The following is a 56,246-nucleotide window of genomic DNA, read 5'->3' as shown; positions in this document are numbered from 1 at the left end:
CCGCTGCCGGGCAGCTACTACGTCCGCCTCACGGTGACGGGGCTGCCGGACGAGGACCTCGGCCAGCCGTTCTCGGCGCGGGTCGGCGTCGACGTCCACGACGAGGGCGGCGCGTACGCCACCGACGGGGCGCTCGCGGCGCCGCTGGTACCGGGGGCGACCACCGCCGACGAGGCGGAGGCCGACGCCGACGCGGGCCGCCGGTCCGCCGTGGAGGCGGCGGCGCCGGAGGACGGCTGGTCCTCCGGCTGGTGGTCCGACCGCTGGGTGTGGACCGTGGCGGGCGGTGTGCTCGGCGCCCTCGCGGGCATCGGCGGCTACATGCTGACCCGTGGCGCGGGACGGCCCTCGCGGGTGCCGCCCGGCGCCTGACCCCGTCCGGACAGAAGGCCCTCACCGCTCCCGAGCGGTGGGGGCCTTCGTCGTGTGCGCCGCCCCTTCCCGCCGAGGAAACCTGCCGGACGGCTTTACAGTTCGCAGAACGAACTACTATGGTTCGTAGCACGAACTAGACGTGCTGCCCATTCGAGGGGGAACAGCCATGAACACAGTGGTCGCGGTCATCGGCGGAGGTTACGGCGGGGCCTCCGTCGCCAAGGCGCTCGACGCGGAGGCCGACGTCGTCCTCGTCGAGCCGAAGGACGCCTTCGTGCACGCGGCGGGATCGCTCCGGGCGCTCGTGCGGCCCGACTGGGCGGAGAACATCTTCTTCCCGTACGGCCGGCTCCTGACCCGGGGCCGGGTCGTGCGCGAGCGGGCCGCCTCCGTCGACGCCCGCGGGGTCACCCTGGCGTCGGGCGACCGCGTCGAGGCCGGGCACATCGTCCTCGCCACCGGCTCGGCCTACCCGTACCCCGCGAAGTTCGACACCGACTCCGCGGCGGAGGCGCTCGGCCTGCTGCGGGCCACCCACGACGAACTGGCCGCGGCGGAGCGGGTCCTGATCACGGGCGCGGGGCCGGTCGGCCTCGAACTCGCCGGAGAGATCAGGGCCGTGTGGCCGCGGAAGCGGATCACAGTGGTCGATCCGGCGACCGAGCTGATGCCCGGATTCGACGCGGGGCTGCGCGCGGACCTCGTCCGCCAGCTCGACGCCCTGGGCGTGGAGGTCCGCCTCGGCACCACGCTCGCCGAGGAGCCGCCGACCGGGCCCGGCCGCGCCGGGGCCTTCACCGTGGCCACATCGGACGGCGGCTCGGTCGAGGCCGACATCTGGTTCCGCGCGCACGGCGTCCGCGTCGACGGCGGCTTCCTCGGCACCGGCCTCGCCGCCGCGCTGACGCCCCACGGGCAGGTGCGGGTCGACGAACTCCTCCGCGTGGAGGGCCAGGAGCGGGTGTGGGCGGTCGGCGACATCACCGCCCTCGCCGAGGCGAAGATGGCCGGGTACGCGATGCGGCACGCGGAGGTGGTGGCCGCGAACGTCCTCGCCGCGCTGCGCGGCGAGGAGCCGACCGCGGTCTACCGGCCCTCGCCGATCCCCTCGGTGCTGCTGCCGCTCGGCCCGCTGGGCGGCGTGGGACAGCTCCCGTCGCCGGAGGGCCCGCTGGTCCTGGAGGCCGAGACGGTCGCGCAGTACAAGGGCAACGACCTGTTCACGGGCCGGTTCGTCGACCTGTTCGGCACCGGGGTCCCCGCGGGGGCGTAGCGAGTGGTGGGTGGAGTCGGTCAGGCCGGGTGTCGTCGGTCAGGCCGGGTCGACGAAGACGACCGGGACCTCGTTGTCCGACACGACCCGGCCCAGCAGCTCCGCCAGGGCCTCCCGCTCGGCGGCGTTCAGGCCCGCGGGCAGCTCGTCGATCCGCCGGCAGGTCTCCGTGTAGAAGGCCTCGGCGGTCCGGGCGCCCTCCTCGGTGAGGGCGACCCGCACCGCCCGCCGGTCGACCGGGTCGGGCTCGCGGCGGACGAGGCCGAGCCGCGAGGTCCGGTCGACGAGCCCCGTCAGGCTCGACTTGGCGAGGCCGAGCTTCGCACCGAGCTCGCCCATCCCCGTCGGACCCGGCATCAGCACGCACAGGAGCTGCCCCTGCTGCGGGGTCAGCCCGTACACGCGTCCGGCGTCCGCGTACACCGCGTTCACGAGAAAGGTGGACCGCACCAACGCGGTGACCACGCCCATTTTCCCGCCCTCGTCCTTCGCCATGGCACCACAATACATTCGCGCCACGAACTATCGGCCGAGGTACGGAATTCCGGTCGAGGCGACGACCGGGGCAACGGCCGGGGGTGTGGTCAGGGCATCCGACGGGCGCCCTCCAGGACGGCCTGCCGGATGCGGTGGTAGGTGCCGCACCGGCAGATGTTGCGGATCTCGTCGAGGTCCGCCTCCCCGATCTCGCGGCCCGCCTCCCGGGCGCGGCGGACGGCGGCCACGGCCGCCATGATCTGCCCCGGCTGGCAGAACCCGCACTGGGCGACGTCGAGGTCGAGCCATGCCTCCTGCATGGGGTGGAGGTCCTCGCCGACGGTGTCCGGCAGGCCCTCGATGGTGGTGACCTCGTCCGTCGGCCCCAGGTCCTCGACGGGGACGGCGCAGGGGTTGAAGGCCCGGCCGTTGAGGTGGCTCGTGCAGGCCTGGCAGACGCCGACCCCGCAGCCGTACTTGGGGCCCGTGACCCCGAGGACGTCCCGGAGGACCCAGAGGAGCCGGACGTCGCCCTCGACGTCGGCGGTGACGGCCTTGCCGTTCAGGATGAAGGTGTGCTGCGGCACGGTGGCTCCAGGTCTCTACAGGGCGCGGTCGCGGCCGTCGGTCGGCGAGGCGGGGACGGGCGGGACGGTGGGCAGGGGGGTGAAGGCGAGCGGCTCGTGGTGGTTGACCGGGAAGACGGTCGGCATGGTGCCGGTGGCCCGCCCGTAGGCGCAGGCGACGGCGGCCATGGCCCCGGCGACCGCCAGCTCCCCCGCGCCGCCCGGTGCGTCGCCGGTCGGCGGCATGACGATGATCTCCAGCTCGGGCGGGGTGTTCCACTGCCGGGTGTAGAAGTACTGGTCCCAGCTGCCCTCCAGGAAGCACCCGTCGCGCAGGTGCAGGCCGGAGGTGAGGGTGATCGCGATGCCGTCGGCGATCCCGCCCATCATCTGGGCCTCCAGGCCGCGCGGGTTGACGGCGAGTCCGACGTCGACGGCGCAGACCACCTTGGTCACGCGCGGCCCCGTGTACGCGGCGCGGATCGTGCGCCCGGTCGTCTCCGGGCGGCAGTCGATCTCGGCGAGGACGGCGACGGCCGAGTGGTACTCGGTGTGAACGGCGATGCCCTGGCCCGTGCCGGGGGCCATGGTGCGGCCCCACTCCCCCACCTCGGCGACCTTGTCGAGGACGGCGCGGGCCCGGGGGTCCTTCACGAGCCGGCGGCGCATCGCGTACCCGTCCTGGCCCGTGCGGCGGGCCAGCTCGTCCATCACCAGCTCCTGGGCGCACCGCACGTTGGGCGAGTAGATGTTGCGCATGGAGCCGGTGTTGAAGCCCTTGTCGGTCTCGGCGAGCAGCTGGGTGGTGACGCCGAGGTGGTAGGGGCTGATCTGGGTGAGCTGGAACATCGTCTCGGAGAAGGTGAGGTCGGCGACGGGCAGCCGGGCCGCCTCCGCCGTGAGGACCTCGCCGACGCCGTGGCCGAAGTCGGTGGCGATCGAGGTGTGCCGCTGTTCGTACGTGAGGACCTCGCCGAGCGCGTACGTGGCCCGGACCCGGGAGAGGGACATCGGGTGCGTACGGCCCTGGCGGAAGTCGTCCGTGCGGTGCCACATCAGCTTCACGGGCTTGCCGAGGGCCCGGGAGATCTCGGCGGCCTCGTGGGCGGCGTCGGCGAACAGCTTCCGGCCGAAGGAGCCGCCGCCCTCGGTGACGTGGACCCGGACGGCGGAGACGGGCAGCCCCAGGGTGAGGGCGAGCTTCTCCTGGAGGACGAGCGGGGCCTTGAGCGAGGCCCAGATCTCCGCGGAGTCCTCCCGTACGTCGGCGATCGCGCAGTTCGTCTCCAGGGCGGCGTTGCTCGCGAAGTGGAAGGTGAAGCGGGCGTCCACGGCCTTGGTGAGGAGCGGCAGCGGCGGGACGACGAGCGGGAGTTCGGCCCGGCGGAGCTTCTCCAGGACGGTGGCGTCTGAGGCGCCCTCGGCGGTGCCGGGGCCCCAGGAGACCCGGAGGGCGCGGACGGCGTCGATGCACTGGCCGAAGGTGCGGGCGCGGACGGCGACGCCCGTGGAGACGGTGACGACGTCGGTGACGCCGGGCATGGCCCGTACCGCGTCGAGGTTGGCGACCGAGCGGACCGTGCCGTTGATGGTGGGCGGCCGGCAGACCATGGTGGGCAGCGCGTCCGTGACCTGGAGGTCCATGGCGAACTTCTTGCGCCCGGTGACGGCGTCGAGCGCGTCGAGGCGGCGCCGGCCGGTGCCGATGACCCGGAAGCGGCCGGGGTCCTTGAGCGTGACCTCGACCGCCGTGTCGGTGAGGGCGGCGGCCCGCTCGGCGAGTTCGCCGTAGCCGAGCAGCGCCCCGGCCGGGGAGAGCACCGCGCCGGCCTTCGTCGTGAGGGTGGTGACGCTCTCCCCGAGGACGAGGGACGCGGCCTTCAGGAGCCTGCCGCGGGCGATCGCGGCGGCGACCCGGAGGGGCGTGTAGGTGGAGCAGGTGGTGTTGGAGCCGCCGGTCAGCTGGTTGAAGAGCAGCTCGGGCCGGGCGTCGGCGAGGGTGACCCGCACCTTCTCCGGGGGCAGGTCGAGCTCCTCCGCGATGATCATGGCGCTTGAGGTGGTGACGCCCTGGCCGACCTCGGCGCGCGGCAGGGCGAAGTGGGCCGTGCCGTCGCCGTCGACACGGAGGGTGATCAGGTTGCTCGTGGGCAGGGCCGCGAGCGTCAGCAGTTCGTTCAGGTCGAGGAGTTCGGCCGGGCCGGGCAGGGAGGGGACGAGTCCCGCGACGGCGGCCTCGGCGCGGCGCGGGGCGAGCGCCTCGACGCCGAGCTGTGCGGCGACCGTGAGGGTGGGCGCGGCGAGCACGTAGCCGAGGAACCGCCGCCGCCCGAGGCCGGGCCGGGCACCGGAGCCGGAGCCGTCCCCGTCGTGGGGGCTGCGTTGGGGGCTGCCCTGGGGGCGGCCGCCCGCCGTTCCGTCCTCGGAGGACCCCCCGGAATGCCGCCTCGCCATGCGCCCCGCCTTTCGCCGTGCACCCGGCCCGGTGGCACCGGGCCGCCTCGGGTGCGCGCCGATCATCGCTCATCGGGGGGCGTGCGAGGGAGGGTTCACGCCAGTCGGGCGCCCCGGGGCGCCCGTAGAGTGCGGGCATGACGACCGACACCCACGCGACCGAGGACGGTCCGGACGTGACCGGGCCGCACGGCACCGGGGCCGCCGAGGCGCGGCGGGCGGCCACGCGGCGCTCGTACGACACCGTCGCCGACGCCTACGAGCGGCTGCTCGCCGACCAGTTGGCGGACGTACCGCTGGACCGTGCGGTGCTCGGCGCGTTCGTGGAGCAGGTGAACGCGGCGGGTGGCCCCCGGCTCGTCGGGGACCTCGGCTGCGGTACGGGACGGGTCGCCGCGCACCTCCGGGGACTCGGGGCCGAGGTCTTCGGGGTGGACCTGTCCCCGGGGATGGTGGCGGTGGCCCGGCGGAGCCACCCGGGGCTGCGGTTCGAGGTCGGCTCCATGACCGCGCTCGACCTGCCGGACGGCTCCCTCGGAGGCGCCTTGTCCTGGTACTCGACCGTCCACATGGGGGAGCCGGAACTCGCCGCCGCCTGCGTCGAGTTCCACCGGGCGCTCGCGCCGGGCGGGGTGGTGCTCGTCGCCTTCAAGGTGGGCGACGAGCGGGTGCGGCTGGAGCGGGCGTACGGGCACGAGGTGGACCTGGACGTCTACCGCCGGTCCCCCGACCGCGTCGCCGGGTACCTGACGGCGGCCGGGCTCGTCGAGTCGGCCCGCCTCGTGCGGGCGGCGGGGCCGGAGGAGGCGACGCCCCAGGGCTTCCTGATGGCCCGCAGGCCGGTCGACTGAACGGCCCGCACGCGTCCGTTCGCGGTGGCGCGGCGGGCCCGGGTGACGGCCCGGCCGCCGCAGCCGCGCAGCTGCGCGCGGGAGATCCTGGCGCGCTGGCCGCCGCCCGCGATCAGGGCGTTGACGGAGACCATCGGGTCCCCGCCCACGGACCGGGCGAGCAGCGCGCCGACGACCAGCGGGCCGAGGGCGACGGCGAGGGCCGTGCCGGTGGCCGTGACGTTCCGGAGGGGCCGGGGGCGCGGGAAGTCGGCGTTCATGGATCCAGTCCACCGGGTGCGGCCCGGCCGCCGTATCGGTCGACGTACTCAGATCGGCGCGCGCCCTACTCAGACCCGCCGCATGCGCACCGGGGTTCCGTGCGGGGGTTCCGTGGGGGGGGGTCCGTGCGGGGGTTCCGTGGGGGGGTCCGTGCGGGGGTTCCGTGCGGCTGGGTCTTCGGAGATGCTCGGGACCGTGACGCCCGGGACGCCGGGGGGCGCGCGAAGCGGAGGGGGCGGGTGACGGTGACGACGACGGACGGGCGGACGGTGCGGGATCCGGGGGCGGCGGCGCCGGCCGTGGTCGTGGTGCAGCACGAGGAGGGCGCGGGCCCCGGGCTCGTCGGGGAGCGCCTGGAGCGGGCCGGGCTCCGGCTCGACCTGCGCCGGGCCTGGCGGGGCGAGCCGCTGCCCGAGGACCTGCGGGCCCATGCCGGGTTCCTCGTCCTCGGCGGGTCCGCCCATTGTCAGGACGACGTGGCCGCGCCGTGGCTGCCGCGGGTCCGGGCGCTGGTGCGCGAGGCCGTGGCCGGTGAGGTGCCGCTGCTGGGCATCTGCCTGGGCGGCCAGATCATGGCCCAGAGCCTCGGCGGCGCGGTGCTGCCGAGGCCCCGCGGGCCCGAGCTCGGCGCCGTACCCCTGCGGAGACTCGCGGCGGCCGACGACGATCCGGTGCTCGGCGGGGTGCCCGAGGGTGCCCCGGCGGCGCAGTGGCACTGGGACGAGATGGTCCGGCTGCCGGCGGGCGCGGTGCCCCTGCTGGCCGGTGACGACTGCCCGCACCAGGCCTTCCGGATCGGACCGGCGGCGTGGGCGCTCCAGTTCCACCCGGAGGTGGACGCCCGCGCACTCTCGGTCTGGGCGGCGGCGGACGCCGCGCACGTGCGGGCGGCGCGCCTCGATCCGGCGGCCGCCGTGGCGTCGGTACGGGCGGTGGAACCGGCGCTGCGGGAGGTGTGGGGCGCGGTCGCCGAGGCGTGGGGCACGGTCGTGCGCGCCCGCGCCCACGCCAGCGCGCGCTCCGACCGCCGCGCCGGAGCGCGAACGGCGTGACACCCGGGCGCGTCCGCTTGGCCCGGCGGGGGCGGTGGGGTTGCGTGGGCGGCGCGACCGTACCGTACGACAGCGAACCGACAGCGAAGGAGCACCACCCCATGGCCGACTACCGGATCGAGACCGTCCGCACCGGGTACCGCACCTGGACCGCCCGCAACGACCGGGGCGCGGAGGTCCGGATGGCCGCCGCGGACGACGCGGACGCGCAGCCGTCGTTCACGCCGGTGGAGCTGCTGCTCGCGGCGATGGGCGGCTGCGGCGGGCTGGTCATCGACCGGACCGCGCGCGCCGTGGACCACGACGACCTGCGGATCGTGGTGGAGTCCGTCTCCGGTCCGGAGGACGACGGCCGGGTGGGCAGGATCCGGGTCAGCTACGAGTTCGAGCTGCCGGACAGCAACCCGCGCGCCGCCGAGGTGTTCGCCCGTGGGGTGCGGCTGACGCACGAGAAGTTCTGCACGGTGAGCCGCACGGTGGAGCACGGCGCGCGGGTGGAGGCGGTCCTGCCGGACGGTTCGGTCGGTTTCGAGGGCTGACCGCAGCGCTCCGGGTGGGCGCTCAGTCGAGCCAGAGGGCGCGGACCCGGGCCGTCGCGTCGTGCTCGACGCGGGGTTCCGCGTCCCAGATCCGGGTGGCCCGGGCCTCGGTCGTGTACCGCGGCCAGTCGCCGCCGGGGTCCTGGTGCGTCACGAAGGCCACCCAGGAGCGGTGGAGGGCTTCGGCGAGCGCGGGCGGCGGGTGGGGGCCAGCGGCCTCCCGTACGCCCTCGGCGTCGAGGAGGTCGAAGGCGAAGGGCAGGTCCAGGCAGTGGAAGGCCAGCCCGGGGCCCGGGGAGCGCCAGCGGAACTCGTAGAGCCAGGTGGGCCGCTGCCGCGCGGCGCGGGCGTCGGCCAGGGCGAGGTTCGGGGCGCGGAAGGTCGCGTCGGTCAGCGCCTGGCCGAAGAGCCGGTCCTCGCCGAGGTCCGCGTACGCCTCCGGGAACGCGCCGGCCCTGGCCGGGTCGAGGCCCAGGCCGGTGAGGAGCGCGGCCAGTGGCGGCGCCTGCGGTTCGGGCGCCGGGAGCAGGGTGAACTCGTGCTCCGTGAAGCCGAGCAGCAGCGGCACGTCGTCGCCCGCGCCGCCCTGGGTGAGCGCGTCGCGGACGGGTACGGGGACGAGGTCGCCGTCCGCGAAGGGCGCGAGGACCAGGGTCGGCGCCGACCCCTCGCTGCCGGGCCCCGGTGCGGCGAGCCGGTCCTGGAGGGCGAGCAGCTCGTCGTCGGGGAGGTCGCGCAGGGCGGCGGCGGTGGCCGGGACGCCGGTCCGCTCGGTGAGGAGACGGGCGGTGGCGCGGGCGGCCTCGGGTCCGTCGGAGTGCGGAAGGGCCCCGGAGACGGAGATGGCGCCCCGGAAGAGTCCGCGTGCGGACGGGACGGCGAGGAGGGTCTGGACGGCGCCGCCCCCCGCGGACTGTCCCGCGATCGTGACCTTGGCCGGGTCGCCGCCGAAGCGGGCGATGTTGTCGCGGACCCAGGCGAGGGCGGCGATCCAGTCCCGTACGCCGCGGTTGTCGGGCGCGTCCTCCAGGTGCAGGAAGCCCTCGATGCCGAGGCGGTAGCCGAGGGAGACGAGGACGACGCCGTCGCGGGCGAAGGCGGCGCCGTCGTACCAGGGGCTGGCGGCCGAGCCCGCGACGTATCCGCCGCCGTGGATCCAGACGAGGACCGGCAGTGCGGTGGCGGGGGCGGTGTCGGGGGTGAAGACGTTGAGGTTGAGGATCCCGGCGCCCGGGATCGAGGGCTCGGGGACGAGGGTGACCTCGGCGAAGGACCGGCGCTGGGCGGTCGGGCCGTAGGCGGTGGCGTCGAGGGGCTCGGTCCAGGGCTCGGGCGGGACGGGGGCGGCGAACCGCAGGTCGCCGACGGGCGGCCGCGCGTAGGGGACGCCGAGGAAGCGGAGGCAGCCGTCGGCGCGGCGCAGGCCGCGGACGGGCCCGTGGGTGGTGGTGACGGTGGGGGTGCTGCTGACCATGCGGTGCTGCTCCTTCTGCGCGGGGGCGTCGGCTGCGGCCGGGGCGGGCGCGGTCAGGCGGGGCGGGGCGGGGCGGGGCGGGGCGGGGCGGGGCGGGGCGGGGCGGACTGGAGCGTCGCACCCGTGATGACACGTGTCAACTACCCTCCTCAGGTTTCCTCTGTCCGCCTCAGGCCTTGGTCGCGTCCTCCTCCGGCCCCGGTCCCGCCCCCCAGGAGCAGGAGGGGCGTCCCCAGGAGCAGGACGCCGGCCGCGGCGATGGCGGGCCGCGGGCCGACGGCGTCCGCGAGCAGCCCCCAGAGGGCGATCACGCCCGCGACGCACGTCTTCCCGGCGACGGACCAGGCGGTCAGGGCGCGGGCGACCCGGTCGGCCGGCAGCCGCTCCAAACGGTGGGCGGCGAACACCGGGTTGAACACGCCGGTGCAGGTGATCAGGGCCAGCTCCAGCACCATGACGAGGAGGAGACCGGTGGCGCCCGGGCCGACGAGGGCGAGACCGAGTGGCCAGCAGACCCGGAGGGCCCCCGAGACGGCCATGACCCGCCGGCCGCCGAAGCGGGCCACGAGCCGCGGGGCCAGCCGGGAGCCGAGGAGCCCGCCGAGGCACGGGACCGCGAAGGCGAGGCCGTACTGCCAGGGCGGGAAGCCGAGGGGGCCGAGCATGAGCACGGCGAGCGGCGGCGCGGACGCCAGGACGAGGGCGTTGACCAGGACCGTGTGGAGGAAGAGCGGGCGCAGCTCCGGGTGGCCGGTGATGTCCCGCCACCCGTCAAGGACGCGGCCCCGCTCCGGCCGCGCGCGCACCGGAGGCACGGCCTTTCCCGACCCGGCCCTCCCCCTCCACTGGCCCCGGTGCCGCACGACTCCCGCACGCCTCGCACCAGTCCCGCCCACCGTGCGGAGGCCGAGCGCCGAGAGCGCGTAGCTCACGGCGTCGGCCAGGACGGTCGTCACCGGGCCGAGGAGGCCGGTGAGGGCGCCGCCCAGGGGCGGGCCGAGCACGGTCGTGGTCCACGCCGTGGACTCCAGGCGCGCGGTGGCGCGGACCAGGTCCTCACGGGGGACGAGCTTTTTGAGGCAGGCTCCCGCGGCGGCGGCGAAGGCGATGTCGGCCGCGGCGACGAGGGCGGACACCACCAGGAGCTGGAGGAGGCCGAGGAGGCCGAGGGCGTACGCGAGGGGGACGCCGAGCAGCGCGGCGCAGCGCAGGAGGTCGGCGGCGATCATCACGCGGCGCTCGTCGTGGCGGTCGACAAGCGGTCCGAGCGGTACGGCGAGGACGGCGCCCGCAGCGGGTCCCGCCGCGGCGAGCGCCGCGACCTCCGCCGCGCCCGCGTGCAGGGTGGTGAGGGCGAGCAGCGGGAAGGCGTCGAAGGCGAGGCGGGTGCCGAGGCCGCTCACTCCGTACGCGGCCCAGAGCCGTCCGAAGTCCCGCCCGAGGGCCCGGCCGCGCATCCTCGTCCCGCCTTCCGTCCGTCCCCGGCGACAACCGCTCGATGACCACGGACATGTAAGCGACCCCGGGCGCCCCGGATCAAACAACCTCCACCCGTGGACGGACAACCACGGGTTGTCCACGGCCCGCGAGGCGGCCTTTCCTCGACGGCCCGAGCCTCCTAGGATGCCGCCCGTGGATCTCGATGCCGTGCGCACGTTCGTCGCCGTCGTGGACGTCGGCCGGTTCCGGCAGGCCGCCGATGATCTTGCGGTCACCCAGCAGGCCGTGTCCAAGCGCATCGCCGCGCTCGAGAAGGAGCTCGGCGTCCGGCTGTTGACCCGCACCCCGCGCGGGGCGGAGGTCACCATCGACGGTCAGGCCTTCCTGCCGCACGCCCGCGCCCTGATCGCGGCGGAAGAGCGGGCCCTCGCTTCCGTGCGGCCCGGTCACCGCGCGTTGCGGGTGGACGTCATCGGCCGGAGGCTGGCGCCCGCCGCGCTGTTGCGGGACTTCCACCGCGCGCACCCGGAGACCGCACTCGACGTCGTGACGCTGTTCGACGTGGACGCGGCGGTCGCCGCCCTGCGGTCGGGAGCGATCGACGCCGCTTTCCGGGCGGTCGCCATGCCGGACCGCCCGCTGCCACCGGAGATCGAGGCGGTCCGGATCCTGGACGAGCCGCTCCAGCTGTTGACGGGGCCGGCGCACCCGCTGGCCGCCGCGCGGTCCGTGCCGCTCGGGCGGCTTGCCGGGCTGCGGATCTGGATGCCGGGGATCGTGCGCGGGACGGAGTGGGCCGCGTACTACGCCGATCTGGCGGCCGAGTTCGGGCTCACGATCGAGGCGACGGGCCCCGACTTCGGGGTCGAACCGCTGCTCGACACGGTCGCCGACTCGGCGGAGCTGGCCACGTTCGTCGGTGGCTCCACCCGTCTCGTCTGGCCCGCCGACCACGACCTGCGGCGCGTCGCGGTGGTCGATCCGACGCCCGTCTACCCGCATGCGCTGTTGTGGCACGCCGACAATCCGCACCCCACGTTGCGCGCCCTTCGCGAGCACCTCGCGGCAGAGAGCCGCGCTCCCGGGCCGGACGGGGTCTGGACACCCGCGTGGACGCTGCCCCGGGAGACGGCCGCGGGCCGGCCGGAAGGGCCGCGGCCGCGGCTCGGCCGACGGGTGGACGCGGGAGAGGACGCGGGGGAGGGCGGCAGGTGATGAGGTGGTCCCTCGACGCCGCGGTGGGGGTGGCCGTCGCGCTGGTCGGCGCGGGCCTGATGGTGGCCGGGGTTGTCTGGAAGGGGCGGGCCGTGCGGCCGTTCGCCGCCTCCCGGGCCCGGTCGGCGGCGCACCGCGCGTACGCGCGTGATCTGCTCCGGGCGGCGGACCAGGTCATCGCGTCGGCCCGGCGCGCCGCCGGGGACGGCGAGCCCGCGATCGTGACGGTGGCCGCGGTGGAGAGGCTCGTCCGGGAACGGTACGGCCACGAGGAGATCGCGCCGGGGCACGCGGCGGCGGCGCTGCGCCGCCGGTACGAACAGGGGCGCTGCGCCGTCGACTGCGTGACGGACGCCTACGGCTGACCGCCCGTCGGGGTACGGACGCCTACGGCTGAACGTCCGCCGGGGGTACGGGGGTTCCCTGGTGGTAGTAGAGGCGGAGCGGGCCGTCGCCGGGCGCCGCCGGGTCCCGGCGCCAGAGCGAACTGCGGCGGGCCCTGCGGCCGTCGAAGTCCGTCTCGTACGTGACGTGGACGAGGCCCGGGGCGAGGAGCGTGCCGGTGACGGCGGTGGCCACGAACCGCGGGCCCTCCTCGACGTTGCCGTCCATCTCGGGGAGTTCGGCGAGCATCTCCGCGTACGTCCAGCGCCGCCCGGAGGCGCCGACCTCGGTGAACTCGGGGTCGAGGAGCGCGCCGGCGAGGGCGCGCGAGGAGCGCACGGCGGGCGTCAGGAGCCGCAGTTCCGCGGCGACGGCCTCGGCGACATCGGGGTGCTGTGGGTCGTTCGTCGTCATGCGCGCATTCTGCCGGGCGCGTCTTTCAGCCGGATTCCTTGCGGGCGTAGTCGCCGAAACCGACCCAGTCGAGCGCCACGCAGGGATCGTCCCCGAGGACCCAGGCGTCGTGCCCGGGGGTGACCTGCATGAAGTCGCCGGCCCCGAACTCGCTCTCCTCGCCGTCGTCCATGACGACCTTCATCCGGCCGCTGACGACATAGCCGACGTGCGAGGCCTGGCAGCTGTCCGTGCCGGCGATCGGCTTGACGTGCTTGGACCACTGCCAGCCCGGCTCGAAGGTGGCGCGGCCCACCGCGCCGTTCTCCGTGGTGAGCAGGTCGAGCCTGCCCTTGCCGTCCTCGAAGGGGCGGGTCTCGTCCGCTGAGTCGAAACTTCTCCGTACGATGCCGCTCATCGTCCGCCTCCGACGGTGGGGCGTTGCGGGCCCCCGAGTCCTCTTCCAGGCTACGCCGGGGTGCTCCGGGGGTCCTCTTCTGGCGGTTCCGCGCACTCCCTCTTCGGGGAGATCTGTGAAATTCCCTATCGGAATTCTCTACACATAAAGGACATGTAAGAGCACAATGAAAACGCGGCACGATGCCGCTCACGCGGTCAGACGAGCAGGACGCCAGAAGGAGGCGAGTCGCATGGCCGACGTCTCTCACCGTCACGGTGATATCGCGGGCCACCCGGACGCGACGGAAATGCGGGACCGCTACGCCCGCATGCTCCAGACCCGGGGTGTGGCGGCGGTCGAGGAACTCGTGGTCCTCGCCGGAATCTGGGCCGCGATCTCGGCGTGGACGGTTCACTTCGCCGCCGCCCGTCCGGAACTCGCCATCACCAACCTGGTCGTCGGCATCGCCCTCGCGGTCCTCGGCCTGTGCATGTCGATGGCGCCGGAAAGGTCCCAGGACCTGAACTTCGTCGTACTGCTCCTCGGCGCGTGGCTGATCGTCGCCCCGTGGGTGGTCTCGCGGAACCCGGACACGGGCCCGATCCTCAGCAACGTCATCACCGGCGCGTGCGTCTGCCTGTTCGCCCTCACGGCCGGTGGCCTGCTCATGAGCAAGAGAAGGACGTGACGTTCTGACTCCCGACTGACTCCCGACGCATAGAGCCGGTACGGAGCGTTTGCCCGTACCGGCTTGTGCACGACGGCGCACGACCGCGCTCCCCGGCCGCCCCTAGCCTCGCCGGAACGGCACAACGAGGGGCGGTACCACCGGTGAACTGGCACATCCACGACTACCGCGAGAGCGATCTCGCCGCCGTCGTCCATCTGATCGACACCACGGCCGAGCTGGGGCAGGAGTCCGTGTTCTCCCTCGCCGAGTGCATCGGCGCCCTCACCTCCCGCCAGCCGGCCGTCGTCGCCGTCCACCAGGGCGTGCCGATCGGCGCGGCGCTCGCCTGCGTCGCGGGCGAGCGGGCCTGGGTCATGCGGGTCGCCATCTCCTCCGCCTGGCGCGGCCGCGGCCTGGCCAGCGCGCTCCTGGTGGAGCTGGAGCGGCGGCTCGTGGCGGCCCGGGTCGGGCGGATCGCGTACGTCCTGCCGGAGGAGGAGCTCCTCGGCGAGGGCCTCCTCAACGCCGGGTACACGCGCCAGCCGGCGGTCGCGTACTTCGAGAAGGTCGAGCCGCTGCACGGCCCGGCCGCCGGGCTCCTCGACGACCTCGGCGGGCGCCTGCTCCCGGGCGACCTGTGGGCGAAGGTCGCCGGCATGGAGCGGGAGAAGGACCTCATCGAACGGCGGGTGGTGCTGCCGCTCGCCGAGCCGGAGCGGGCCACCCGGCACGGTGTGCGCCCGCCGCGCGCGGTCTGCCTCTTCGGGCCGCCCGGCACCGGCAAGACGACGTTCGCACGCGGGATCGCCTCCCGGCTGGGCTGGCCGTTCGTCGAGATCCTGCCCTCGCGCCTGGCCGACGAGGGGAACCTCGCGGCGGCGCTCCGCTCGGCGTTCGCCCGGATCGCCGAGCTGGAACGGGTCCTCGTCTTCATCGACGAGGTCGAGGAGATCGCCCCGGTCCGCTCCGAGCCCGCGCAGCCCGGCGGCATGCACGGCGTCACCAACGAACTCCTCAAGCTCATCCCGGGGTTCCGGGAGCGCGACGAGCGGCTGCTCGTCTGCGCCACCAACTCCATCCGCTCCCTCGACCCGGCGTTCCTGCGCCCCGGACGCTTCGACTACCTGATCCCGATCGGTACGCCCGACAAGGCGGCCCGCGCGGCGATCTGGGCGCGGTACACCGACGGGCGACCGGACGTCGACATCGACGAACTGGTCCTGGCCAGCGAGCTGTTCACCCCGGCGGACATCGAGCACGCCGCCCGGATCGCCGCCCAGGCCTCCTTCGAGCGGGACCTGGTCGCGGTCGGCGTCCGGCCCGGTGACGGGCCCGCGCCGGGGGCGAGCACGGCGGACTACCTGGAGGCCATCGCCCAGTGCAGGCCGACGGTCACTCCGGAGATGGTGGAGCAGTTCGCCTCGGACATCACGACGCACGCCCGGACGTGACGGCGACCTCCGCCCGCGCCGCGTCCAGTTCGGACCGGTCGGGCGGCTGGGCCCCGGCCCGGGAGACCGTGACGGCGGCCGCCGCGCCCGCGTCGCGCAGCAGCCCCGCGAGGGACTCGGCGCCGAGCGCGCCGAGGGCCTCCCTCCCGCGCCCCGCGAGGGCGTCGAGGGCGGCGGACATGAACGAATCGCCCGCGCCGACCGTGTCGACGACGGTGACCCGCGGTGCCCCGGCGGCCACCGTCCCGTCCCGGGTGACGGCGAGCGAGCCGGCCGCGCCCCGGGTGACGAGGACGACGGCCGGGCCGAGGCCCAGCCAGCGGGTGGCGACGGCGTGCGGCTCCTCGCCGGGGTAGAGCCAGGCGAGGTCCTCGTCGCTCGCCTTCACCAGGTCGCTCAGCGCGACACAGCGCTCGACGCGGGCGACGGCCGCGCCGTGCTCCCCCATCAGCGCGGGCCGCACGTTGGGGTCGTAGCTGACGGTGGCGCGGTCGCGGAGCCGCTCGACCTCGGCGAGCACGGTGTCCGCGCCGGGGGCGGTGACCGCGGCGATCGAGCCGATGTGCACGTGCGCGGGCGCCTCGCCGGCCGGGAGCCCGCTCTCCAGGGTCCAGGCGATGTCGAAGGTGTACGTGGCGTGGCCGCGCGCGTCGAGGCCGACGGCCGCCGACGGGGTGCGGTCGGGGGCTCCGCCGACGACGATCCGTACGCCCGCGCCCCTCAGGTGGCCGGCGACCAGCCGCCCCTTGTCGTCGTCGGCGAGCTGCGTGAGCAGCGTGACCTCCCGGCCGAGCCGGGCGAGGCCGTGGGCGACGTTGGCGGGAGAGCCGCCCGGGTGGACCCGTTCGGTGCCGTCGGCGCCGCGGACGATGTCGGCGACGCACTCGCCGATCACCAGGAAGGACATGGCGTGCAGAGCTCCTAGGCGTGAGGGGTGCCGGTATGCCCTGGTGCAGGACGCGCAGATGCTACGGGACGCCGGGCGGCGTGGCGCAGGTCCCGCGGTCGGCAGGGTGTCGTGCGGTGGCGGTGTCACCATGGGGGCGGGACCGATGCCGAAGCGGTGTCGGCGGCGGCGCGAGGGTGGTCAGGGTGACGGACACGGTGGGTTCGGTCGAGGAGCCGGAGCCGGGCGCGGGGCCTGAGCGGGTCGAGGGGCTGGAGCCGGTCGAGGGGCTCGCGGTCATGGCGTTCGCGGACGGCCGGGAGCTGGAGGCCTGGCTTGCGGAGCACCACGGGGACACCCCGGGCATCTGGCTGCTCCTGGCCCGCAAGGGCGCGGACCTGCCGTCCCCGACGGCGGACGAGATCCTCGACGGCACGCTGATCTACGGCTGGATCACCGGCAAGCGCAAGGCGCGCGACGAGCGCACCTACCTCCAGAAGATCACCCCGCGCCGCCCCCGCAGCCTCTGGTCGCAGGTGAACGTGCGCCAGGTCGAGGCGCTCACCGCGGCCGGCCGGATGCGGGAGCCCGGACTCGCCGAGGTGCGTGCGGCGCGGGCCGACGGCCGCTGGGAGAGCGCGTACCCCGCTCAGAAGGACGCGACGGTCCCGGACGACCTGGCGGCGGCGCTCGCGGCGGACCCGGCCGCCGCGAAGGCCTTCGACGCCCTGGGGAAGACCGACCGCTATCTGATCATCCTGACCCTGTGGCAGGCCCGGACGCCGAAGACCCGGTCGGCCCGCCTGGAGCGGGCCCTGGCCGCCCTGCGGGCGGGGGCGGCCTGAGGAGGGCCGGCGCCGGCGGGCGTACCGCTGCGGTCAGGCGCTCCGGCGGTAGAGGACCTGGTGGGCGTCCCACTCCACGAAGGACTCGGCGTGTTCGAGGCCGACCGCGGTCAGCAGGTCGCGCGAGCGGCGGTTCTCCACCTGGGTGACCGCGACGACGCTCGGGACGGTCTCCAGGAGCCGCGCGACCACGGCGGCGACGGCCTCCCGGGCGTAACCCCGCCCCCAGTGCTCGGGCAGGAACAGGTACGACACCTCCGTCTCGCCGTTCCGGCCGGCGGGGTCCACCGTGACCAGACCGAGGAGGGCTCCGTCGGCGGCCCGTGTCACGGCGTGGCAGCCGGGCGCGCCGACGATCCGCCGCTGCCGGATGCGGATGACGGGCTCCGTGACGGGGCCGCCGAGGTGCTCCCGTACGCGGGTGTCGGTCCACAGCCGGGTGACGGCGGGCAGATCCGCCCGGCGCACGGGCCGCAGCAGCAGCCGCTCGGTGGCGAGCGGCGCGGGCGGCCCGGCGGTCGCCTTCGCCCCGGGCGCGACCGCGGCGCCGGCGGCGGCGGCGGGTCCGGGGGGCGTCGGGGAGGCGGTCATACGTCCGATGATCCCAGGCTCCGCCCCGGACCGGGGGGTGGGGCCGCGGCCCGCGACGTAGGTCCTTGGTCCGAGCGAGGTACGGGCCCGCGGCCGAGGCGGGGGCGGCGCGGCACCGGAAGGATGACCGCCATGCGCATCGGAATTCTCGGAACGGGACATGTGGGTCGGGCGCTCGCCGGAGCCTGGGCGCGGGCGGGACACGAGGTCGTCCTCGGATCGCGGCGCCCGGCGGACGAGGAACTGCGGGCGGAGCTGAAGGAGCTGATCGCCGCGGGGGTACGGGTCGGGGGCTCGGCCGCTGCGGTCGCCGACGCGGACGTGGTGGTGAACGCGACGCCGGGCACCGTCTCGGTCGGGCTGCTCCGGTCGGTCGGGGCCCCGGCGCTGGCCGGGAAGGTGCTCTTGGACGTCGGCGTCGGCTTCCTGGAGGACGGGACGCTCTCGCACCTCGGGGTCAGCCTCGGCGAGGAGATCCAGGAGGCGTTCCCCGAGACCCGGGTGGTGAAGAGCCTCGCCACGGTCGACCGGCTCGTGATGGTCGATCCGGGCTCCCTGGAGGGGCCGGGCACCGTCTTCCTCTCCGGCGAGGACGCGGAGGCGAAGCGGGTGGTCGGCGGCCTGCTCGGCGACCTCGGCTGGCCGGCGGAGTCCCGGCTCGACCTGGGCGGCATCGCGACGGCGCGTGGTCAGGAGCACTTCGCGCTGCTCTTCGTCGGGATCGCGGGGGCCCTCGGCGACTACCGGTTCGGCATCCGGGTCGTGCCTCGCGCGGCCCGGGCGCCCGACCGCCGGGAGCCGGCGGAGTCCTGACGGCAGCGGGGCCAACCGCCCGGTGACGGGCGGCGCGGGCCCCGGTCACCTCCGCCGGAACAGGTTGGACGGTGGTGACGCCCCCGCCCGGCCGGCCGACGCGTCGATCAGCCGGTCGGCCGGTGAGCCGATCAACCGATCAGCCGGTCAGGGCCTTCTCGATCGTCGCCCAGTCCGGCTCCGTCGGCGCGTACGACGCACCGCCCGTGGTGGCGCACTTGTATCCGCTGGACGTCATCACGCACACCACCGGCCCCTCGGTCTCGCGCGGCCCCAGAGCCCGCAGGCCGGCGAGACCGACGGCGGAGGACGCCTCGCACCAGAGCCCCTGCACGGCCAGCTCCGCGCGGGCCGACTCCAGCTGCTCGTCCGTCACGGTGCGGGCCCCTCCCCCGGTCTCCCGCACGGCCACCACCCCGCGGTAGCTGTTCACCTCGCAGTCGATCGCGTACGCCACGGTGGGCCGGACGGGCACCCGCGCGACGGGCCGTCCGGAGCGCACCGCCTCGGTGAGCGCACCGGCCGCGGCGGGCTCGGTGGCGTACACGCGGGGGACGGAGTCCGTCACGCCGAGCCGGGCGAGCTCCTGGAACCCCTTTGCCACGCCGAAGAGCAACTCGCCGTATCCGGTGGGCACATGAACGGCCGCCGGGGCGCGGCCGAGGTCGAGGGCGATCTCGTAGGCGAGGGTCTTGTACCCCTCCGGCCCGAAGGGGTGTCCGGTGTGGACCGTGTCCGTCACGCTGCTGACGGCCTGGAAGCCGAGGTCGTCGACGATCCGGCGCATGAGCGGCTTCACCGTCTCGTACGGGACGGTGAGGACCGTCGCCCCGTAGGCGCGGAGGTGGGAGGCGACGGCGGGCGGGGCGTGCGGCGAGGTGAAGACGGCGCAGGGCAGGCCGGCGCGGGCCGCGTAGGCGGCGGCCGAGGCGCCGTGGTTGCCGGAGGAGGAGACGACGATCCCGCGCGCCCCGGAGGCCACCGCGGCGCTGACGGCGACGCGGTTGAGGCGGTCCTTGTGGCTCCAGGTCGGGTTCCGGGACTCGTCCTTCACCAGGACGCCGTCGGGGAGTTCGACCAGGGGGGTGTTGCCCTCGCCGAGACCGGGAGCGGCGAGGGGCGGCAGCAGCGGGGCCCAGCGGTCGAGCCCGTGGGCGGCGGGGCGGTCGAAGAGGTCCGCGGGGACGTCCTCGTACGCGTAGTCGATGTCGAGCGGGTAGGCGACCTCGGGGGTCGAGGTGACCGGGCAGCCGCGCGTCAGCGGCGGCCAGAGGGGGTGGCGGACGGCGGGGTCGGCGAGCGAGCGCTGGGCGGTGGCGAGCGAGGTCACTGCGGGTCCTTCCGTACGGGGTCGGGTCGGCCCGTGCGACGGCGCAGCGCGGCCAGCGCGCCGGGCTGCCGTCCCGGCACGCGCTCCCGGAGCCCGACGAGAGTGTCGCCGAGGGCGCGGGCCCTGGCCGGGTCGTCGATCTGCTCCCACTGGTGGTGCGCCCGGTCGACGGCCCCCTCGACGGCGGGGTCGTCGGCGGACCGGCCGAGTCCGAGCAGCGCCTCGGCGACGGAGAGCCACAACTCGCAGCTGCGGCCGGGTTCTCCGGCCAGCCGGGCCAGGTCGGCCCGTACCTCCAGCCAGTGCAGGGCCTCCAGGGACCTGGGGCCGTAGGTCCGCAGCGCCTCGCTCTCCCAGGCGGCCGCGACGGCCGCGGCCTCCGCGTGCCGCCCCGCCACGGCGGCGGCCAGGATCGCGGGGTGCGGGTCGTGCGGCGCCCCGGGGCCGGGGGGCGGGCCCGCGGGTACGGGCGGTGGTGTGCGGGGTCCCGGCGCCTCGGGCGGCCGGTGCCCCTGCCCGGCGCGCGCTTCGGCGGGTCCGGCCGGGGCGAGCTGCCGTGCGGGGGCCTCGGGCCGCCGGGGCGCGCGCACGCGCGCGGGCGGCCGGAGGGGCCGGGTCGGCGGGGTCTCCTCGACGGTCCTCGCGGCCGTCGTCGGAGCGGTCGCCCGAGCGGTCGCCCGAGCGGTCGCCCGAGCGGTCGCCGGCGCGGGGATCCCGGGCAAGGCGGCCCCCTGCCCCGCGGGCGGGAGCCCGGCAGGCACCGGCCCCCGCACGGCCACCGGGACCCTCCCGGCCGCGTCGTCCCCGGCGGCTCCGGGGCCCGGCGGTGTCACCGCCACCCCGCCCCGGGGCACGTACGGCGTCAGCTGCGCCGGGCTCGGGGCCTGCGGGGTGAGGAGGAGCCCGGGTGCGCGGCCGGCCGCCTCCGCGTGGAGGGCCGGGTGCGGGAGCCGGGGGTCGGCGCGCCAGAGGTCCGCCCAGGCCCGGAGGTAGTCCGGGGTCGTCGGGGCGCCGCGGCGCGGGGCCCGGGTGACGCGGCCGTACAGGTGGGCGGCGGGGCCGAGGTGGAGCAGGTGCGGATCGGCGGTGAGGCGTTCCCAGACGGCGGGGTCGGCGGTCAGGTCGGCGACGACCGTGACGGTGCCGGGCCGCCGGGTCGCGAGGGCGGCGGCGAGCCAGTGCCAGGGCAGGGCGGTGTAGCGGAGCGTCGCGGGGATGGTGCGGGCGAGGGCGAAGTGGGGCAGCCGCTGGCGGCGGTCGAGGTGGAGCTGCCCGGCGAGGAGGACGGCGAGCGGGCCGGGGGTGGCGGCCGCGGCCCGCAACCGGGTGAGGACGGTCTGCGGGTCGAGCGGGTCGGCGAGTTCGACGACGGTGGCGGTCGCGGTGCCGGTGAGCGCTCCGGGCGGGACGGCCGCGAGGGCGGGGAGCACCGAGGCGGCGTCCATGGCGCGGCCGCGTCCCGCGGGCGCGGCGGCGAGCAGCACGGCGGTGCCCGTCGCCCCCGTCCCGGTTCTCGCACGCGCGTCCGTCGTCCGTGTGTCCCCGTACGCCGGGCCCGCCGTGCCGTTGTCCTCGTCGTTCACCACCCGAGCACCGTAACCCGTCAGGCCCTGACCGATAATCGTCGGGCCGAAGGCATATGTCAGAAGCACCACCGGATCGAGTGTTGCCAAATCCCTTACGAGCCGTCCGAGGCTGTGCAACAGTCGTATTGGGCCTCCTTCTTCACACTGGCCGTGCCGCGCCTGCATCGGAGTACGACATGCCGTCCCCCCTCTTCGCGGACCGACCCGCCCAGCCGCCGGAGCCGGGCGCGGTGGACGCGCTGATCTCGCAGACCCGTCGTCTGCGCGGCGAGGTCGCCGCCGTGCGCCGGGACGCCGCGACGAACGACGACGACCCCCAGCTGCGCTGGCAGCGGGCCCTCTGCGACCTGGCCGTCCACCAACTCGACGATTTGGGTGCCCAGTTGGGGCAGCTGCGGGCCGGAGTCCCGGCGCCGCCCGCCACCCCGGGGACCGGCGGGCGGCCTTCCCCGGAGGCGCCCGAGGGCGACGTGGACGGCCTGCTCGACACGGAGCCCACAGGCGATCCCGGTGCCGCGTACGGCGAGCCCGCTCCCCCGCGCACCGGTTCGCTGCTCTCCCGCGTCGGCAGCGCCGAGTGGAACCTCCTGACGGACGAGGTGAGTTGGTCGGAGGAGCTGTTCCAGATCTTCGGCCGCCCCCGCGAGAACGGTCCGATGTCCCTGGACGAGATGCCGTCCATGGTGTTCGCCGAGGACCAGCCGCTGCTGCAGGCAATGGTGACGGACTGTCTGATCGACGGGAAGCCGATCGACGGCGAGTTCCGCATCGTCCGCTCGGACGGCCGGGTGCGCACCGTCCACATGACCGGCGAGCCCGTCCTCGACACCGACGGCTGCACGGCCTCCATGTGGGCCGTCATCCGGGACGTGAGCGAACTGCGCCGCAGCGAGCGCGCCGTGCGCGAGAGCCGGGACTCCCTGGAGCGCAGCCGCCACCTGGAGCGGACCGAGCGCCGGGTGGCCGTCGAGTTCCAGGAGGCCGTGCTGCCGCCGTGGCGCGGCTCGCTCCGCTTCGCCCACGACGGACCCGCGCCGCTGGACGTGGCGGGCCACTACCTGCCCGCCGCGACGACCGGCCTCATCGGCGGCGACTGGTACGACGCGCTGGCGCTCCCGGACGGGGACGCGCTCCTGACCGTCGGCGACCTCACCGGGCACGGCGTCGCCGCCACCTCCTCCATGGCGATGCTGCTCGGCGCCCTGCGCGGCATGGCGGTCGCCGGCATCCGGCCCGCCGCCCTGATGGGCCACCTCAACCAGCTCCTGGAGACCTCCGTTCAGCCCGCGCTCGGCAGCGCGATGTGCTGCCGCTACGACCCGGTCGCCCAGACCCTGACGTGGGCGCAGGCCGGACACCCCGCCCCGCTGCTGTTCCGCGACGGGACGGGGCGCGCGCTGCGCCGCCCGGACGGCGTGCTGCTCGGGGCGACCGCCGGGGCCGCGTACGAGGAGACGGAGACCCGGCTTCTCCCCGGCGACCTGCTGGTCCTCCACACCGACGGACTGACCCGGGGCAGCGGAGCGCAGGACGACACGGGCGCCCGTCGGCTCCTCGCCCTCGGGCAGCGGCTGACCGGCGCGCGGGACGCGCAGGAGTGCGTGCGCCTGGTGGCGGAGGAGTTCGGCGAGGAGCCGCGCGAGGACGACGCCTGCGTGATGGTGGTCCGGGTCGGCCACTGAGCCCGTCGGCGGGCCGGCCCCGCCACGGCGGCAGGCCGCGTCGACGACGCACGGAGGCATACGGCCACGCCCCGGTGCACCCCTGTCCCGGCCCGAACCCGTGCCGACCGGTCCGAGCGCGTGCGAGCCGCAAAAGAGCGTGCGAGCCGGCCTGAGCCCGTACGAGCCCGTGCGACCGGAGCCGTGACGGCGCGGACGCCCGCCCTCAGGCCTGCCCGGTCCTCGGACGGTTGACCGGCGACCTCGGCAGCGCGAGCTCGATTTCCTCGCGCAGCGCCTCGATCTTCGAGTACCCCGCGTACTGGCCGGTGAGCCGGTACATCTCCCGCAGCCGGTCCCACGTCCGGTGGGACGAGGTGTTCCCCATCGACATGAGCGCGAGCCGGGCGTACCGGTCGGCCTGCTCGGGGTCGTCGGCGATGAAGCAGGCCGAGGCGAGCGAGATGTGGTCGAAGAGTTTGGAGCGGTCGTGGCCGCCGCGCCGCAGTTCGATCGCCAGCTTCGCGTGGCGCTGCGCGGGGACGGCCGCGGCCGGGTCGTGCTCGGCGAGCGTGCGGTAGGCGAGCGCCTGCATGCCGTGCATGTCGGCCTCGTCGAAGGTCTGCATCCAGCTCGGCGGTTCGTCCGACCGGTCGGAGACGAAGAGGTCCTCGGCCTCCCCGAGCGTGCGGCGCATCGCCTGGCCCCGGCCCATGGACGCCTGCGCCCACGCCTCGATCGTCTGGAACATCGCCCGGGTCCTCGGCAGCAGCCGCTCGCCCGAGCCGGCCTTCGCCAGCTTCAGCAGGTCGAGCGCCTCGTCGGGGCGGCCCAGGTGCACCATCTGGCGGGCGGCGCGGGAGAGCGCCTCCCCGGCGCGGGGGCGGTCGCCGCCCTCGCGGGCCGCGTGCGCGGCGATGACGAAGTACTTCTGGGCGGTGGGTTCGAGGCCGACGTCGTGCGACATCCAGCCCGCGAGGACCGCCAGGTTGGCGGCGACGCCCCAGAGGCGGCGCTGGAGGTGGTCGGCGTGACGGTAGGCGAGCATGCCGCCCACCTCGTTCAGCTGGCCCACGACCGCCTTGCGCTGGAGACCGCCGCCGCGCGAGGCGTCCCAGGCACGGAACACCTCAACGGAGTGCTCCAGCGCCTCGATCTCCTCCGACCCGACGGGGGCGGCCTCGTAGCGGTCGAACCCGGCGGGGTCGGCGTGGAGGGGATCGATGGTGCGCCGGGCGACGCCGCCCGGTGCGGGGTCGGTCTGGAGCCAGTCGTAGAGGGAGCTGGTGAGTGCGGAGCCTGCGGCGAGTGCGGCGCCCGCGCCCACCAGGCCGCGTCGGTTGAGCATGAGGTCCATTCCCGTGAATTCGGTGAGGACCGCCGCCGTACGATCGGGTGCCCAGGGCAGCCCGTCAGGGTTGTCGTCGTTCCTGACGTCCTGCCGCTTTCCGGCGCGCCCGTGTCGTACGAACCCGAGGTCCTCGATGGTCACGACACGGCCGAGTCGCTCGGTGAACAGGGCGGCCAACACCCGGGGCACGGGATCGCGGGGGGTCTCCCCCCGGTCGATCCACCGCCGCACGCGCGAGGTGTCGGTCGCCAGCTGGGGGTGGCCCATGGCCGCCGCCTGCCGGTTCACGAGTCTCGCGAGTTCGCCCTTGGACCAGCCGGCCAGGCCGAAGAGGTCCGCAAGGCGGGTGTTGGATTGTCCGGTCACGTCTAAGCCCCCAGGTTCTCGGCTGAGTTGACAGTAACCCCCTGTCATAGGGCTGGCGACTATTCGCCAGGGTTCGCCAGGGTGCGCCCGATGTTCCGCCACCCGCGCCCGGGTGTCAGGTAGGTATGCGCCACCCCGCCCCGCCGACCGGCCCTCATTCCCCAGGGTGCGGACCGGGGGCGGGCGGGGCGACGCACGCACATCGTCGGCACACGAAGGGATCTGTCACCTCCATGTACACAGCATCGTCCTCCGTGTCCGCCCCGCCCCGGCCGCAGCACCGCATCGTCCCCGCCGGCAACGGACCGTACCTCGCCCCCGCTCCCCAGGCCGTCCGGCCGAGGCGCTGGGTCGGCGGCACCGGCACGCAGCCGGTCAGCGGGAGGATCGATCTGTCCGGCCCCCAGGGGGCGCAGGTGAAGACGGCGATCGCGTCGGTCCACCGGATCTGCCCGGAGTTCAACGCGGTGCAGGTGCTGCGGCGCAGCGGCCGCTCCGTCCTGATCGTCGGGACGACCGGACGGACCACAGCGGTCGCCAAGTGTTTACTGGACCACTCCCCCGCGTGGGTCGAACGGTTCCAGCACGAGATAGCGGCCTATCGCTCCTTCGTCCGCCACCGTCCGCCGGTGCGGGCGCCGCGGCTGATCGCCGCGGACCCGGAGAACTGCACGCTGGTGATCGAGCGGATGCCCGGACGGGCCGCGGCGCTCTCGCGCCACCCCCTGGAGGCGCCGCCGCGGGCGGACGTGCGGGCCGCGCTCGGCGCGGTCGCCCGGCTCAACGCCTGGCGCCCGCCTGCCGGGACCTTCGACGCCCCGCTCGACTACGGGGCCCGGATCGCCCGGTACCACGAGCTCGGGCTCCTCACCGACCGGGACCGTGACGACCTGCAGAAGCTGCTGCACGGTCTGGCGCAGGCGGGCGGGCGGCAGGGCATGGGGCAGTTCTGCCACGGCGACGCGCTGCTCTCGAACATCCTGCTCTCCCCGGCGGGGCCGGTCCTGGTCGACTGGGAGCACGCGGGCTGGTACCTGCCCGGGTACGACCTGGCGACGCTGTGGGCGGTCCTCGGTGACGCGCCGCTGGCCCGCCGCCAGATCAGCCAGCTCGCCCAGCAGGCGGGCCCGGCCTCCCGGGACGCCTTCCTGGTGAACCTGATGATCGTGCTGACGCGGGAGATCCGTACGTACGAGACGGCCGTGCAGCGCACCATCAAGGAGGCCCCGCCGGCCGGTTCGGTCCCGCCGCCCTCGGGCGGTCTGGCACCGGGCGAGGAACAGCGGCTGCTGCTGAGGCGGCTGCACGAGGACTGCGCCATGGCACGGCGGGCCGTGCGCGCGGCGGTCGGGACGCGCTGAGGCGCTCCGGACGCGACACGGGGGTGGTGCGCCGCGCACCCGGTGCCGACACACCGGGCGTGCGGCGCTTCGTCGTACGGGCCTGGCCGGGCCGTCGCCGGTGGGTCGGCCGTGTGATGTGGCACGGGACGGGAAGCCGGGCGATCGGCGGCCATTGGTCCACTCCACTGACGCGTCCCAGGCCGGTGCGCCGCCCGCGCGAAACTTGCTCCCCGGCGCCACGGACACCGCTCTGACGTGGGAAATCACGGCGCGCGTCGGGTGATTGACGGATCGTCCGGGAGCCGATACCCCTGTACGGATTCGGTTCCGCACGCCCCCGTCCTTCCCCGTCGCAGGAGGCTGCCTTGCTCCGTTCCCCGTACCTCAGACGTGTCGCGCCCGCCGTCCTGCTCCTGCCGCTCCTCGCCGCCGCCCCTTCGGCCACCGCCGAGGGGCCAGAGGCGGAGGTCCTGCAGCGGCAGTTCGCGGCGGCGGCCGAGCGGCACGGCGTACCGGAGAGCGTGCTGCTCGCCGTCTCCTATCTGCAGTCGCGCTGGGACGGCCACGGTGGGGCGCCCAGCGTCACCGGCGGGTACGGGCCGATGCACCTGACGGACGCGGCGACCGCGCTCGCGCGTGCGCTGCCGCACCACCACGACGGGGAGGAGGACCCGCGCGGTGACGCGGCGCGCCCCGCGCGGACGGGTGCGGAGACCCCGCTGCCCACGGCGGCGGAGCTGCCGCCGCGGCTGCGGACCCTGGAACGGGCCGCCGCGCTCACCGGCCTGCCGGCCGAGGAACTGCGGACCACCACGGGCGCGAACATCGAGGGCGGGGCGGCCCTCCTCGCCGCCGCCCAGCGGGAGGCGGGGCTGCCGCCGAGCACGGACCCGGCCGACTGGTACGGGGCGGTGGCGCGCTACTCCGGCGCGGAGGACTCGGCGACGGCGACGGCCTTCGCAAACGACGTGTTCGACGTGATCCGCACCGGGGAGTCCCGGACCACCGACAGCGGCCTGCGGGTGACGCTGCCGGCCGCCCCGTCGGTCGCCCCCGAGACCGGCCAGGTGGCGGCGCTCGGGTTGCGCGCCCCGGCGCCGGGACCGGTGGAGTGCCCGCCGACCGTGGCGTGCGAGTGGATCCCCGCGCCGTACGAGGAGTTCGGCGACGGGGACTACGGCAACCACGACAAGGCGAACCGTCCCGCGTCGCAGAAGGTGGACTACATCGTCGTCCACGACACCGAGGCGACCTGGGACGTCACCCTGGGCCTCGTCCAGGACCCGACGTACGTCTCCTGGCAGTACTCGCTGCGCTCCTCGGACGGGCACATCGCCCAGCACCTGCCTCTGAAGGACGTCGGCTGGCACGCCGGGAACTGGTTCGTGAACGCCAAGTCGGTGGGGCTGGAGCACGAGGGCTTCCTGACGGCGCCGGACTCCTGGTACACGGAGGCGATGTACCGCACGTCGGCCCGGCTCGTGCGGTACCTGGCGCAGCGCTTCGACATCCCGCTCGACCGGCAGCACGTGCTCGGGCACGACAACGTGCCGGGCACGGTGACCTCGACGATCCGGGGCATGCACACCGACCCGGGGCCGTACTGGGACTGGGCGCACTACTTCCGGCTGCTCGGGCGGCCGTTCACGCCGAGCGCGGGGCCGGACGCCGGGGTGGTGACGATCCGCCCGGACTACACCGCGCACCGGCCGGTCTACACGGGCTGCGCGAAGGCCGGAGAGGCGTGCGCGCCGCACGGGAGCGGGGCGGTGCGGCTGCACACCGCGCCGAGCGCCGACGCGCCCCTCGTGAAGGACATCGGACTGCGGCCGGGCGGGCAGGCTTCGACGACCGGCGTCAACGACACCGGGGCGCGGGCCTCGACGGGCCAGAGCTACGCGGTGGCGGAGCGGAGCGGGGAGTGGACGGCGATCTGGTACCTGGGCCAGAAGGCGTGGTTCCACAACCCGAAGGCGGAGCCGACGGCGGTGAACGCCCGGGGCCGGGTCCTCACGCCGCGGGACGGGCTCGCGGAGGTGCCGGTGTACGGGCGGGCCTATCCGGAGGCGTCCGCGTATCCGGCGGGCGTGCCGGTGCAGGCGGTGTCGCCGTTGCCGTACAAGCTGCTCGCGGGCCAGCGGTACGTGGTCGGGGGGAGCACGGTCGGCGAGTACTACTTCGCCCCGGTGTTCGATACGACGGGGCATCGGGTGGTCCGTGGTCAGGAAGAGTACTACCAGATTCAGTTCGGCCATCGGGTGGCGTTTGTGAAGGCCGCTGACGTGCGTGTTTCCACTTCCTGACGGAGCATGGCCGAAAGCCGTGGGGTGGTGTCGGACGCAGGGGCCGGCACCGCCCTCGCGGCGTTCGTATGACTATGCGGGACCGTGCGTGCGCCGTGCGGGCGAGGGGTAAAGCTGGGCCGGTCACCGCACCCGCACACCGGAAGGCCCCTCAGGACATGGCTCAGCCCTTCGTTATGCCGGACTTCTATGTTCCGTATCCGGCTCGGCTCAATCCCCATGTGGAGGCCGCCCGGGCGCACACGCGTGACTGGGCGCGCGCCATGGGGATGCTGGAGGGCTCGGGGGTCTGGGAGGAGCACGACCTCACCTCCCACGACTACGCGCTCCTCTGCGCGTACACGCACCCGGACTGCGACGAGCAGGTGCTGAACCTCGTCACCGACTGGTACACCTGGGTCTTCTTCTTCGACGACCACTTCCTGGAGGTCTTCAAGCGCACCCAGGACCGGGCCGGCAGCAAGGCCTACCTCGACCGGCTGCCGCTGTTCATGCCGGCGGACCCGGCGGCCGGCCCGCCCGAGGCGACCAACCCCGTGGAGGCGGGGCTCGCGGACCTGTGGCGGCGCACCGTCCCCTCCATGTCGGAGGGCTGGCGGGTGCGGTTCGCGGAGGCGACGGAACACCTGCTGTACGAGTCGCTGTGGGAGCTCGACAACATCAACGACGGGCGGGTCGCCAACCCCGTCGAGTACATCGAGATGCGCCGGAAGGTGGGCGGCGCGCCCTGGTCGGCGGGGCTCGTCGAGTACGCGGCGGGGGCGGAGGTCCCGGCGAAGGTGGCGTACGCGCGGCCGCTGCGGGTCCTCAGGGACGCCTTCTCGGACGCCGTCCACCTGCGCAACGACCTCTTCTCGTACCAGCGCGAGGTGGAGGACGAGGGCGAGAACAGCAACGGCGTGCTCGTCCTGGAACGGTTCCTGGGCTGTACGACGCAGGAGGCGGCGGACGCCGTCAACGACCTGCTCACCTCGCGGCTCCAGCAGTTCGAGAACACGGCGCTCACCGAACTGCCTCTGCTCGCCGTGGAGCACGGGCTGGGCCCCGAGGAGTGCGCGGCGGTGGCGGCGTACGCGAAGGGGCTCCAGGACTGGCAGTCCGGCGGCCACGAGTGGCACATGCGCTCCAGCCGGTACATGAACGAGGGCATGGTCGCGGGCTCCTCCCGGTTCGACGGGGGGCTCGGGACCTCCGCCCTGGACATCCGGAACGTCTTCGGGCGGCCCGCGGCGTCCCGGCTGCGCACGTTGGCGCACGTGCCGCACCAGCAGGTGGGCCCTTCGCTGGTGCCGGAGCTCGACCTGCCGTATCCGCTGACCCTCAACCCGCACCACGCGGACGCGGCGCGGCACACGGTGGACTGGGCGGAGCGGACGGGGCTCCTCGACGACCTCTGGGACCGGCCGCTGGCCGAGGGCTTCGACCTCGCCCTGTGCGCGGCGGGCCTCGATCCGGACGCGTCCCCCGACGCGCTCCGGCTGAGCGCCGACTGGCTGACGTGGGGCACGTACGCCGACGACTACTACCCGTTCGTCTTCGGGCGGTCCCGGAACCTGGCCGCCGCGAAGGAGCAGACCGAGCGTCTGAAGGCGTGCATGGTCCTCGACGAACCGGCGGCCGGACGGGCGGTCGCCGTGAACTCGCTGGAACGGGCGCTCGCGGACGTCTGGGAGCGGACCGTCGCCCCGATGGGTCCCGGTGCGCGGGCCGAGCTGCGGGCGGCGATCGACGCGATGCTGGACAGCTGGATGTGGGAGATGCACAACGTCGTGCAGCACCGCGTGCCCGATCCGGTCGACTACATCGAGATGCGGCGCAGCACGTTCGGGTCCGAGCTGACGCTGCTGATGTGCCGGTTGCGGCAGGAGGCGACGCTGCCCCCGGAGGTCTTCCGGTCGGGTACGGTGCGCGCCCTGCAGAACGCGGTGATGGACTACGGCGCGCTCGTCAACGACCTGTTCTCGTACCAGAAGGAGGTCGAGGTCGAGGGCGAGGTGCACAACGGCGTCCTGGTGCTCCAGACGTTCTTCGACTGCGACTACCCGACGGCGGTGGCGATGGTCGCCGATCTGATGCGGGGCCGGCTGGAGCAGTACGAGCACCTGAAGCGGCGTGAGGTTCCGTTGCTCTACGCGGACTTGGGTCTGGACAGCACCCAGCGCGCGGCGTTCGAGGCGCATCTGCGGGAGCTGGAGGACTGGTTGGCGGGCGTCCTCAACTGGCACCGGGAGGTGCGGCGTTACGGGGCGGAGGACGTCCGCTCGGGCAGTGGCAGGCCGTTGCTGTGGCGCGGGCCGACCGGGCTCGGGACCTCGGCGGCGCGGATCTCCGGGCTGCTCGCGGCCGGGGCCCGCTGACGTACGCGACGGGACGAAGGCCTCCGGGAGGGTTCCCGGAGGCCTTCGTGTGCGGGTGGTCGGCCGCGTCAGCCGCGTCGGCCGCGCAGTTCGTCCAGTTCGCGGCGTTCCCGTTTGGTGGGGCGGCCGGCGCCGCGGTCGCGCACGGCGGCGACGGCGACGTGTTCGCGGGGCGGCGGGGGCGGGCTGTTGTCCACGTACGCCTCGGCGGCCACCGGTGGTCCGACCCGCTTGACGTGCAGCTCCTTGACCTCGACGATCCGCTCGCGGCCGCCGTGGTAGAGCCGGACCTCGTCGCCGGGCTTCACCGGCTGCGCGGGCTTGGCGCGGTCGCCGTTGACCTTGACGTGGCCCGCCCGGCAGGCCGCGGCGGCCTGGGAGCGGGTCTTGGTCAGACGGACCGCCCAGATCCAGCTGTCGACGCGTGCGCTCATCGGCCCCCGCCCTCCGGTCAGCCCTGCTGGAACAGCTCGGCCGGCAGGGGCTTGAGGAGCGCGTACAGGTCGTCGGTGATCGGCCGGTCCCAACTGGCGATCGTGACGAGGACGTTGTCGCTGCGGTCGAACTGGACGCAGGAGATGCGGCTCTCGGAGAGCTTGAGCCGCCGGACGATGAGGAGGTTGTCGCCCTGCATGACGGGGACGTCCTCGGTCTCGACCACCTCGACCGGCTCGTCGTTCTCCAGGGCCGCGAGGAGCTGGGCGACCTCGAAGGGGATCTGGCCGTCGGCGAGCTCACGGGCCGGGGAGCCCTCCGGCAGGTTGCCGATGATCATCGCGGGTCCGCGGCCGCCGAACAGGTCGTAGCGGAGGAACACGCCCTGGCAGGAACCGTCGGGTGCGGGCAGCAGCCCGGCGCCGAGATTGCCGGGCCAGTCCCCCGGGTCCATGGCCAGGACGTCGAAGTCCGGGCCCGCGGGTGTGGCGGCGCTGCGGCGGCGGAGGAAGGACATACGGCCATGGTACGTGCCCCGGCCCCCGTTCCCGCGACCCGGTCGGGGTCGGGGCGGGGGCCCGGGGCCGGTGCCGGGCGGGGGCGGGACCGGGGTCCCGGTGGGCGGTCCGGTTCAGGGCGAGGTGCGGGGGTCCGCGGCGGTCCTGTCGGTGTCCCGCAGGGCCTGGGCGAGGCCGGTCCGGTCGGTGCCGAGCTTGCGGTAGACGGCGGAGAGGAGGCGGCCGACGGCGGTGGCGTCGATGCCGAGGACCGTGGCGGGGTCACCGTCGCGGACCGTGAGCTCGGCGGCCGTGCGCTCACGGACGGTGAGCGTGTCCGTGCCGGCGGGGTGCAGTGGGCGAGGGCGCAGTCCGGCCGCGGCCAGTTCGGCGCGCGCCTGCTCGACGAGGGCGTCCGCGCCGCACTCCTGGGCCGTCTCCAGGCCCCGGTGGAGGTACTCGGCGGCCTCCCCGGCGCGCGCGGTGCGGCGCAGGGCGGTGCCGAGCGCGACGAGCGAGCGGGCCAGCTCGTACGCGGCGGGCGACTGGTCGAGCCGGTCGACGGACTCCTCCAGGAGCTTCACCCGCTCGGCCCCCTCGGTGAGCTCGGCGGTCACCCGGAGGGCGTGGCCGATCGCGGACGGGGCGCCGTAGCGCCTGGCCCGTTCGACGGCCGCCTCCGCGGTCCTGCGGGCCCGCTCAGGGGCGGTGACCGCCTCGGCGAGGGCGAGGTGGAGCTGCCAGGGGCACCAGGCGGGGTTGCGCATGCCGCGGGGGTCGAGGCGGCGGCCGACGGAGGCCAGCTCGGCGGCGGCCTCCTCGGTGCGGCCCGTGGCGAGGAGCAGCTCCGCGTGGACGGTCTGGGAGTCCGGGAAGGTGACGGCGGCGGGGAACGGGGCGGCGAAGTCGTGGGTGCGGGCGATGACCGCGGCCTCCTCGACCCGGCCGCGGGCGAGGAGCACCTCGATCATGACGCCGGCCGCGTACCAGTGGGCGGGGGTGCGGGGGCCGACGCGTTCGGCGAGGCGCAGTCCGGCGCGGACGAAGTCCTCGGCCTCGACGAGCCGGCCGCGGCGGAACCTGATGTAGCCGAGGAGGGTGTACGCGAAGGCGAGGTGCGCGCCGCGCCAGCCCTGACGCTCGAACTCGGCGATGCCCTCGGCGAACAGCTCCTCGGCGCGGCCGGGCCGGTCGGCGAAGAGGTGGGTGAGGGCGACGAGCACCGGGACCTCGAAGCCGCGGCTCTCGTCGGCCCAGCTGAGTCCGGACGCCAGGGCGCGGCCCGCGTGGCCGAGGGCGACGGAGGAGGGTTCGCCGCGCAGGGTGGCGTCCCAGGCGCGCAGGCCGATCACGTACCGCTCGGTGAGGTCGCGGCCGGTGAGCCGGTCGGCGAGGGCGGTGAGGCGGCGGGAGCGGGCGGGCGAGTCGGGTTCGTCGGCGCGGAACGCGTCCCACATGAACTTCTCGGCCTGCATGCGGAGCCTGCTGCGGGCGTCGGTGGTGAGCCGGGCCTCGCGGTCGAGCAGCTCGGAGGCCTCGGCGAGCCGGTCGCTGTGGGCGAGGACCTGGGAGAGGCGGTAGACGATGCCGTGGCGCAGTTCGGGGTCGGCGATCGGTTCTTCGAGGGCGGCGCGGAGGTGGTTGACGGTGGTGGCGGGCTCGGTGAGCAGGGAGGCGCAGCCCAGTTCGAAGAGGACGGCGGCCCGTTCGTCGTCGGCGGGCGGCTCGCTGAGCGCGCGGGCGAGGTAGCGGCGGGCGGCGTCGGGGGCTCCGGCGCGGAGGGTGTCGCGGGCGGCGGCGCGCAGGTGGCCGACGGTCCAGGCGGAGCCCTCGGGGTGGGTCTCCAGGAGGTGGCGGGCGGCGGCGGTGGAGCCGAGGCCCGCGTCGACGACGCACCAGGCGGCCTGGCCGTGCAGGGCGATGCGGGTGGTGGCGGGGATCGAGCGGTAGACGGTGGTGGCGATGAGGGGGTGGACGAACTCCAGGGGCTGGTCGGGGTCGTCCGCCTCGGCGAGGACGCGGGCCTCGCGGAGGCGTTCGGCGCAGTCGTGGACGGCCTCGCCGCCGAGCCCTGCGACGGCGCCCGCGAGCTGCGGGGAGATCTCGGTGCCGAGGACCGCGCAGGCCCAGGCGAGGCGGACGGTGGCGGCGCCGAGGCGTTCGATGCGGGTGACCAGGCCGCTGCCCTTGAGCGCGGCCGCCAGGTCGCGCAGGTGCGGGGCGCTGTCGGCGGTGGGATCGAGGCCGCGGTCGCGGACCTTGGCGGCGAGTTCGACGGCTTCGAAGGGGTTGCCGGAGGTGACGGTCCACCACTCGTGGCAGAAGGCGTCGTCGGCGTGGGCGCCGACCCGGTCGCGGATCAGCCGGGCCATGGCGGTGGAGCTGAGCGGGTCCAGGCGGTGCGGGCGCCGGCCGGACCGGTGTCCGGTGAACTCGGCTCCCGCTTCCGGAAGTTCGTCGGGCCGGTAGGCGACGACGAGGAGCATGGGCAGCTCCTCGGCGCGCGGCGCGAAGGCGGCGAGCCAGCCGAGGGACTCGGGGTCGGCCCAGTGGGCGTCGTCGAGGACGACGACGAGCGGGGCGGGGTGCACGGCGAGCCGGGTGAGGACCCAGTCGAGTCCGTCGCGCAGGCCCTGCGGGTCGGGCGGTGATCCGGCGTCGGAGGCGCGCAGTCCGAGGGCCGGGCCCACGATGTCGTACCAGGAGCCGAGGCGCTCGCGGAGTTCGGCGTCGGAGGCGTGGGCCAGCTGCGGCTGGAGCAGTTGGCGGGCGACGTGGAAGGCGACCCGCTGCTCCTGTTCGCCGCCGCGCGCGGAGAGGACGGTGCAGCCGCGTACGGTGGCCAGGCGCCGCACCTCGGCCAGCAGGGTGGTCTTGCCGAGCCCGGCGGGCGCGGCGTACGCGAGGACGCCGCCGCGGCGGACGGGGTGGCGGGGTGCGTCGGGGTCGGGGCCCGTGGCGGGGTGCGGGGGCGTGCCGACGATGCCGCGGGGGCCGCCGTGCGTGGGGCGGCCGGCGCGCTGCGGGGGGACGGCGGCCGGGCGCGGTACGACGGCGGGGGCGGGGCTCGTGGCGGGTCCGTCGTGGGCGCCGTCGTGGGCGCCGTCGTCGGCGTGGCCGGGGCCGCGCGGACCGGGGACGGTTGCCGGTGCCGGAGGCGTACGGCCCGCGGGGCGGGCGGTGTCCGTTGATGCCGCGCCGGGGGTGGGCAGGGCGACGAGGTGCGGTGTCCGGGCGGCGGGCGGGGGTTCCGGGTGGCCGGAATGCTCCGGGGCGGCGAGTCCGATTCCCGTCAGCAGGTCGAGTGCTTCCTCGGCCGCGGCGAGCGCGGTCTCGCGTTCGAAGAGGCCGAATCCCCGGCGGCCGCGCCGGTCGTCCTGACGTACCACGTTCCACCCCCACACAGGGGGCGCACACCCGGCGCACTCGGGGGGCGTCGGGTGTGGCTGCCCCACGAAAGACCCAGCGTACGCCCGAGGGCTCGCCGCGCGCCCCTCATCTGCCGAAGCCGTCCCTCGGGTCCGGCGCGAGGTCGCTCGGCGCGGTCTCCTCCGGTCCGTGCGCGCGCCGGACGAGCCCGTGGAGCACGTCCAACGCCTCCTGGGCCCTGGCGTGTTCGACGAACAGGTGATCGTGGTGAAATCCGGCCACCACGTTGCAGCTCAGGTCCGCCTCGGCGAGCGCCCGCGCGACGGCGGCCGTCAGACCGACCGCGTCGAGGGCGGAGTGCACCCGCAGGGTGATCCACCCCGCCACGTAGCCGTAGCCGAGGCGGGCGGCGTCCGCCTCCTCCTGGCGTACGACGAGGGTGCGGCCTTCGGGTTCGAGCACCGTGACGACCGGATCGAGGCCCGCCGGGGCGGGTCCGTCGACGGTGGTGAAGACGTAGCGCCCGGGACGGAGTTCGGGCCGCATGCCGGCGAGGAGCCGGGTGAGGTCGCGTTCGGGTTCCATGGACGCAAGCCTAGGGGGTGTCTTGTCGACCAGGCCGGATCAGGGAGCGGGGGCTGGTGCTGTGGAACCGGGGCGGCGCGGGCCGAGGTCGCGGGCGCTCTCCGACCAGGTCCCGCTGTGCTCGCCGCGCCCGTGGACGAGGACGACGGGCGGCGCGGCGACGGGACCGTGGACGCGGTGGGCGAGCCGGGTTCCGTCAGGGGTCGTGAGCGTCGGCATGGGGCCGATCCTCGTGGCCGTGATGATCAGGGCCATCGGGTTTCGCCGGGGGCGCGATACGGTGGGTGGCTCAGCCCCTGACATGCGAAGGAACCGTTTCGCCGTGCCCGAGACCCCGGAGACCGCGCTGCGCGGCGACTGCGCGCGCTGCTTCGGCCTGTGCTGCGTCGCCCTGCCCTTCGCGAGGTCGGCGGACTTCGCCGTGAACAAGTCGTCCGGCGAGCCCTGCCGCAATCTCCGGGAGGACTTCCGCTGCGGCATCCACACCCGGCTGCGGCCGAGCGGCTACCAGGGCTGCACGGTGTACGACTGCTTCGGCGCCGGCCAGCGGGTCTCGCAGGTGACCTTCGGCGGCGTGTCCTGGCGGGAGGCCCCGGAGTCGGCGCGGCAGATGTACGAGGTGTTCCCGGTCGTACGCCAGCTCCACGAGCTGCTGCGCTACCTCACCGAGGCCCGTGCGCTGCCTGTCGCGCGCCCGCTCCACGCGGATGTGGAGAAGGCGCTGGCGCGGGTCGAGGCGCTGGCCGGGGGCACCCCGGAGGCGCTGGAGCAGCTGGACGTGGCCGCCGTGCGGGCCGAGGTGAACCCGCTGCTGCTGCGGACGAGCGAGCTGGTGCGGGCCGCCGTCGGAGGGAAGCCGAAGAGCAGGCGCGGGGCCGACCTGATCGGCAAGCGGCTGCGCGGCGCGCGCCTGCGGGGCGCCGACCTGCGCGGGGCGCTGCTCATCGCCGCCGATCTGACGGGCGCCGACCTGACGCTGGCGGATCTCATAGGCGCCGACCTGCGGGACGCCGACCTGTCGGGGGCGGATCTGACCGGGGCGCTCTTCCTGACGCAGCCCCAGCTCAACTCGGCGCGGGGCGACGCCGCCACCCGGCTCCCCGAGGGCTTCGACCGCCCCGCGCACTGGGTCGCGTAGGCCCGGCTTCAGCGGGCCGTCGGGTGCGCCTTGGCGAGGGTGCACACGCCGTCCGCGCACTGGCGCTCCAGACGGCCCCGGGAGATCGTCTGCGCCAGACCGACCATCCAGCAGGTGGGGCAGCCGCGGAAGGCGATCAGGGCCAGGGGGGCCGCGAGCAGGGTGGCCGGGCCCGCGAGGGGCACCAGGGCGACGGAGCCGATGATCAACCAGAACCCGATGGCTCCCCGGGCCAGGTGGCGCGGGACGGACGCGCTGGCGAAGTCGGGCTTCGACCGCTCCGGGGTGGGCGGGGTGTGCGTGCTGGGTGTGGTGTGCGTGCTGTGCCTGGCGGGTGGGGTGTGCGTGGTGGTCATGTCGTCAGTTCCCTCCGGCGGACGGGTCGTTGGTGGGCTCGGGTGCCGGGTCGGTGAGGTCCAGTGAGTGCCGCAGCGCCGCGCGCGCCCGGTGCAGCCGCGACTTCATCGCCGCGTTGCTGAGGCCGAGCGCGCGGGCGACGGTCCTGCCGGGCAGGCCCTGCACGTCCCGCATGATCAGGACCTGGCGCTGGTCACGGGGCAGCGCGCCGACCGCCGCGGCGATGCGCTCGGCCTCCAGCCGGTGCAGCACCGCGTCCTCGGCGGACGGCTGTTCCGGGGCCTCCGGCTCGGCCGCCGACCCGTCGCTCCGCGCCGCGAGGAGCCGCACCTGCCGGAGGCATTCGTTCCGCACGATCCGGAACATCCAGGAAGCGAGTGCCCCCGTCGCCCGCAGGGTGCCGATCTTCCGGTAGAGGATGATCAGCGCCTCCTGCGCCGCGTCCTCCGCGTCCTGCGGCGAGGCGCAGAGCGACAGCGCGAACTTGCGCACGTGCGGCTGCGACTCCATGACCACGGTGGTCAGCGAGCCGATGTCGCCGTCCTGGGCGGCCTTGATCAGCCGCTCGTCCGGCCAGGCGAAGCGGGGGGTCATCGTGCTCCTCGTACGTGTCGGTGCCCGTGCGGCGCTGTGCGCGTCACGGCGCGGCGGGGCGGTGGGTGCGGCGCGGCGGTGCGCGCGGGTCAGCCGCGGCTCCGGTGGCGCCGCGTCAGGTGCCAGCCGCAGGCTCCGACGAGCAGGGCTCCGATCACGACGACGACGGTGACCATCATGGGTGCGTTCCTCCCGGTTCCACCGGCCCGTTCGGCCGGTACGCAGATAGGAGGCGGGGAGGCCCGGAAAGGATTCGCCTCGGGCCGGAGTTCTTTCCGCGGCCCCCTCCGGCCGCCGGGGCCCTCAGTGCGCGTACGTGTGGGGCGTCGTCGTCGAGAGCGTGACGAAGCCGAGCCGCCGGAGGATCGGGCGGCTGGTGTCGGCCGCGTCCACCTGGACGTAGCGGTGGCCCCGGGCGGCGGCGATCCGGGCCCGGTGGGCCACGAGCGCGCGGTAGAGCCCCCTGCCCCGCCAGGCCTCCACGGTGCCGCCGCCCCAGAGGCCGGCGAAGTCCGTGCCGGGGTACAGCTCCAGGCGGGCGGCGCTGACGGGCTCGCCGTCGGCGAGTGCGACGACGGCGGTGACGGTGTCGGGGTCGGCGGCGAGCCGGTCCATGAGCTGTCGCCCGATGTGCGTGCTGTCGGTGCCGAAGGCCCGGTCGTGCACCTCGACCACCTGGCGTACGCCCGCCGCGTCGGTGACGGCGTGGAGCACGACGCCCTCGGGCAGCGGCACGTCGTGCGGCAGCGCGGCGGCCTCGGCGGCCATCAGGGTCTCCGGGGCCTCGGCGGTGAAGCCCGCGGCGCGGAGGCGGGCGCCGAGGTCGGCGGGGGCGTCGTGGCCGTACAGCTTCCATTCGAAGGGGACGCCGGCGGCCCGGTAGTGGGCGATCTGCGCGGCGATGACCTCGTCGGCGTCGTCCGGCCCGACACCGGCGCCGGAGGCCGCCGCACCGGCACCCGCCCCCGCACCCGGCACTGCACCCGCCCCCGCGTCCGACCCCCCGCCCGGCACCGCACCCGCGCCCTGCCCCGTACCGGCGCCGAATCCGGACCAGAGGACGCCGTTCCACGCATGCGCCGGGCCGGTCTGCCGTACGACCGGCCCGACGCGCTCGACGCGGCAGCCGGGCCCGTCGGGCCGGGCTTCGCGCCGCAGCTGGAGGTCGTACAGGTCACGGAGGTGATGGGGTTCCATGGCGCCACTCCAGCACCCCCCGCCGGGCCGGGCAACGGGATTTGCCGTGGTGGCGGCCCGGCGTCAGGGCGTGCGGACCGTCTCCTGGGGGGCGCCGGCACCGGCGTCGTGGCGGAGCGGGGTGATCTGCTCGATGTCGTAGCGGACGCGGAGCGCCTCGACGGCCTCGTGGTCGACCTCGCCGCCCGGGCCGGCCGCGTTGAGGATCTCCATCAGCTCCTCGAAGTAGCGCTCGTGGTCGGGCGGTGGGGAGGCCTGGAACAGCATGCGCACGGGGTCGCCGGTGGGGTTGGCGAAGGCGTGCGGGCAGCCGGGCGGGACGAGGATCAGGGTGCCGGGGGTGGCGCGTACGGCACGCTGTCCCGAGGCGGACTCCCACGCGCGCCAGCTGTCGCGGGTGCGGACGAGCGGTTCGAAGGCGAGGACGTCCAGCTCGCCCTCCAGGACGTAGAAGAGCTCCTCGCTGTGGCCGTGGGCGTGGGCGCCGACGTCGAAGCCGGGCGGGACGACGACCTCGAAGGTGGAGGCCGTACGGCTGTGCTCGCCGGTCACCTTGAAGGTGACGTGCTGCGCGGCGGTGGTGAGGGTCCTTCCGTGGCCGGGCGGCACGATGAGGCCGCCGCCCGGTCCGATGGCCGTCGCTGTCATGGGGCGGGGGCTCCTCTCACCAGGTGACGGGCAGGGTCTCGGGGCCGCGGATGAGGGCGCCGCGCTGCCAGCGGAGCTCCTCGGCGGGGACGGCGAGCCGGAGGTCGGGGAAGCGGGTCCACAGGGAGTCGAGGAGGATCTCCGACTCGATGCGGGCGAGGGCGGAGCCCGGGCAGTAGTGGGGACCGTGCCCGAAGGCGACGTGCGGGTTGTAGCCGCGGTCGAAGTCGAGGCGTTCGGGGTCGGGGAAGACGTCCGGGTCGCGGTTGGCGGTGAGGTAGGAGACGTAGACGGGGTCGCCTGCGGGGATGGTGACCCCGCCGACCTCGACGTCCTCGGTGGCGATCCGGGAGAGGCCGACGGCGTTGCGGTGCGGGATGTACCGGAGCAGTTCGTCCACGGCCTGCGGGAGCAGTTCGGGTTCGGCGCGCAGCCGGGCGAGGTGTTCGGGGTGGGTGAGCAGCGCGTACACCATGTTGGCGCTGTTGTTGCGGACGGCGTGGGCGCCGCCGATCTGGATGAGGACGGCGAGTCCGACGGCCTCGTGCTCGGTGAGGGTGTCCTCGTCGACGGCGTCGGCGAGGACGGCGGCGAGGGTCTCGCGGCCGGTGCCGTGGCTGCGGCCGACGAGTTCGGTGAAGTAGCGGCCCATGTCGGCCTTGGCCCGCTCGCTGGCCTCTCGGCCGGCACCGGCCGAGATGATGGTGTCGGACCAGCGGGCCATGAGGGGCTGGTCGGCCTCGGGGACGCCCATGAGTTCGCTGACCATGGCGAGCGGGAAGGGCCGGTTGACGAGTTCCATCAGGTCGGCGGGCGGGCCGTGCCGCTCGACCCGGTCGAGGAGGCGGTCCATCACCGTCTGGGCGTGGTCGCGCAGGGAGCGCAGGGCGCGGGCGCTGAAGGCGCGGGCGACGACGCGCCGCATGCGGGTGTGGTCCGGCGGGTCGGCGAAGCCGACGGCGCCCTCCATGGGGATGAAGTGGGGGGCGAGGCGGGTGATGGAGCGTCCCCATACGGCCTGGCGGCTGAAGCGGGGGTCGACGGAGACGAACTTGACGTCCTCGTAGCGGGTGACGAGCCAGGCGTGTCCGTCGCCGTGCGGGAGACGGACGCGGGTGACGGGGTCCTCGTGGAGGAGTCTGGCCAGGAGCGGGTCGAAGTCGAGGCCGGTGAGGTCGGGGACGGCCCAGAAGTGGACCTGCGGGGTGTCGGCGGTGCCGGGGGCGGTGGTGGTCACGGGGTCACCCCTGCGGGGGCGGGGTGGTGCGGCACAGGCATGACGTTCGCTTTCGTCCGGGCACGCGGGGGACACAGCCGGCCCGGGGCCGGGGGCGGGGACTCGCGGGGCCGGTCGCCCCGGATGGAGCCACCGGTCCCCGTCCGCCGCGGCCGGTATGCGGGCGAAGCGGGGATCCCACCCCAAGGTGTGACGCGGCGCCGCCACTCGCGCTCGCGAAAGCCCGCTCTCGGGCCTTGCCAAACCCCTCCCCCGGTCGGGTTGACTGGGCCCCGCACGGATCGACCGAACGGTCGGTCGCCGTCGTCCTGGCCGCCTCGCGGGGTCGAGGGCGCGGCGGTCGGCCGGACGAGTACGGAGGAGTGGCGGCGCATGACGGATCTGCTGGACAGCGGTGAGCGGCTCGGCCGTGAGGAGCTGGCGGCGCTGCAGCTGGAGCGGCTGCGGTCGACGCTGCGGCACGCGTACGCGAACGTGGGCTTCTACCGGGAGGCCTTCGACACGGCGGGGGTGCGGCCGGAGGACTGCCGGAGCCTCGCCGATCTGGCGCGGTTCCCCTTCACCACGAAGGCGGACCTGCGGGCGCACTACCCCTTCGGCATGTTCGCGGTGGACCGGTCGCGGGTCCGGCGGATCCACGCCTCCAGCGGCACCACGGGGCTGCCCACGGTCGTCGGCTACACCGAGCGGGACCTCGACACCTGGGCGGACGTGATGGCCCGTTCCCTGCGGGCGGCGGGGGTACGGCCCGGGCACACGGTCCACGTGGCGTACGGCTACGGCCTGTTCACCGGAGGGCTCGGGGCGCACTACGGGGCCGAGCGGCTCGGCTGCACGGTGGTCCCGGCCTCGGGCGGGATGACGGCGCGGCAGGTGCGGCTGATCCAGGACTTCCGGCCGGAGGTCGTCATGGTGACGCCCAGCTACATGCTGACGCTGCTCGACGAGTTCGAGCGGCAGGGCGTCGATCCCCGGTCGACCTCCCTGAAGGTGGGCGTCTTCGGCGCGGAGCCGTGGACGGAGGCCATGCGGAAGGAGATCGAGGAGCGGTTCGGGATCGACGCCGTGGACATCTACGGCCTGTCGGAGGTGATGGGTCCCGGCGTGGCGCAGGAGTGCGTGGAGACCAAGGACGGTCTGCACGTCTGGGAGGACCACTTCTATCCGGAGGTCGTGGACCCCGTCACGGGCGAGGTCCTGCCCGACGGGCAGGAGGGCGAGCTGGTCCTCACCTCGCTCACCAAGGAGGCCATGCCCGTGATCCGCTACCGGACGCGCGACCTGACCCGGCTCCTGCCGGGCACGGCGCGGGTCTTCCGGCGCATGGAGAAGGTCACCGGCCGCAGCGACGACATGATCATCCTGCGCGGGGTGAACCTCTTCCCGACCCAGATCGAGGAGATCGTGCTGCGCACCCCGGCGGTGGCGCCCCACTTCCAGCTGCGGCTGACCCGGGAGGGCCGGCTCGACGCGCTGACGGTGCGGGCCGAGGCGCGGGCGGACGCGACGCCCGGGGAGCGCGCGGAGGCGGCCCGGGCGATCGCGGCGGCGGTGAAGGACGGGATCGGGGTGTCGGTCGGGGTCGAGGTGGTCGACCCGGAGACGCTGGAGCGGTCGGTCGGCAAGCTGAAGCGGATCGTGGACCTCAGGGAGTCCTGAGGCCCACGAGAGCCGGGTCCCGGAGAAGCGGCCGCGGCTTCCCGCCCTCAGGAGAGCCGGGTGCCGGAGAAGCGGTCGCGGAGGGTGCGCTTGAGGATCTTGCCGCTGGCGTTGCGCGGGAGTTCGGTCACGAAGAGGATCCGCTTGGGCGCCTTGAAGGCGGCGAGCCTCTCCCGGGCGTGGGCGATCAGTTCGGCCTCGGTGACCTCGTCGCGCGGGACGACCACCGCCGTGACGGCCTCGATCCAGCGGTCGTCGGGGAGCCCGATGACGGCCGTCTCCGCGACGGCGGGGTGGGTGTAGAGGACGTCCTCGACCTGGCGGGAGGCGACGAGCACGCCGCCGGAGTTGATGACGTCCTTCACCCGGTCGACGATCGTGAAGTAGCCCTCGGCGTCGCGGACCGCGAGGTCCCCGGAGTGGAACCAGCCGCCCCGGAAGGCCGCCTTGGTCTCCTCCGGTTTGTTCCAGTACCCCTCGCAGAGCTGCGGCGAGCGGTACACGATCTCGCCGGGGGTGCCGTCGGGGACGTCCCGGCCGTCCTCGTCGACGACGCGGGCCTCGACGTGGCGGACGGTCCGGCCGCAGGAGTCCAGCCGGCCCTCGTGCTCGTCGGGGCCGAGGACCGTGGCGAGGGGGCCGATCTCGGACTGGCCGAAGCAGTTGTAGAACGCGAGCCCGGGCAGCCGGGCGCGCAGTCGCTCCAGGACCGGGACGGGCATGATCGAGGCCCCGTAGTAGGCCTTGCGCAGGGCGGAGAGGTCACGGTCCGCGAACTGCGGGTGGTTGGTCAGGCCGATCCAGACGGTGGGCGGCGCGAAGACGCTGTCGGCGCGCCCCGACTCGATCAGGTCGAACAGCACGGCCGGGTCGGGTCCGTCGACGATGGTGTTCTCGGCGCCGACGGCGAGGTACGGCAGCAGGAAAACGTGCATCTGCGCCGAGTGGTAGAGCGGCAGCGCGTGCACCGGACGGTCGTCCTCGCGCAGGTCGAGGGCCTCGACGGCGCTGGCGTACTCGTGGGCCAGGGCCAGGTGCGTCATCATCGCGCCCTTGGGGAGGGCGGTGGTGCCGGAGGTGTAGAGCAGCTGGGCGAGGTCACGGGCGTCGCGGTCGGTCTCGTACGGCTCCGGCTCGGCGAGCGCGTCGAGCAGGGAGCCGGGCGCGTCGCGCAGCGGCTTCACCGCGAAACCGTCCGGGACGCGGTCGGCGAGCGCGGGGTCGGCCAGGACCAGGGAGCTGTCGGACTGCTCCAGGACGTACGCCAGGTCGTCGCCGGTCAGATGGTGGTTGACGGGCACGTGGATCAGCCCGGCGCGGGCGCAGGCCAGGAACGCGATGAGGTACGCGTCGGAGTTGTGGCCGTAGGTGGCGACCCGGGCGTAGTCGGGCAGCGCGATCCCGTGGTCCGGTTCGCGCAGGACGGCGGCCGCGGTGGTGACGGCCTCGTCCAGCTCCGCGTACGTCCAGGTGCGGTCGGCGTACCGGACGGCGATCCGGTCGGGGACGCGCCGGGCGCTCGCGCGCAGGAAGCCGTCGACGGTGCGGCTGGGGAGTCGGTCCATGCCGTGATCCTCGGCCGCCGCGGCGGGCGGGTCAAGTGCCGGGCGGCGCGGCGCACACGCCGGGACCTCGGATACCGAACGGGATGTTGACAACCGGGGGGAGGTGCTGCGTGCATGGTCCAACTCGCAGAGCACATCCCATCGTTGGGAGGCACCTTGCACCTCCGCACCCGCCTGAGACACCTGGCGCTCACCGGGACCGCCCTCGCCGCCGTCGTCGCCGCCCTGCCCGCGGGGTCCGCCGCCGACTCCGCCGGCCGGGGCCACCGCCCCTCCGACGGCGGCCTGTCCGCCGTCATCCGCTACACCGAGTACGGCATCCCGCACATCGTGGCCCGGGACTACGCGAACCTCGGTTTCGGTACGGGGTGGGCGCAGGCCGCCGACCAGGTGTGCGTCCTCGCCGACGGCTTCGTCACCGTCGACGGGGAGCGCTCGCGCCACTTCGGCGCGGCCGCCGCCCCGGACGGCTCGCTCTCCTCGGCCACCACGAACCTCTCCAGCGACCTGTACTTCCGCGGCGTACGGGACGCGGGGACGGTCGAGGCGCTGCTGCGCACCCCGGCCCCGGCCGGACCGAGCCGGCAGCTGAAGGAACTGATGCGGGGCTGGGCGGCCGGGTACAACGCCTGGCTGCGGAAGAACCGGATCACCGACCCCGCGTGCGCGGGCGCCGCGTGGGTGCGCCCGGTCACCGCGCTGGACGTGGCCCGGCGCGGCTTCGCCGTGTCGGTGCTCGGCGGCCAGGGCAGGGCGGTGGACGGGATCACCGCCGCCCGGCCGCCGGCCGCCGCCGCGGCCGGGCCGCAGGGGAGCAACGCGCGAACGGCTTCCGTCGCGGACCCGGGCCCCGACCCGGAGGCGGCGGCGGAGGCGGCACGCGCGCTCTTCGCCCCCGAGAACGCCACCATGGGTTCCAACGCGGTCGCGTTCTCCGGCGCGACCACGGCCAACGGGCGCGGCCTGCTGCTCGGCAACCCGCACTACCCCTGGCAGGGCGGGCGCCGGTTCTGGCAGTCGCAGCAGACGATCCCGGGCGAACTGAACGTCTCGGGCGCCTCGCTGCTCGGCACGACGGTCGTCAACATCGGCTTCAACGACAAGGTGGCCTGGAGCCACACGGTCGCCACCGGCGTGCCGCTCAACCTGCACCAGCTGACGCCGGCCCCCGGCGACCCGACCGCGTACCTGGTGGACGGGCGGCCGGAGCGGATGGTCCCGCGCACGGTGACCGTGACCGTCAAGGACGGCGCCCCCGTCACCCGTACCCAGTGGTGGACGCGGTACGGGCCCGTCGTCGCGGGGCTCGGCGCGAGCCTGCCGCTGCCGTGGACGGCCACGACGGCCTACGCCCTGAACGACCCCAACGCGCTCAACCTGCGCGGCTCCGACACCGCGCTCGGCTTCGCGAAGGCGCGCTCCACCCGGGACGTCGCCGCCACCCTCGACCGGGTGCAGGGCCTGCCGTGGGTCAACACGATCGCGGCCGACTCCGCCGGGCACACGTTCTTCAGCCAGGCGCAGGTCCTGCCGAGGATCACCGACGAGCTGGCGGCCCGCTGCTCCACGCCGCTCGGCCGGGCGACCTACCCGGCCTCGGGCGTGGCCGTGCTCGACGGCTCGCGGTCCGACTGCGCGCTCGGCTCGGACCCGGACGCGGTGCAGCCGGGGACGTTCGGGCCGGCCCGGCTGCCGGTCCTGCGGGACGCCCCGTACGCCGTGAACTCCAACGACAGCGCCTGGCTGACCAACGCGGACCGACCGCTCACCGGCTACGAGCGGATCTTCGGGACCGTCGCGACCCCGCGCTCGCTGCGCACCCGCGGCGGCGTCGAGGACGTGGCCGCCCTGGCCGCGCGCGGCCGGCTGACGGTGGCCGACCTCCAGCGGCAGCAGTTCGCCGACCGGGCACCGGCCGGCGACCTGGCGGCGGCGGACGCGGCGAGGGCCTGTACGGCGGTGCTGGCGGAGGACCCGGAGGCCTGCCGGGTGATCGGTGCCTGGGACAGGACGACGGACACCGGGAGCAGGGGCGCGCTGCTCTTCGACCGGTTCTGGCGGAGGTTCACCGCCGTGGTGCGGCCCGCCGACCAGTGGCGGGTGCCGTTCTCCGCGGCGGACCCGGTCCGCACCCCGCACACCCTGAACACGGAGGCGCCCGGCTTCGCGCAGGCCCTGAGGGACGCGGTCGCGGAGCTGCGGGCGGCCGGGATCGCGCTCGACGCGCCGCTGGGCGCGCACCAGTTCGTCGTACGGAACGGGGAGCGGATCCCGGTCGGCGGCGGGACGGAGTCGCTGGGCGTCTGGAACAAGACGGAGCCCGTGTGGAGCGCGGCGGGCGGCGGTTACGTGGAGGTGGCGCACGGGACGAGCCATGTGCAGGCGGTCGGCTGGGACGGCGGGCGCTGCCCGGTGGCCCGCACGCTCCTGACGTACTCGCAGTCGTCGAACCCGGCGTCGCCGCACTTCAGCGACCAGACGAAGCTGTACGCGGGCGAGCGCTGGGTGACCTCCCGGTTCTGCGAGAAGGACATCTGGCGGTCGCCCGCGCTGAGGGTGGTCGTCGTCAGGGACTGAACGAGAGGAAGACGAAGGCGGCGAAGATCGCGAGGTGGACGCCGCCCTGGAGGAGAGTGGCCCGTCCGGGCACCACGGTCAGGGCGCTCACCACACCGGTGAGGGCGAGCAGGACCAGGTGGAGGGGGCCCAGGCCGAGCACCAGGGGCCCGGACAGCCAGATGGAGGCGAGCGCGATCGACGGGATGGTCAGGCCGATGCTGGCGATCGCGGAGCCGTAGGCGAGGTTGAGGCTGGTCTGCATGCGGTTGCGGCGGGCGGCGCGCACGGCCGCGAGCGTCTCGGGCAGCAGGACCATCAGGGCGATCGCGACGCCGACGACCGCCTTGGGCAGCCCCGCGGACTGGACGCCGTCCTCGATGGTCGGCGAGATCACCTTGGCGTTGCCGACGACGGCGACGAGCGCGACGAGGAGCAGACCGAGGCTCGTCCAGGCCTGGCGCGTGCTCGGCGGCTCCGCGTGCTCGTCCTCCCTGCCCTCCGTGCCCTCCCTGCCCTCGGGGGTGACGGGGAGGAAGTAGTCGCGGTGACGGACCGTCTGTACGCCGACGAACACGGCGTACAGACCGATCGAGGCGACGGCGGCGAAGGTCAGCTGCGCGGCGGAGAACTCGGGGCCCGGCTGGCTGGTGGTGAAGGTGGGCAGCACCAGGGTCATCGTGGAGAGGGTGCAGACGGTGGCGAGCGCGCCGCCCGAGCCCTCCGCGTTGAAGACGGCGACGCGGTTGCGGAGCGCGGCCACGAGGAGGGACAGGCCGACGATGCCGTTGCAGGTGATCATCACGGCGGCGAAGACGGTGTCCCGGGCGTAGGTCGACGTCTTCTCGCCGCCCCCCACCATGAGACTGACGATGAGTCCGACCTCGATGACGGTGACGGCCACCGCGAGGACGAGGGAGCCGAAGGGCTCGCCGACGCGGTGGGCGATCACCTCGGCGTGGTGGACCGCCGCGAGGACGGCGGCGAACAGGCAGGCCGCGACGAGTGCCACGGCGAAGCCCGGTAGGTCGCGCCCCCAGGACAGGACCAGCGCAAGCGCCGCCACCACCGGCCCCCAGGTTGTCCACTGCCGTGACATCGCCGTCGCACTCGAACTCATGCCCCGCATCCTGTCACATAAGGGCCTTTCGTCCGGATTGGACAGGGGCGGACATCGGTGCGAAACCGCTTGCGGGACCCCGGTCTGGCCCACTTCCCCCTTGAACGGCGGGAGTTGATTCCGCTTGTCACGCGTGGTGCTCGACCGTTTGTCGAGTGAATCTCCAGTTCACTGAAGGAATCTGTGTGAGCGACGTCGGAAAGACGCGCAAACAAGTTCAGTTCTTACAGAGTTGGAGAAAAATTATGCAGATCTCGCTCTTCACCAAGGCCGCTACCCTCGGCGGCGCGGCGGTTGCCGCCCTGGCCTTCTCCGTCGCCCCGGCCTCCGCCGCCGCGTCGATCTCCGCCACGCCGACCACCGGTCTGGCCAGCGGCCAGTCCGTCACCGTGTCGGGCGCCGGCTACGCGGCGGGCACCCAGGTCGCCGTCTCGCAGTGCGCCGACGGCAACAAGTGCACCGACGTCCTGTCGACGGCCACCGTCGCGGCGAACGGCACCTTCTCCACCTCCTACACGGTGCAGAAGACCTTCTCGGCCACCGACTGGTCCACGGGTTCCACCGTGACCGTCAACTGCGCCGTGCAGCAGTGCCAGCTGGTCGCCTACACCGAGGCCACCGGCGCGGTCGGTACGAACATCTCGTTCGGCTGACCGTCACCCCCGAGCCGCCCAGGTGCCCGTGCGGGGCACCGCGACGAGGGCGCGTTCCTACCCCTGGGGCCCGGTTCCGTCCGGGCCCCAAGGGGGGTCGCCGCCCCCGCCCCCGGGCGCGCAGCACTTCTGATGGCACATCAGATTCTTTGACCCGTCGCACGCTTCCGCGGTCCACCCTCCCTCCGGTAAGAAAGTTTCAGATCTTTCCGGTGTGGCCGAAGTTTTCTTTCAGAGGGCTGTGGGAGAGGGTGGGCATGACGGAGGAGTCCAGCAGGGGCCGGGGCCCGAGCCGCCGCGCGTTCGGCGGTGGCGTGCTCGCCCTGGGAGGTGCGCTGATGATCGGTACGGTTCCGGGCGCGGCGGCCGCGCCCGACCCGGGCCCCGGCGGCGGCGGAACGTCCGGCCCCACCGGCGCTCCCGGATCCGCTGCGGCCGGGTCCGCCGGAGCCGCGCGACGGACCACCCTGCGGCGCGGGACCGCGGCAAGGGCCGGACTCCTGGCGGAGCACCTGGACCGGCTGGTCACGGACGCCGAGACGTTCCTCGGCCCCTCCCCCACGCACCCCTGGTACGCGGGCGCCGTCCTGCTCGCCGGACGCGGCGGGACGGTCGCGCTGCACCGGCCGATCGGCGCGGCCGTGCGCTACGCGGCGTACGACGAGAAGACCGACAGGGGCGTGGAGCTGCCGCCCGAGGAGCAGGTGCCGACGACCGAGGACACGGTCTTCGACCTGGCGTCGGTCTCCAAACTCTTCACCTCGATCCTCGCCGTGCAGCAGATCGAGCGCGGGACGCTGGACCTCGACGGCCGGGTCACCGCGTACCTGCCGGAGTTCGGAGGCGGCGGCAAGCAGGACATCACGGTCCGTCAGCTGCTCACGCACACCTCGGGTTTCCGCTCGTGGATCCCGCTGTACGCGGAGCCGACGCCGGAGGCCCGGCTGCGGCGGCTGTGGCGGGAGGTCCCGGCGAACCCGCCCGGCTCCACGTACCTCTACTCCGACCTCAACCTCATCGCGCTCCAGCTGGTCCTTGAGCGGATCACCGGTCGCGGTCTGGACGTGCTGCTGCACGACGAGATCACCGCTCCGCTCGGGATGCGCCGGACCCGCTACAACCCGCCGCCCTCCTGGCTGCCCTCGATCGCCGCCACCGAGGACGCCCGCCGCCCCTGGTCGGGCCTCGACCGCGGGATGGTCCGGGGCGAGGTCCACGACGAGAACGCCTACGCCATGGGCGGGGTCGCCGGGCACGCCGGGGTCTTCTCGTGCGCCTGGGACCTGGCGGTCCTGGCCCGGACCCTCCTCAACGGCGGGGCGTACGGCCGGGCCCGCATCCTCTCCGCCGCCTCGGTGGAGCTGATGTTCACGGACTTCAACACCGCGTTCCCCGGCGACGAGCACGGCCTCGGCTTCGAGCTGAACCAGCACTGGTACATGGGCGCGATGGCCACCCCCCGGACGGCCGGGCACACCGGGTTCACCGGGACCAGCCTCGTCCTGGACCCGTCCACCGACAGCTTCCTCGTCCTCCTCGGCAACTCCGTGCACCCGGTGCGGTCCTGGCGCTCGGGCTCCGCGCCGCGCGTCGCCGCGGCCGACGCGCTGGCCCGCGCCGTACCCGTGCGCCCCGACCGGGGCCGTACCGCCTGGTTCTCCGGGATGGCGAGCGCGACCACCGCGACCCTGGCGCTGCCCGGGGTGCCGGACGGCGCGGTGCTCGACTGCGCCCTGTGGTGGGACACCGAACCGGGTGCCGACGCGGTGTTCCTGGAGTCCTCCGCCGACGGCGGGGCGAGCTGGGTTCCGGTGCCGTTCACCGCCGCCCGGAGCGGCGAGCCGCCGCGCTCCTACCCCTCGGGCGCGGTGGGCGGCTGGTCGGGCCGCGTCTGGCACGGGGTCACGGCGGCCCTGCCGGCCGGGGGCGCCCTGCCCGTACGGCTGCGCTGGCGGTACACGACGGACCGGCGGTACGTGGGGCGGGGCGTGTACGTGGACGGGCTGCGGGTCCTGGACGCCGCCGGCCGCCCCCTCTTCGACGAGGCCCGCCCGGCCGACGGCGCCCGCATCGAGGCGGTGGGCTGGAGCCGCTCGGCGGACTGACGGAGCGTGGGGAGGGCGGGAGCCGTCGGGCGGCCGCGCGTCAGGCGTCCGGGGACGCGGCCTCGCCGAGGGCCGCGAGGACCGGGCTGATCAGCGGGTGGTCGGCCGCGCCGCGGCGGACGGCGGCGAAGACCCGGCGGGTGGGCGCGACGCCCTCCACCGGGCGGGTCTCCACCCCGGTGAGGTCCATGCCGCGGAGCGCCGAGCGCGGGACGAGCGCCACGCCCGCGCCCGCGGAGGCGAGGGCGACCACGGCGCGGAAGTCGTCGGAGACGTGCTCGAAGCGTGGGGCGAACCCGGCGTACTCGCAGGCCAGGACGGTCACGTCATGACAGGGGTTGCCCGTCGACTGCCCGATCCACGCGTCCTTGGCGAGGGCGCCGAGCGCGACCCGCTCCCCCGCCGCCAGCTGATGGCCGGTCGGCAGGACGGCGTCGAACGGCTCGGCGTAGAGGGGGACGCGGGTGAGCCGGGCGTCGTCCTCGCCGGGCGCGCCCCGGTACTCGACGGCGACGGCCACGTCGACCTGCCGGTCGAGGACCATGAGGAGGCTCTCGTCGCCCTCGGCGTCCCGCACGCGGACCCGGATGCCGGGCGCGGTGCCGGCCAGGGACGCGATGGCGGGGGCCACGACGAGCCCGATGCCGGTGGCGAAGGCGGCCACCGTGACCGTGCCGGCCTCGCCGGAGCCGTACGCGGCGAGGGCGGACTCGGCGCGTTCCAGCTCCGCGAGCACGGCGTTCGCGTGGCTGAGCAGGATCTCGCCGGCCGGGGTGAGCCGGGCGCCGCGGGCGTTCCGGTCGACGAGCCGGTGGCCGGTCTCCTGTTCCAGCGCGGCGAGCTGCTGGGAGACGGCCGAGGGGGTGAGGTAGAGCGCGGCGGCCGCGGCCGTGACGGTGCGGTGGTCGGCCACCGCCCGGAGGATGTGCAGCCGCCGCGCTTCGATCATGCCCCTAGTCTCGCAGGGCGGCGCGCGCGTCGACGAACGCGTCCACGGCTCGGTTGACGTCGTCCGAGGAGTGGGCGGCGGAGAGCTGCACGCGGATGCGGGCCTGGCCCTGCGGCACGACCGGGTACGAGAAGCCGATCACGTACACGCCGCGCTCCAGGAGCAGCTCGGCCATGCGGCCGGCCTCGGCGGCGTCGCCGATCATCACCGGGGCGATGGCGTGGTCGCCGGGGAGGATGTCGAAGCCCTCCTCGGTCATGCGGGAGCGGAAGAGCGCCGTGTTGGCGTTCAGCCGCTCGCGCAGGTCGCCGGCGGACTCCAGGAGGTCGAGGACCTTCAGGGAGGCGGCGGCGATGACCGGGGCGAGGGTGTTGGAGAAGAGGTAAGGGCGGGAGCGCTGGCGCAGCAGGGCGACGATCTCGGCGCGCGCGGCGACGTAGCCGCCGGAGGCGCCGCCGAGGGCCTTGCCGAGGGTGCCGGTGATGATGTCGACCCGGTCCATGACGCCGTGCAGCTCGGGGGTGCCGCGGCCGCCGGGGCCGACGAAGCCGACGGCGTGCGAGTCGTCGACCATGACCATCGCGTCGTACCGCTCGGCCAGGTCGCAGATCTCGTCGAGCGGGGCGACGTAGCCGTCCATGGAGAAGACGCCGTCGGTGACGATCAGCTTGCGGCGGGCGCCGCCCTCGGTGGCCTCCTTGAGCTGCTGCTCCAGGTCGGCCATGTCGCGGTTGGCGTAGCGGAAGCGGCGGGCCTTGGAGAGGCGGATGCCGTCGATGATGGACGCGTGGTTGAGGGCGTCGGAGATGACGGCGTCCTCGGCGCCGAGGATCGTCTCGAAGACGCCGCCGTTGGCGTCGAAGCAGGAGGAGTAGAGGATCGTGTCCTCCTGGCCGAGGAAGGCGGAGATCCGCGCCTCCAGCTCCTTGTGCACCTCCTGCGTGCCGCAGATGAAGCGGACCGAGGCCATGCCGTAGCCCCAGCGGTCCAGCGCCTCGTGGGCGGCGGCGACGACCTCGGGGTGGTCGGCGAGGCCGAGGTAGTTGTTGGCGCAGAAGTTCAGCACCTCGCCGGGGCGGCCGCCCGCGGTCACCTCGACGGTCGCGGACTGGGGGGTGCCGATGACCCGCTCGGGCTTGTGCAGTCCGGCCTGCTCGATCTCTTCGAGGGTGGCACGGACGGAGTCGCGTACGGAATCGAACATGGGTCAGGCTCCCGTGGTCCAGTCGAGGATGATCTTGCCGCTCCGGCCGGAGGCGGCGTCGTCGAAGGCGGCGTCGAAGTCGCGGTAGTCGTAGCGGCCGGTGATGACCGGGGCGAGGTCGAGTCCGCCCTCCAGGAGGACCGACATGGCGTACCAGGTCTCGAACATCTCGCGGCCGTAGATGCCCTTGATCGTGATCATGGAGGTGACGATCTTCGCCCAGTCGACGGCGAAGTCCTCACTGGGCAGGCCGAGCATGGCGATCCGGCCGCCGTGGGTCATGTTGGCGATCATGTCGCGCATGGCGTGCGGGTTGCCGGACATCTCCAGGCCGACGTCGAAGCCCTCCTTGAGCCCGAGCGTGCGCTGGCCGTCGGCGATGGACTGCTCGGCGACGTTGAGGGCGAGGCTGACGCCCGTCTTGCGCGCCAGGGCGAGGCGCTCCTCGCTGACGTCGGTGATGACGACGTTGCGGGCGCCGGCGTGCTTGGCGACGGCGGCGGCCATGATGCCGATCGGGCCCGCGCCGGTGACGAGGACGTCCTCGCCGACGAGCGGGAAGGACAGGGCCGTATGCACGGCGTTGCCGAACGGGTCGAAGATCGCGGCGACGTCGAGGTCGACGGGGACGCGGTGCACCCACACGTTGGAGGCGGGCAGCGCGACGTACTCGGCGAAGGCGCCGTCGCGGCCGACGCCGAGGCCGACGGTGGCGCGGCAGAGGTGGCGGCGGCCGGCGAGACAGTTGCGGCACTTGCCGCAGACGAGGTGGCCCTCGCCGCTGACGAGGTCGCCGACGGCGATGTCGCTGACGTCACGGCCGACGGAGACGACCTCGCCGACGAACTCGTGGCCGAGCGTCAGGGGCGTGGCGATCGTCTTCTGCGCCCAGCCGTCCCAGGACCGGATGTGCAGGTCGGTCCCGCAGATGCCGGTCCGCTTGACCTTGATCAGTACGTCCCCGGGGCCGGTCTCCGGCTCGGGCACGTCCGTGAGCCAGAGTCCCGGCTCCGCCTTCAGCTTGACCAGTGCCTTCAATGCCACGGCTCCCGACGTGTGTGTCCTGTGATGTACCGGGGGCGGGCACGGCTGCGCACCCAAGATCCCTGGAAGAGAATCTTCCGTACGCGGGGCTCCCGGTCCATCGAGGTTTTCTTAAGCGCGCTCGCAGATCAGCTTCACACCGCAGCCGGGAGGCGGCTCTCCGTCAGCGGGACGCGGCTGGCCGTCACCGCCCTGGGACCGCCGTCACCGCCCGAGGACCGCCATCGCCGCGTTGTGGCCGGGGATGCCGCTGACGCCGCCGCCCCGCACCGCGCCCGCGCCGCAGAGCAGCACGTTCGCCCGCTCGGTCTCCACGCCCCAACGGCCCGTCCCCTCCTGCGCGTAGGGGAAGGAGAGGTCGCGGTGGAAGATGTGTCCGCCCGGGAGCCGGAGGTCGCGTTCGAGGTCGAGCGGGGTCTTCGCCTCGACGCAGGGTCGGCCGTGGGCGTCGAGCGCGAGACAGTCGGCGATCGGCTCGTCCAGATGGGTGTCGAGCTGGGCGAGCGTGGCCTTGAGGAGCGTCTCGCGGGCGCCGTCGTTGTCGTCGGCGAAGAGCCGGGCCGGGGTGTGCAGCCCGAAGAGGGTGAGGGTGTGGTGCCCGCCGACCGCCAGGTCGGGGCCGAGGATGGTCGGGTCCGTGAGGGAGTGGCAGTAGATCTCGGAGGGCGGGGTGCTCGGCAGCCGGCCGGCGGCGGCCTCGGCGTGGGCGGCGGCCAGCTGCCCGTACCCCTCGGCGATGTGGAAGGTGCCGGCGAAGGCCTCCCGGGGGTCGACGGAACGGTCGCGGAGCCTCGGCAGCCGGGTGAGCAGCATGTTGACCTTGAGCTGCGCGCCCTCGGGTGCGGGCGGGGCCGGGTCGCCGAGGAGCGCGGCGAGCTGCTGCGGGGAGGCGTTGACGAGGACGTGGCCCGCGGCGACGGTGCCCTCGCCGTCGGCCGTGCGGTACGTGACCTCGGCCCGGCGGCCGTCGGTCTCGACGCGGGTCGCCTCGTGGCCGGTGAGGATGTGGGCCCCGGCGGTGCGGGCGGCGTCGGCGAGGGCGTCGGTGAGGGCGCCCATGCCGCCGACGGGGACGTCCCAGTCACCGGTTTCCGCCGCCGATGACGTGGTAGAGGAAGCAGCGGTTCTGGAGGAGCGTCGGGTCGTGGGCGTCGGCGAAGGTGCCGATGAGGGCGTCGGTGAGGACGACGCCGCGCACCAGGTCGTCGGCGAAGGTCCGCTCGACGGCGACGCCGAGGGGCTCCTCGAAGAGCATCCGCCAGGTCTCGGCGTCGTCGACGCGCGCGCGGAGCGCGGCGCGGCCGGGGAGGGGCTCGGTGAGGGTGGGGAAGATCCGGCGCGCGGCCTCGCCGGTGCGGCCGTAGAACGTCCGCCAGGCCTCGTACGCGCGGTCGGAGCCGGTGAGCGCGGCGAAGGAGGCCCGGGTGCGGTCCTCTCCGCCGCCGACGAGGAGGCCGCCGTCGCCCTTGGGCGTGTACGAGGAGACGGACCGCTTCCGGACGGCGAACCGCAGCCCGAGGTCGCGCACGATCTTCTCGGGGAGCAGCGAGACGAGGTACGAGTACCGGGAGAGCCGCGCGTCGACCCCGGCGAACGGCCGCGCCGACACGGCCGCCCCGCCCGTGACCCCGAGCCGCTCCAGGACGAGCACGCTGCGCCCGGCGCGGGCCAGATAGGCGGCTGCGGTGAGGCCGTTGTGCCCGCCGCCGACGATGACGACGTCGTAGGCGGGGGCGGGCCGGGGCGCGGCGGGGGCGGCAGTGGCGTCGGTCATGGCTGCATGCTCACACGTCCGGGTGGGCGGGGGCCATGGGGCGTACGGAGGCGGACGTCCGCGGGTCGGGAGCTCCCAGGGGACGGGCGGCGGGGTGGCGGGGGGCGTCAGGGGACGGACGGCGGGGTGGCGGCTCGGTGGAGGAGGGCGACGGCCTCGGTCGGGCGGTTCAGTCGCTCCAGGCAGTGGGCCTCGTCGGCGAGGGCCGTGAGGGTGTCGGGGTGGGCGGGGCCGAGGACCCGGGCGCGGGCCTCGGCGACCTCGTGGTGGGCGGTGAGGGCCTCCTCCCAGCGGCCCAGGCGGCCGAGGGCGACGGCCGTCTCGCGGCGGCTGAGCAGGGTCTCCGGGTGGTCGGCGCCGAGGACGCGGCCGCGGACCGCGTGCAGTTCCTCGGATTCGGCCAGCGCCTCCTGCCAGCGCCCGAGGCGGCCGAGGTTGACGGCGAGGGCGTGGCGGGCGCGCAGGGTCTCGGGGGCGTCGGCGCCCTGGACCCGGGTGCGGGAGGCGACGACGTCCCGGCAGACCTCCAGGGCGTCGACGGCCTGGCCGAGGCGCCCGAGGCAGATCCCGGTCTCGTGGCGGGCGGCGAGCGTGTCGGGGTGGTCGGGGCCGAGGGCCTCGGCGCGGGCCTCGGCCACCGCCCGGTACTGGGCGAGTGCCTCTTCGCCGCGCCCCAGGCGGCCCAGGGTGTAGGCGACTTCGCTGCGGGTCACCAGGGTGTCGGGGTGGGTCGCGCCGAGCAGCCGGGCGCGCGCCTCCGCGACCTCGGCCGCGGTGCGGTACGACTCCTCGACGCGGCCGAGGCGGCCGAGCGTGACGGCCAGGTTGTGGCGGCAGCGCAGGGTGTCGGGGT

The 56,246-nt window shown here is 74.8% G+C and carries 48 protein-coding genes and 1 pseudogene (2 of these 49 running past the window's edge); 20 read left to right on the top strand and 29 right to left on the bottom strand.

All coding sequences use genetic code 11. From position 1 onward, the window contains the following. Both ACWDVG_RS14665 and ACWDVG_RS14660 read left to right on the top strand, forming a co-directional pair. Positions 1–372, top strand: the 3' end of a protein-coding gene (locus tag ACWDVG_RS14665; protein WP_451699508.1) for a hypothetical protein. The gene continues 477 nt to the left of window position 1, outside the view; the window shows 372 of its 849 coding nt (coding positions 478–849); its start codon lies beyond the left edge, outside the window; it ends in the stop codon at positions 370–372. A gap of 169 nt (positions 373–541) precedes the next feature. Then, a complete protein-coding gene (locus ACWDVG_RS14660; RefSeq protein WP_451699507.1) occupies positions 542–1,648 on the top strand; it encodes an NAD(P)/FAD-dependent oxidoreductase in 1,107 nt (368 codons plus the stop codon). 39 nt (positions 1,649–1,687) lie between these two features. Here ACWDVG_RS14660 and ACWDVG_RS14655 read toward each other — a convergent pair whose 3' ends face one another. The 3 genes from ACWDVG_RS14655 to ACWDVG_RS14645 form a co-directional block, all read right to left on the bottom strand. Further along, the gene (locus ACWDVG_RS14655; RefSeq protein ID WP_451699544.1) at positions 1,688–2,119 is read right to left on the bottom strand and encodes a MarR family winged helix-turn-helix transcriptional regulator; all 432 of its coding nucleotides are present in this window, start codon (positions 2,117–2,119) and stop codon (positions 1,688–1,690) included. Positions 2,120–2,232: 113 nt separating this feature from the next. Continuing rightward, a complete protein-coding gene (locus ACWDVG_RS14650; RefSeq protein ID WP_451699505.1) occupies positions 2,233–2,712 on the bottom strand; it encodes a (2Fe-2S)-binding protein in 480 nt (159 codons plus the stop codon). A 15-nt stretch (positions 2,713–2,727) separates the two neighbouring features. Next, entirely contained in the window at positions 2,728–5,145 is a 2,418-nt protein-coding gene (locus tag ACWDVG_RS14645; protein ID WP_451699504.1) for a molybdopterin cofactor-binding domain-containing protein, read from the bottom strand. Between the two features lie 137 nt (positions 5,146–5,282). Here ACWDVG_RS14645 and ACWDVG_RS14640 point away from each other — a divergent pair, with 137 nt between their 5' ends. The 3 genes from ACWDVG_RS14640 to ACWDVG_RS14630 all read left to right on the top strand — a co-directional run bounded on the left by ACWDVG_RS14640 (position 5,283) and on the right by ACWDVG_RS14630 (position 7,848). After that, positions 5,283–5,996 carry a class I SAM-dependent DNA methyltransferase gene (locus tag ACWDVG_RS14640; RefSeq protein ID WP_451699503.1) on the top strand — a complete coding sequence of 238 codons (714 nt, stop codon included), beginning with the start codon at positions 5,283–5,285 and terminating at the stop codon, positions 5,994–5,996. Positions 5,997–6,502: 506 nt separating this feature from the next. Beyond that, the gene (locus tag ACWDVG_RS14635; RefSeq protein ID WP_451699502.1) at positions 6,503–7,309 is read left to right on the top strand and encodes a type 1 glutamine amidotransferase; all 807 of its coding nucleotides are present in this window, start codon (positions 6,503–6,505) and stop codon (positions 7,307–7,309) included. Positions 7,310–7,410: 101 nt separating this feature from the next. Then, positions 7,411–7,848, top strand: a complete 438-nt coding sequence (locus ACWDVG_RS14630) for an OsmC family protein (protein ID WP_451699501.1) — start codon at positions 7,411–7,413, stop codon at positions 7,846–7,848. Positions 7,849–7,870: 22 nt separating this feature from the next. Here ACWDVG_RS14630 and ACWDVG_RS14625 read toward each other — a convergent pair whose 3' ends face one another. Continuing rightward, positions 7,871–9,322: a carboxylesterase/lipase family protein gene (locus tag ACWDVG_RS14625; protein WP_451699500.1), complete on the bottom strand. Its 1,452-nt coding sequence runs from the start codon at positions 9,320–9,322 to the stop codon at positions 7,871–7,873. Positions 9,323–9,471: 149 nt separating this feature from the next. Next, positions 9,472–10,779, bottom strand: coding sequence for an MFS transporter (locus ACWDVG_RS14620; protein ID WP_451699499.1), 1,308 nt, complete (start codon positions 10,777–10,779; stop codon positions 9,472–9,474). A gap of 166 nt (positions 10,780–10,945) precedes the next feature. On the opposite strand from ACWDVG_RS14620, the gene ACWDVG_RS14615 reads away from it, so the two are divergent. Further along, positions 10,946–11,977, top strand: a complete 1,032-nt coding sequence (locus ACWDVG_RS14615) for a LysR family transcriptional regulator (protein ID WP_451699498.1) — start codon at positions 10,946–10,948, stop codon at positions 11,975–11,977. After that, the gene (locus ACWDVG_RS14610; RefSeq protein WP_451699496.1) at positions 11,977–12,342 is read left to right on the top strand and encodes a hypothetical protein; all 366 of its coding nucleotides are present in this window, start codon (positions 11,977–11,979) and stop codon (positions 12,340–12,342) included. The genes ACWDVG_RS14615 and ACWDVG_RS14610 overlap by 1 nt, the downstream gene beginning before the upstream one ends. A 22-nt stretch (positions 12,343–12,364) precedes the next feature. Here ACWDVG_RS14610 and ACWDVG_RS14605 read toward each other — a convergent pair whose 3' ends face one another. Continuing rightward, the gene (locus ACWDVG_RS14605) at positions 12,365–12,775 is read right to left on the bottom strand and encodes a nuclear transport factor 2 family protein (RefSeq protein ID WP_451699495.1); all 411 of its coding nucleotides are present in this window, start codon (positions 12,773–12,775) and stop codon (positions 12,365–12,367) included. A 25-nt stretch (positions 12,776–12,800) separates the two neighbouring features. Further along, a complete protein-coding gene (locus ACWDVG_RS14600; RefSeq protein ID WP_451699494.1) occupies positions 12,801–13,172 on the bottom strand; it encodes a cupin domain-containing protein in 372 nt (123 codons plus the stop codon). A 232-nt stretch (positions 13,173–13,404) separates the two neighbouring features. Here ACWDVG_RS14600 and ACWDVG_RS14595 point away from each other — a divergent pair, with 232 nt between their 5' ends. Further along, complete coding sequence (locus tag ACWDVG_RS14595; protein ID WP_451699493.1) at positions 13,405–13,842, top strand: SPW repeat protein; 438 nt, start codon at positions 13,405–13,407, stop codon at positions 13,840–13,842. A 143-nt stretch (positions 13,843–13,985) separates the two neighbouring features. After that, on the top strand, positions 13,986–15,275 hold the full coding sequence (locus ACWDVG_RS14590) for an ATP-binding protein (RefSeq protein ID WP_451699492.1): 1,290 nt from the start codon (positions 13,986–13,988) through the stop codon (positions 15,273–15,275). Here the strand turns inward: ACWDVG_RS14590 and ACWDVG_RS14585 are convergent. Further along, the gene (locus ACWDVG_RS14585; protein ID WP_451699491.1) at positions 15,253–16,182 is read right to left on the bottom strand and encodes a carbohydrate kinase family protein; all 930 of its coding nucleotides are present in this window, start codon (positions 16,180–16,182) and stop codon (positions 15,253–15,255) included. The two genes, ACWDVG_RS14590 and ACWDVG_RS14585, sit on opposite strands and share 23 nt — an antisense overlap. A 197-nt stretch (positions 16,183–16,379) precedes the next feature. On the opposite strand from ACWDVG_RS14585, the gene ACWDVG_RS14580 reads away from it, so the two are divergent. Then, positions 16,380–17,006: a YdeI/OmpD-associated family protein gene (locus ACWDVG_RS14580; RefSeq protein WP_451699543.1), complete on the top strand. Its 627-nt coding sequence runs from the start codon at positions 16,380–16,382 to the stop codon at positions 17,004–17,006. Positions 17,007–17,039: 33 nt separating this feature from the next. Here the strand turns inward: ACWDVG_RS14580 and ACWDVG_RS14575 are convergent, their stop codons facing one another. Then, positions 17,040–17,597: a GNAT family N-acetyltransferase gene (locus ACWDVG_RS14575; RefSeq protein ID WP_451699490.1), complete on the bottom strand. Its 558-nt coding sequence runs from the start codon at positions 17,595–17,597 to the stop codon at positions 17,040–17,042. 132 nt (positions 17,598–17,729) lie between these two features. Between ACWDVG_RS14575 and ACWDVG_RS14570 the strand changes: the two genes are divergently transcribed. Continuing rightward, on the top strand, positions 17,730–18,410 hold the full coding sequence (locus tag ACWDVG_RS14570; RefSeq protein WP_451699488.1) for an NADPH-dependent F420 reductase: 681 nt from the start codon (positions 17,730–17,732) through the stop codon (positions 18,408–18,410). A 139-nt stretch (positions 18,411–18,549) separates the two neighbouring features. On the opposite strand, the gene ACWDVG_RS14565 is transcribed toward ACWDVG_RS14570, so the two are convergent. Both ACWDVG_RS14565 and ACWDVG_RS14560 read right to left on the bottom strand, forming a co-directional pair. Beyond that, positions 18,550–19,740 (bottom strand): threonine synthase, encoded by a 1,191-nt coding sequence (locus ACWDVG_RS14565; protein ID WP_451699487.1) that lies wholly within the window; start codon positions 19,738–19,740, stop codon positions 18,550–18,552. Continuing rightward, entirely contained in the window at positions 19,737–21,185 is a 1,449-nt protein-coding gene (locus tag ACWDVG_RS14560) for a hypothetical protein (protein ID WP_451699542.1), read from the bottom strand. The genes ACWDVG_RS14565 and ACWDVG_RS14560 overlap by 4 nt, the downstream gene beginning before the upstream one ends. 317 nt (positions 21,186–21,502) lie before the next feature. Between ACWDVG_RS14560 and ACWDVG_RS14555 the strand changes: the two genes are divergently transcribed. After that, the gene (locus ACWDVG_RS14555) at positions 21,503–23,008 is read left to right on the top strand and encodes a PP2C family protein-serine/threonine phosphatase (RefSeq protein WP_451699486.1); all 1,506 of its coding nucleotides are present in this window, start codon (positions 21,503–21,505) and stop codon (positions 23,006–23,008) included. Between the two features lie 205 nt (positions 23,009–23,213). On the opposite strand, the gene ACWDVG_RS14550 is transcribed toward ACWDVG_RS14555, so the two are convergent. Then, complete coding sequence (locus tag ACWDVG_RS14550; RefSeq protein WP_451699485.1) at positions 23,214–24,704, bottom strand: DNA-binding protein NsdB; 1,491 nt, start codon at positions 24,702–24,704, stop codon at positions 23,214–23,216. A gap of 233 nt (positions 24,705–24,937) precedes the next feature. Between ACWDVG_RS14550 and ACWDVG_RS14545 the strand changes: the two genes are divergently transcribed. From ACWDVG_RS14545 to ACWDVG_RS14535, 3 genes are all read left to right on the top strand, one after another. After that, entirely contained in the window at positions 24,938–26,065 is a 1,128-nt protein-coding gene (locus ACWDVG_RS14545) for an aminoglycoside phosphotransferase family protein (RefSeq protein WP_451699484.1), read from the top strand. Between the two features lie 347 nt (positions 26,066–26,412). After that, positions 26,413–28,350 (top strand): N-acetylmuramoyl-L-alanine amidase, encoded by a 1,938-nt coding sequence (locus ACWDVG_RS14540; protein WP_451699483.1) that lies wholly within the window; start codon positions 26,413–26,415, stop codon positions 28,348–28,350. 158 nt (positions 28,351–28,508) lie between these two features. Further along, complete coding sequence (locus ACWDVG_RS14535; RefSeq protein WP_451699482.1) at positions 28,509–30,707, top strand: terpene synthase family protein; 2,199 nt, start codon at positions 28,509–28,511, stop codon at positions 30,705–30,707. A gap of 68 nt (positions 30,708–30,775) precedes the next feature. Here ACWDVG_RS14535 and ACWDVG_RS14530 read toward each other — a convergent pair whose 3' ends face one another. From ACWDVG_RS14530 to ACWDVG_RS14510, 5 genes are all read right to left on the bottom strand, one after another. Further along, positions 30,776–31,141, bottom strand: coding sequence for an RNA-binding S4 domain-containing protein (locus tag ACWDVG_RS14530; RefSeq protein ID WP_451699481.1), 366 nt, complete (start codon positions 31,139–31,141; stop codon positions 30,776–30,778). A gap of 17 nt (positions 31,142–31,158) precedes the next feature. Then, positions 31,159–31,659 (bottom strand): hypothetical protein, encoded by a 501-nt coding sequence (locus ACWDVG_RS14525; protein WP_451699480.1) that lies wholly within the window; start codon positions 31,657–31,659, stop codon positions 31,159–31,161. Between the two features lie 114 nt (positions 31,660–31,773). Continuing rightward, positions 31,774–35,028, bottom strand: coding sequence for an ATP-binding protein (locus ACWDVG_RS14520; RefSeq protein WP_451699479.1), 3,255 nt, complete (start codon positions 35,026–35,028; stop codon positions 31,774–31,776). A gap of 106 nt (positions 35,029–35,134) precedes the next feature. After that, positions 35,135–35,593, bottom strand: a complete 459-nt coding sequence (locus tag ACWDVG_RS14515) for an ACT domain-containing protein (RefSeq protein ID WP_451699478.1) — start codon at positions 35,591–35,593, stop codon at positions 35,135–35,137. Positions 35,594–35,632: 39 nt separating this feature from the next. After that, positions 35,633–35,812 carry a hypothetical protein gene (locus ACWDVG_RS14510; protein WP_451699477.1) on the bottom strand — a complete coding sequence of 60 codons (180 nt, stop codon included), beginning with the start codon at positions 35,810–35,812 and terminating at the stop codon, positions 35,633–35,635. Positions 35,813–35,894: 82 nt separating this feature from the next. Here ACWDVG_RS14510 and ACWDVG_RS14505 point away from each other — a divergent pair, with 82 nt between their 5' ends. Beyond that, on the top strand, positions 35,895–36,731 hold the full coding sequence (locus ACWDVG_RS14505; RefSeq protein ID WP_451699476.1) for a pentapeptide repeat-containing protein: 837 nt from the start codon (positions 35,895–35,897) through the stop codon (positions 36,729–36,731). A gap of 8 nt (positions 36,732–36,739) precedes the next feature. Here ACWDVG_RS14505 and ACWDVG_RS14500 read toward each other — a convergent pair whose 3' ends face one another. The 5 genes from ACWDVG_RS14500 to ACWDVG_RS14480 form a co-directional block, all read right to left on the bottom strand. Next, on the bottom strand, positions 36,740–37,087 hold the full coding sequence (locus ACWDVG_RS14500; RefSeq protein ID WP_451699475.1) for a hypothetical protein: 348 nt from the start codon (positions 37,085–37,087) through the stop codon (positions 36,740–36,742). Positions 37,088–37,091: 4 nt separating this feature from the next. Further along, positions 37,092–37,682, bottom strand: coding sequence for an RNA polymerase sigma factor (locus tag ACWDVG_RS14495; protein ID WP_451699474.1), 591 nt, complete (start codon positions 37,680–37,682; stop codon positions 37,092–37,094). Between the two features lie 303 nt (positions 37,683–37,985). Next, entirely contained in the window at positions 37,986–38,879 is an 894-nt protein-coding gene (locus ACWDVG_RS14490) for a GNAT family N-acetyltransferase (protein WP_451699473.1), read from the bottom strand. A 63-nt stretch (positions 38,880–38,942) separates the two neighbouring features. Continuing rightward, the gene (locus tag ACWDVG_RS14485; protein WP_451699472.1) at positions 38,943–39,527 is read right to left on the bottom strand and encodes a cupin domain-containing protein; all 585 of its coding nucleotides are present in this window, start codon (positions 39,525–39,527) and stop codon (positions 38,943–38,945) included. Positions 39,528–39,543: 16 nt separating this feature from the next. Next, entirely contained in the window at positions 39,544–40,764 is a 1,221-nt protein-coding gene (locus tag ACWDVG_RS14480) for a cytochrome P450 (RefSeq protein WP_451699471.1), read from the bottom strand. Positions 40,765–41,136: 372 nt separating this feature from the next. On the opposite strand from ACWDVG_RS14480, the gene paaK reads away from it, so the two are divergent. Beyond that, positions 41,137–42,423, top strand: coding sequence for a phenylacetate--CoA ligase PaaK (gene paaK, locus ACWDVG_RS14475; protein ID WP_451699470.1), 1,287 nt, complete (start codon positions 41,137–41,139; stop codon positions 42,421–42,423). A 47-nt stretch (positions 42,424–42,470) separates the two neighbouring features. Here the strand turns inward: paaK and ACWDVG_RS14470 are convergent, their stop codons facing one another. Then, positions 42,471–43,988 (bottom strand): fatty acyl-CoA synthetase, encoded by a 1,518-nt coding sequence (locus ACWDVG_RS14470; RefSeq protein ID WP_451699469.1) that lies wholly within the window; start codon positions 43,986–43,988, stop codon positions 42,471–42,473. 114 nt (positions 43,989–44,102) lie between these two features. On the opposite strand from ACWDVG_RS14470, the gene ACWDVG_RS14465 reads away from it, so the two are divergent. Further along, positions 44,103–46,565 (top strand): penicillin acylase family protein, encoded by a 2,463-nt coding sequence (locus tag ACWDVG_RS14465; RefSeq protein ID WP_451699467.1) that lies wholly within the window; start codon positions 44,103–44,105, stop codon positions 46,563–46,565. Here ACWDVG_RS14465 and ACWDVG_RS14460 read toward each other — a convergent pair. Next, positions 46,555–47,664, bottom strand: coding sequence for a calcium:proton antiporter (locus ACWDVG_RS14460; protein WP_451699466.1), 1,110 nt, complete (start codon positions 47,662–47,664; stop codon positions 46,555–46,557). The genes ACWDVG_RS14465 and ACWDVG_RS14460 overlap by 11 nt on opposite strands. 245 nt (positions 47,665–47,909) lie before the next feature. Between ACWDVG_RS14460 and ACWDVG_RS14455 the strand changes: the two genes are divergently transcribed. After that, on the top strand, positions 47,910–48,317 hold the full coding sequence (locus ACWDVG_RS14455) for an enediyne antibiotic chromoprotein (protein ID WP_451699465.1): 408 nt from the start codon (positions 47,910–47,912) through the stop codon (positions 48,315–48,317). Between the two features lie 257 nt (positions 48,318–48,574). Next, complete coding sequence (locus ACWDVG_RS14450) at positions 48,575–50,422, top strand: serine hydrolase (protein WP_451699464.1); 1,848 nt, start codon at positions 48,575–48,577, stop codon at positions 50,420–50,422. Between the two features lie 40 nt (positions 50,423–50,462). On the opposite strand, the gene ACWDVG_RS14445 is transcribed toward ACWDVG_RS14450, so the two are convergent. The 5 genes and pseudogenes from ACWDVG_RS14445 to ACWDVG_RS14425 form a co-directional block, all read right to left on the bottom strand. Then, positions 50,463–51,371 carry a LysR family transcriptional regulator gene (locus ACWDVG_RS14445; protein WP_451699463.1) on the bottom strand — a complete coding sequence of 303 codons (909 nt, stop codon included), beginning with the start codon at positions 51,369–51,371 and terminating at the stop codon, positions 50,463–50,465. Positions 51,372–51,375: 4 nt separating this feature from the next. Continuing rightward, a complete protein-coding gene (locus ACWDVG_RS14440) occupies positions 51,376–52,575 on the bottom strand; it encodes a glycine C-acetyltransferase (protein ID WP_451699462.1) in 1,200 nt (399 codons plus the stop codon). 3 nt (positions 52,576–52,578) lie between these two features. Continuing rightward, positions 52,579–53,613, bottom strand: coding sequence for an L-threonine 3-dehydrogenase (gene tdh, locus ACWDVG_RS14435; protein ID WP_451699540.1), 1,035 nt, complete (start codon positions 53,611–53,613; stop codon positions 52,579–52,581). A 210-nt stretch (positions 53,614–53,823) separates the two neighbouring features. Further along, positions 53,824–55,393: pseudogene (locus ACWDVG_RS14430) on the bottom strand (phytoene desaturase family protein). Positions 55,394–55,500: 107 nt separating this feature from the next. Beyond that, a protein-coding gene (locus tag ACWDVG_RS14425) for a tetratricopeptide repeat protein (RefSeq protein WP_451699461.1) crosses the window boundary here: on the bottom strand, positions 55,501–56,246 show its end. Its footprint extends 1,570 nt past the window's final position; the window shows 746 of its 2,316 coding nt (coding positions 1,571–2,316); its start codon lies beyond the right edge, outside the window; the stop codon is at positions 55,501–55,503.

This window comes from Streptomyces sp. NPDC003327 (assembly GCF_053589515.1).
This window is presented reverse-complemented; position numbering and strand designations above follow the sequence as displayed.

Excerpts from the sequence above, each read along its gene's own strand:
- ACWDVG_RS14660 (WP_451699507.1), top strand. The coding sequence starts at position 542 with ATGAACACAGTGGTCGCGGTCATCGGCGGAGGTTACGGCGGGGCCTCC.
- ACWDVG_RS14655 (WP_451699544.1), bottom strand. The coding sequence starts at position 2,119 with ATGGGCGTGGTCACCGCGTTGGTGCGGTCCACCTTTCTCGTGAACGCG.
- ACWDVG_RS14645 (WP_451699504.1), bottom strand. The coding sequence starts at position 5,145 with ATGGCGAGGCGGCATTCCGGGGGGTCCTCCGAGGACGGAACGGCGGGC.
- ACWDVG_RS14640 (WP_451699503.1), top strand. The coding sequence starts at position 5,283 with ATGACGACCGACACCCACGCGACCGAGGACGGTCCGGACGTGACCGGG.
- ACWDVG_RS14630 (WP_451699501.1), top strand. The coding sequence starts at position 7,411 with ATGGCCGACTACCGGATCGAGACCGTCCGCACCGGGTACCGCACCTGG.
- ACWDVG_RS14625 (WP_451699500.1), bottom strand. The coding sequence starts at position 9,322 with ATGGTCAGCAGCACCCCCACCGTCACCACCACCCACGGGCCCGTCCGC.
- ACWDVG_RS14620 (WP_451699499.1), bottom strand. The coding sequence starts at position 10,779 with ATGCGCGGCCGGGCCCTCGGGCGGGACTTCGGACGGCTCTGGGCCGCG.
- ACWDVG_RS14615 (WP_451699498.1), top strand. The coding sequence starts at position 10,946 with ATGCCGCCCGTGGATCTCGATGCCGTGCGCACGTTCGTCGCCGTCGTG.
- ACWDVG_RS14610 (WP_451699496.1), top strand. The coding sequence starts at position 11,977 with ATGAGGTGGTCCCTCGACGCCGCGGTGGGGGTGGCCGTCGCGCTGGTC.
- ACWDVG_RS14605 (WP_451699495.1), bottom strand. The coding sequence starts at position 12,775 with ATGACGACGAACGACCCACAGCACCCCGATGTCGCCGAGGCCGTCGCC.
- ACWDVG_RS14600 (WP_451699494.1), bottom strand. The coding sequence starts at position 13,172 with ATGAGCGGCATCGTACGGAGAAGTTTCGACTCAGCGGACGAGACCCGC.
- ACWDVG_RS14595 (WP_451699493.1), top strand. The coding sequence starts at position 13,405 with ATGGCCGACGTCTCTCACCGTCACGGTGATATCGCGGGCCACCCGGAC.
- ACWDVG_RS14585 (WP_451699491.1), bottom strand. The coding sequence starts at position 16,182 with ATGTCCTTCCTGGTGATCGGCGAGTGCGTCGCCGACATCGTCCGCGGC.
- ACWDVG_RS14575 (WP_451699490.1), bottom strand. The coding sequence starts at position 17,597 with ATGACCGCCTCCCCGACGCCCCCCGGACCCGCCGCCGCCGCCGGCGCC.
- ACWDVG_RS14570 (WP_451699488.1), top strand. The coding sequence starts at position 17,730 with ATGCGCATCGGAATTCTCGGAACGGGACATGTGGGTCGGGCGCTCGCC.
- ACWDVG_RS14560 (WP_451699542.1), bottom strand. The coding sequence starts at position 21,185 with ATGGACGCCGCCTCGGTGCTCCCCGCCCTCGCGGCCGTCCCGCCCGGA.
- ACWDVG_RS14555 (WP_451699486.1), top strand. The coding sequence starts at position 21,503 with ATGCCGTCCCCCCTCTTCGCGGACCGACCCGCCCAGCCGCCGGAGCCG.
- ACWDVG_RS14545 (WP_451699484.1), top strand. The coding sequence starts at position 24,938 with ATGTACACAGCATCGTCCTCCGTGTCCGCCCCGCCCCGGCCGCAGCAC.
- ACWDVG_RS14535 (WP_451699482.1), top strand. The coding sequence starts at position 28,509 with ATGGCTCAGCCCTTCGTTATGCCGGACTTCTATGTTCCGTATCCGGCT.
- ACWDVG_RS14530 (WP_451699481.1), bottom strand. The coding sequence starts at position 31,141 with ATGAGCGCACGCGTCGACAGCTGGATCTGGGCGGTCCGTCTGACCAAG.
- ACWDVG_RS14525 (WP_451699480.1), bottom strand. The coding sequence starts at position 31,659 with ATGTCCTTCCTCCGCCGCCGCAGCGCCGCCACACCCGCGGGCCCGGAC.
- ACWDVG_RS14515 (WP_451699478.1), bottom strand. The coding sequence starts at position 35,593 with ATGGAACCCGAACGCGACCTCACCCGGCTCCTCGCCGGCATGCGGCCC.
- ACWDVG_RS14510 (WP_451699477.1), bottom strand. The coding sequence starts at position 35,812 with ATGCCGACGCTCACGACCCCTGACGGAACCCGGCTCGCCCACCGCGTC.
- ACWDVG_RS14505 (WP_451699476.1), top strand. The coding sequence starts at position 35,895 with ATGCGAAGGAACCGTTTCGCCGTGCCCGAGACCCCGGAGACCGCGCTG.
- ACWDVG_RS14500 (WP_451699475.1), bottom strand. The coding sequence starts at position 37,087 with ATGACCACCACGCACACCCCACCCGCCAGGCACAGCACGCACACCACA.
- ACWDVG_RS14495 (WP_451699474.1), bottom strand. The coding sequence starts at position 37,682 with ATGACCCCCCGCTTCGCCTGGCCGGACGAGCGGCTGATCAAGGCCGCC.
- ACWDVG_RS14490 (WP_451699473.1), bottom strand. The coding sequence starts at position 38,879 with ATGGAACCCCATCACCTCCGTGACCTGTACGACCTCCAGCTGCGGCGC.
- ACWDVG_RS14485 (WP_451699472.1), bottom strand. The coding sequence starts at position 39,527 with ATGACAGCGACGGCCATCGGACCGGGCGGCGGCCTCATCGTGCCGCCC.
- paaK (WP_451699470.1), top strand. The coding sequence starts at position 41,137 with ATGACGGATCTGCTGGACAGCGGTGAGCGGCTCGGCCGTGAGGAGCTG.
- ACWDVG_RS14470 (WP_451699469.1), bottom strand. The coding sequence starts at position 43,988 with ATGGACCGACTCCCCAGCCGCACCGTCGACGGCTTCCTGCGCGCGAGC.
- ACWDVG_RS14465 (WP_451699467.1), top strand. The coding sequence starts at position 44,103 with ATGGTCCAACTCGCAGAGCACATCCCATCGTTGGGAGGCACCTTGCAC.
- ACWDVG_RS14460 (WP_451699466.1), bottom strand. The coding sequence starts at position 47,664 with ATGAGTTCGAGTGCGACGGCGATGTCACGGCAGTGGACAACCTGGGGG.
- ACWDVG_RS14455 (WP_451699465.1), top strand. The coding sequence starts at position 47,910 with ATGCAGATCTCGCTCTTCACCAAGGCCGCTACCCTCGGCGGCGCGGCG.
- ACWDVG_RS14450 (WP_451699464.1), top strand. The coding sequence starts at position 48,575 with ATGACGGAGGAGTCCAGCAGGGGCCGGGGCCCGAGCCGCCGCGCGTTC.
- ACWDVG_RS14445 (WP_451699463.1), bottom strand. The coding sequence starts at position 51,371 with ATGATCGAAGCGCGGCGGCTGCACATCCTCCGGGCGGTGGCCGACCAC.
- ACWDVG_RS14440 (WP_451699462.1), bottom strand. The coding sequence starts at position 52,575 with ATGTTCGATTCCGTACGCGACTCCGTCCGTGCCACCCTCGAAGAGATC.